Raw genomic sequence first — 55,578 nt, 5'->3', positions numbered from 1 at the left:
GCTGGGTTGTGGTTTAGGTGTGAACGCCAAAGAACTTCAGCGATGTCCGCCATGCCCATTGGGGCGCCTGGGTGACCAGAGTTTGCTTGTTGAACGCCGTCCATTGCCAGAGCACGGATAGCGTTAGCGAGAATTTTACGATCCATAATGATAATTACTCGATACGTTTAAATTGAAATAAACAGCCTTGCTGGCCAAAAACGGCGGGTTAAAAACCTGGTTTTTTGCTGCGTGGCTGTTTAAAAGGGAATTCGGTCGCTGCTTGGATAAACAAAGGCGAGCTTGCGGCTCGCCTTAATAACCTTACAGTTTTGCTTCGATCATCGCTTCAAGTTTGCCTTGGTCTATAGCGAAGTTACGGATACCTTCCGCCAGTTTCTCTACCGCCATTGGATCTTGGTTGTGTTCCCATAGGAACTCTGAGTGCGTCATCGCAGCAGGGCGCTCTTTTGATGCCGCTGTTACTTTCAGTTTTTCAACAACTTCGCCATCAGCGTCTGCTAGGTCTTGCAGCAATTGTGGGCTGATAGTTAGGCGGTCACAGCCGGCTAGCTCAAGGATCTCGCCGATGTTACGGAAGCTTGCGCCCATGACCACAGTTTCGTAACCGTGCTCTTTGTAGTAGTTATAGATACTAGTAACTGACAATACGCCTGGATCTTCTTGCGCTTCAAAGTCACGACCTTCTTTGGCTTTGTACCAGTCCATGATACGACCAACGAATGGTGAAATCAGGAATACACCTGCTTCAGCACACGCACGTGCTTGTGCGAATGAGAATAGCAGTGTCAGGTTACAGTTGATGCCTTCTTTCTCTAGGACTTCCGCTGCGCGAATGCCTTCCCAAGTAGAAGCCAGTTTGATCAGGATACGGTCGTTGCTGATGCCAGCGTCGTTGTACATTTTGATAAGTTTACGCGCTTTCTCAACACTGCCTTCAGTATCGTAAGAAAGACGTGCGTCAACTTCAGTCGAAATACGGCCAGGAATGGTTTTGAGGATTTCTTTACCGATGTTCACAGCAAGCATGTCGCAAGTGTCTTGAACTTGCTGAGCTTTATCACTGCTTTGTGATTTTGCGTATTCAATAGCTTGGTCGATAAGTGGCGCGTACTCGGCGATTTGAGCGGCTTTCAGAATTAGAGAAGGGTTGGTGGTGGCATCTTCTGGTTGGTACTTTTTAATCGCTTCAATCTCACCGGTATCCGCGACAACAGTAGTCATTTTACGAAGTTGCTCTAGCTTGTTGCTCATAATCGATCATCCTATTTTTTGGCTATGGACTGCATTGCAGTCAGGCAGATGCTAGCTGGTTAACTCATCACTCAGGGCTACCAATAAGCGAGCGGCGACAAGCTAACTCTTAAATTTTCAGCGCAAGCAAAACTCGGGTTGAGCATTTGTTCTAACGCTGAGTAAATGATGTGTCCATATTTATCCGAATGAATGTAAATGTCAATTGGTAAAGGGGAGTTTAGGTGAAGTCTATCAAGCTTTTTTTAAGCAATTATTTCACCCTAAGCAGAAAAACGTTTGCTTATATAGACTAAGCGTTTAGCAAAGCTAGGCTGACTAAAAAATAACCTCGAGAAAATGTCATTTGGCTGAGCAAAAGTTACATGCTAAAGTCGCTATTACATTTGTATCGTTACAAAGCAAATGTTCAGTTATTAAGACCGAATAAGAGAAGCATTATGTCGAGCTCGAGCAAAGATATCTCGGTAGAAAGCACCGATCTGCTGACCGAAGTGGCCGTTTCCTATTATCAAGATGGTGCGACCCAAGAAGAGATCTCCAAAAAATACGCGATTTCTCGTGCCAAAGTTGGGCGAATGCTCAAACAGGCGCGTGATGAGGGCATTGTCGAGATCACGGTAAAATACCACCCGGTATTCAGCGCTAAGATTGAGCAGCGTTTGATTGAACGTTTCGGCGTCAAACGGGCGTTGATCGCCCTTGATCAGCCAAACGAGGAACAGCAGCGCCAGCAAGTGGCCGGTTTGGTTTCTAACTATCTTAACTCGACACTCAAAAACGGCATGGTGGTGACGGTTGGTCAGGGACGTAATGTGTCGGCGGTGGCGCATCATGTTGGGGTGATTACCTCGCGTGATTGCAAATTCGTTTGCGGCATCGGTGGCATTCACCCGCGCGGTGGGATGTTTAACGCAGACCACATCTGTCGCCAGTTGGCGAAAAAATATGGCGGCACGTCGGAAACCCTGTATGCGCCAGCGTACGCCGAGAATCGCGAACAAAAACTGGCCTTTATGCAAAATGCCACCGTTAAGCAGACGCTAGATTTGGCGCGTAAAGCCGATGTTGCGCTGGTTGGGATCGGCGATATGAGTGAAAACAGCTATATGGTCGACTTAGGCTGGTTTACCGCTGAGGAAGTGGTGCAATCACGTCTTTTGCAAGGTGTTGTGGGGGATTTTGCTGGTTACGACTTTTTTGATATTCATGGTCAAGTGGCAACCACCGTCATGAGCGATCGTATTATTGGCCTGAGCATCGATGAGTTTCGCCCGATCAGTGAAGTGATCGCCATTGCGGCAGAAAACAGTAAGCCATTGGCGCTATTGGGTGCGCTGCGCACCCGCGCGGTGGATGTGATTGCGACCAGTGTTAGTAACGCGCTCACGGTGCTTAACCTTGATGAGCAAATGACAAGCGTTGAGCAAACGCCACTTTCTGAAATCTAGACATCGGCGGTAAGTCGATGAATCGCTGTGTTTATTTTACAAATCTAAGTGATCAATGAGTGGGCACGTTTTTATTGTTCTGTCACGTGCGGCGCTTCAAGTTATTGGGTTTGTGAGAAAATCCTGACTGTAAAATCAGGCTTTTTAGCCTTACATCTTGTCTCTATATCATTAACTTAGCCGGATTGATTTTCGGCTTAAAAATAACCTTTTAGTAAGCCGAACGCTATTTTCGATTCTCGGTATAACTAAGGTTTTAAAGTGGTTGTTAAACAAGGTGTTGGCGCTTTTTTCAATGTATATTCTCGGTGGTTTCTCGCAGCGCTGTTGTTGATTTTGTCATCAGCTGCACTGTGCAGCGGCGCCAAAGCGGCGGAAATCGATGTCAGTGTCACCACCTCTGCCAGCCATTATCAAAACGGCGAACCGCTCACCTACCAAATCACAGTCAAAAACAACACCGCGAAAATATTGCGCGATGTCAGTATCAGCAGCGATATCGCCAGTTTAACGGCCCATAGCCAAACTCAAACCGTCGCAGCGTTTAGCTCATCCAACATCAGCGCCAGCAGTGGGTTTGGCTCTGACGCTGGGGCATTTGTTGCCCAAAATGCCGACCTTAATGTGGTCGCCGCTGAGCTTTTTCCCTTTGGTACCATCACCTATAGCGTTGAAGCTGTTGCCTCTGACGACATCGTTGAGCAAATCAATCTAAGCCAAGTACAAGTCAGCGCCGACATTGATTCTGATGGCAGCGCTGAAAGTTTTACCTCCAATCATTCGATTGCCATTGAGCCTGCACCATACCAATACCAGTTATCGCTTAGCGCCAGCCTTGAGCATTACCAAAGCGGCGAACAGCTGGTTTACACCTTAAGCGTTGAAAATACCGGTAGCTACCAAATCAAAGGCTTGAGCCTAACCGCGCCGTTTGCATCACTCACCACCGAAAGTGTGCATAATCCCGCTGATCTTGCGTTTGATCTGGTCGCAATTAGCGGCAGCAAAAGTGGCAGCGAAAGCGCGCTTGGTGATTATGGCATTCAAGGTGACCTCACGGTAGAAAACGCCGTCATCGCAGTCGGCGGACGTTTGGTTTACACCGTGACCACCCAAGTTAACAGCGCCTTGATTGGCGACATCACGACGCAGGCGCACGCCAATACGCGTGATGGTGACGTGGTTAGTGAAATGTTAACTCTGTCCCAAGCCGAGCCTGAAATCAGCATTAGCCACACCTTAAGCCAAAGTGGTAATTATCGCGTTAACGATGAAATGGTCTTTGATGTCTCGGTTGTCAACAGCGGCAAGGGCATTGCTCATCAATATCAAGTCGCGCAAAACATCAGTGAACTGGTGTCGAATTTGGGGCTTGCCAATAACCTTGGCAGCGAATTTGATAGTCGCGATGTCAGCGGTAATCCGTTTATCAGATGGACAGCGCAAGTCATAGAAAAGGGCGACCATAGTTTATCGGCGCTTAGCGATTCAGGCAGCGTGCAAAACCAAGTGTTTAGCGATGAGATTACGCTGTTTGGCGGCGAATCCATTGATTATCGCATCACTGCTCAGGTTAGCCCGGTGGCGATAGGCAACATTCAAGGCTTTAACGCTAAGGTGTTGGATAGCGATAGCGCGCTGGTGAGCGATGCGCAAGTGAGCCAAAGTTTGGCGGCGGAAAAAGTGCTGAGTGTGGATGACTCTGAGATTCAAATCAGCAAAACCACTTCAATGTCAGAGTACGTGCCGTCGAATATGGTGGAGTACGACATCAAAGTCACCAACCAATCTGACAGCTACTTTGCCAACAATCTGCAAATTGTCGATGACTTAAGTTGTGTGATGACCGAGCAAGCGGGCGGCGCAGGTCAGGGCCAAGCATTTGAGCGTTGGAAAGTGGAAGTGGTGTCAGGCAGTGACGACCAAGGCAGCGACCCGGGTAGCTTTGATTACGACAGTTGGCTGACGACACCTGTGACGCTGTCACCTGACTTGGCGCCGGGTAAAACCATCCATTACCGTCTGACCGCGGTCGTCAGCGCCACCAGTGTCGGCACGATTTTAGATAGCCAATCCGGTTGCAACGATAACGTGACAGAAAGTGGCTCGGGCGTGCAAATGCCGGCGGATAACTTGCGTGTCAGTAAAGACGTCGATAGTCGTTATTATTCACCGAATGGCGAGCTGACTTACACCATTCGCATTGATAATGATGGTGACGGTTTTGCCGACCAAGTACGCGTGCTTGATGATCTGCCTAACATTCAATCCGATGGGGTACTGGGTGGCAGTGTTGCCGCATTTAACAGTTGGAACGTCACCGCTAAGGCGTATCGCCAGGACGGCAGCGAAGCCGAGTCGACCGAAACGGGAATTGATGGCAGCTTGGTCTCACCTAATGCGCTAGATGTGGTCGCGACCATCGAACCACAAAGCTATGTGATTTACACCATAGTGGCGAAGGTCAATCCGTATGCCAACGGCCATATTCAAAATAGCGTGACCGTTGATGGCACGGCGTATGCCGACCGCGGCGTTGATCCGCGCGATTTCACGGTCGAGTTTAATCAAACCGTGAAAACCGACACCGATGCCAGCTTTCATGAAGAGTACAGCCACTATGGCAAGCAAGAAAGCCAGATCACCTATCAAATCCATGTTACTAACCCAAGCGGTAATGGCTACGCCACCAATGTTGCAGTTAACAGTGATATTGATTCAGTGACCGCGTCACTTCTTCAGCCTAATAATCAATCCAAAGCGGTGTTTTCGTCTTGGACGGTGTCGGCGGAAGTCTTTTCTGACACGCCGGAGCTCTTGAATTACACCGATGTTGGCAATTTGAATGACAACCAAAACCTTGATGCCGTCGCGCAAATTCCGCCGGGCGTTGAGGTGGTGTACACCATTGAAGCAACCATCGACCGCAGCTTAGATAGTCAGATTGTCTATGGTCAATTTCACCATACAGCAAGCGTTGCAACGCCAGATTCCAGCTCACAAAGTGGCGAAAGTGAAACCACGACAGTGTATCCGCGCGAACCGGATGTGGTGGTGGTGAAACTGACTGACGATGAGTCGTTCACGCCAGGTGAATGGGTCGATTTTGATATCACAGTATTTAATCGCGGCTTGGGGTTTGCCAATGAAGTGCATGTCAGCGACGACATTATCGGCATGGATGCGTTTTCAGAGTGGACCATCAGCGCCACGACCGACTCGCACAGCGAACCATTTGGCAGCGGCAGTCGCGCGGGGGACAAAAGCGACTATCCCGACAACGGCAATATCGATGCTTACATCGATATCGACCCGAAAACCAGCGAAGGTTTTGGCCGCGTGGCATTTCATATTCATGCGCGAGTGAAAGACGACTACGCTAAGCCCGAAATTGCCAACACGGTTGAGGTGTACGACCCGGTCAATGGGCTGAACATGTCTGCCAGCGCCGAAATTGGTGATGAGGCGGATAACCTTAACGTTTCGATCGTTAAAACCGCCGATAGCCAATATTTCACCCCTGGCAATGAAACCATCTACTCAATTGTGGTGCTCAATAATAGCCAAAGCGCAGTGTCGGGATTGAAATTGGTCGACCCGCTGAAAAATATTACTGCGGTGCTGGCCAATAACCAAGACGGCCATATTGCTGAGCTTGAAGATCAAAGCCCGTTTGAATATTGGCAATTTGATTACGCCGATGGCAACGGTTGGCAAAGCGCAACCAGTGATAACCTGATTTATCCACTGGAAGGCGGCGAGACCTTTTCGCTCGCCGCTGGCGAGCAGCGCGAGTTTAAAATCAAAGTCAAAATCAAAGACAATGTCATCGGCTCACGCAGTGAGGTGGGCACGTTCAGCCAAGTCATCAGTAACGATGCCTACATCTATCAGCACTTTAATCTGGTCAATCAGAAATCCCACGTTTCGCACCACGAAATGCGCCGCGCTCATACCGGCGCCGATGTTGAGCGTAAGCTGTACGTGAATGGTAAAGAGAGCCGCTACTATAAGCCGGGTGATACCCTGACTTACACGGTCAAACATTGGTCGAACACCGGCTATGCCAATAATCGTAAAGTCAGCGAAGACCTCACAGGTCTTGACGTGCAACTGAGCGACCGCCAGACCGGGCATCCGTTTAGCGATCAATTTCGCGTTTCAGTGAGCAAGCAAGATAGCCACGGCGGCGCAGGTACCACTGACGGCACCCTTGATGGCACGGTTGAGAACAATCAAGACATCGATACCGTCATCGATATTGCCGGTAGCGATTCCGTCACTTATACGGTTGAAGGCGTGGTGCGCGAAGATGCGGTAGGGAATATCACCATTGGCGATCTTACAGTGATGCCAAGCGACTACCATTTAACCTTTAGCAAAACCGCCTCGAAAACCAATTATCAACCAGGCGAGCCGCTGGAATATCACTTAACCATCACCAATGACGGTGAGGGACCCGCTTACAATATTGCGATTGAAGATGTGCTATCTAAGGTGACGGTGTCACAATTGGATGGAGCAACAGGCGGCGCTTATCAAAGTGATTGGCAGGTGAGTGCGAGCGTAAAAGGCGGGAGCAACGCGGCGCAGGTGGACTTGGATGAAAGCCTTAAAGATGGCGCTGACATTAACACCCATTTCTCTCTGCCAGCAGGGGAAACCATTGAGTATGTGGTGAGCACAACGGTTAACGCCAATGCGGTCGGCGATATTTACAACTATTTGAAAGTCGACGGTGATTATGTCAGCAGTAAAACCAGTGCGGATACGCAAAAGTACGATTTTGCCAAGACGCTAACGCATTATCTTGATAGCGATAAAGCCACTGAACTGACCGGTGGCTATACACCGGGCGGCTACATTGTTTACCAAATTGATCTGGTCAATAACAACAATGTCCATATCGACAGTATGCCAATCCGCGATGATATCGCAGCCATCACCACTGACTATTTTGATGGCACGTCCGGCCCGGCGTTTAGTGAATGGACGGTGACCACAACCACTGACAGCAGCGCTTTGAGTAGCGCGGGCGAGGTTGCCGATAATCACAATATCGATACTCAATTTGATATTGCCGCCAATCAATTTGCCGATGGCAATGCGTTTGTGCGCTATACCGTGGTGGCGAAAGTGTCGGAAAAAGCCGTTGGTAGCATTCAAAACATCGCGCTGGTGAATGGTACCCATAAGCTCAGCTCTGAGCGTGCGTCGATGCTAAGTTCGAGCATCGCAAAACTGCATAAAGCCTATCATGATGACAGCTTTGCTGAGCAGAAAACCAGTTACACCATAGACAATGACCAACGCCAAGTGGTGTATCGTCTGCGTCTTGAAAACCAAGGCAAAGGCACCGAATACGGCGCGGCGCTGAAAGAGACCTTCTCCAGCATAAAATCGAAACTGGCGCAAAATGCCAGCGGCGAAATCGACGACCAAACCGGCGCTGTGTATGCGCCAAACCACTGGAATGTTGCCGTAAGCCAATCGGATGAATTGACCACCGATATTGGCGGTTACACCGGCGGCCAAGATGTGGATATCGATATTCCGAGTTTATCGATAGCCCCGGGCGGCTGGATTGAGCTTGTGATTCGCAGTGAAATTCGTGATGACGCCATGAGCGCGATTGCTGTGGTGCCGAGTTATCGTGGTGCCAACTTTGCCAAATCAACCTTAACGCCACCGACGGCCAAACTCAGCGTCGAGAAATCCATTGTGTCTATCGGCGGTAAGAGCTACACCAGCGGTGATGTTTACCGCCCGGGTGATGAAGTAGTGTATCGCTTTGCGGTGACCAACACGGAAGCGGTGTGGTTTGATAACGCAGTACTGAAAGATATTGTTTCCAACATCAAGGTTGAGGTGCTTGGCGGTGGTTTGCAGCCTGCTTTTACCAGCACGCAAATTAGCCACAGTATTTCAACTGGCATCGATGATGACGTCGATACCTATCTGCCAAGCTATGATGCGAGTGGCGACCTGAATATCAGCGCCGACATCGCACCGGGCGAGTCGGTGGTGTTCACCATTGTTGGCACGATTCGAGATGACGCATTGGGTGAAATCGACGCCAACCTTGCTGTTGGCGGCAGCCAAACCGTCACTACTGCGCCGATTCCATCGGTGCCCGCGGATATTGTGTTTGAAAAATCAGTGATCAATACCACCGCAGATGGTAATAGCTGCAGTTTCCCATCCACCACCGGTGATGGTTGTCAATACAACCCAAGCGGTCAGGTGAGCTATCAATTAAGCATTGAAAACCAAGGCGAAGGCATTGCCAATGATGTCGCCGTGGTGGACAAACTGAGTGATTTGTTAACCTCAGACGGCGTGCGCGCTTTTAGCAGCGTCGCCACCACCATCACCTCACAGCCAAGCGAAGGACGTTTTGCGATTTCGGGCAACTATGAGGGCAGCGTGCCACTCGATGCCAGCATGGATTTAATGCCGGGTGACAAGGTCGTGTTTGTACTGACGGGCATTGTCGATGACAGCGCAACTGGTGATATCACCAATATCGCCAGTGTCGGCGGATTGGATTCAAACCCTGTGGTGCTTGCTGAGGGCAGCGCCGATATTATCGCCAACAAATCCACCGATACGCCGACTTATACTCCGGGCGGTGAGGTGCGTTATACCCTGTATGTGGCTAACCGCTCTGATTCTAATGCGGCGGTCAACGTGGTCGATGAAATCAGCAAATTTATGGTCGAAACCGCCGATGGCAGTGAGAAAACCGCGCTCAGCAGTTGGACGGTAAGCCATGAGTTTGTGACCAACGCTGAACTTGCTTACAACGATGCCAGCGCGATAAGCGCAAGCGGAGATATTAACGCCGAAGTACATCTTGGTCATGCGGTGGATGACGTTGCCACTGTACTGAAAATCGATGTGGTCGGCACAGTGCGTGATGACGCGGTGGGCCAGTTTGGCAACGTCTTGTATGTCGATAACAAGCAATTCGACTTGCAGCAGCACTTTATCTATCCACAGCCAGGTACGGCTCTGATAAGCAAAACCGCAACCAGTGCGCCAGCAACGTACGCGCCGGGAGACATCATAGGCTTTGATATTCAAGTGCAAAACACCGGCAGCGGGTATCTCACCAATCTTGAAATCGAAGATTTGGTTAAAGACATCAAAGCGGACGTGGTCGATGGTTTAGTGCCAACTCGCGTGATTGAAAACTGGGATGCGAGCCGCAGCCATTTGACCATCACCGATGCTGGCGCGAGTTCAAGTCATACCATTTCCCAAACCGATTTTGACGATAGCCAAGGATTTCACGGTGTGTATCAACTCGCGCCGGGTGCACGCATCGACCTGCATTTAGAAGGAACGGTCGCCAGCAACGCCATTGGTGAAATCGTTAACCAAGTGAATGTCAACGCTGATGGCATTGATTCAGTCAGTGACAGTGCGACTTACACGCCGATTGACGCTGCTGTCACGCTGTCTAAATCAGTTGATAAAGACGTATATCAAAGCGGAGACACTCTGACGTATCGTCTTGAAATTGCCAATACCACTCGCGCTTGGGCAACCGATGTGAAGGTAACCGACCGAGTCGATCGTATCAGCGCACAATCGTTGTTTGGTGAACAGATTAGCGCATTTGAAAATGGCTCGATTGTGATTTCGGCGAGCTCGAAAACCGGTGCGACAACCTTACCATCGTCAAGCCATAGCTATCTTGACCACAGCATTCATCTTGCGCCAAGCGATACCGTGACGGTGACCATCTCTGGCAAATTAAAAACCGAAATCATCGGCGCGGTGGAAAATATTGCTAGCATTGAATTTGCTGGTGATGTGACCGAGCGCAGCGTCATCAGTACGCCACTGACGCCAACCTTGAGCATTACTAAGGCGCCGCTTAGCGAGTATTATGCGCCGGGCGCGACCAATGGCTTTACCATTACGCTGCAAAACCACAGCGCATCTTATGCCAATGATGTGGTGATTGAAGATCTGATTAGCGAATTGCTGGTCGATACCGTGGATGATCAGCAAGGTGCAAGCTTTAGCCACTGGAACCAAACCGTGGTGGCGGGCAGCAGTGCTACCTACATCGACAGCAGTTTAGGGTGGAATGAAAATGTACGCTACAGCATCGATTTAGCGCCCAACGACAGCGTGACCATTACCGTTGAAGGCGTTGTCAACCAGCAAGCCACAGGGGTTATCGCCAACACTGCGCAGTTGGACTTTAATGGCGAGCGCCAAAGCGCCAGCGCAGCATTAAAGCCGCAAAGCGTGAATTTAACGCTGGAAAAATTTGTTGGTGAGTCGGGCAGTGACACCGACATGGTCTATGAGCCCGGCGTTGAAGCGACGTATCGTGTACGCCTAACCAATACCAGCGATGCATTTGCCAGCGGCATCGCCATCAAAGATCTCATTTCTGAATTGACGGTTGAAACGATAAGCGGCCATCAGGAAGCGGCGTTTAGTCGCTGGAGTATCAGCGTTAACCACAGCGACGAGTTAACCACCATTTCGCCAGACCCAAGTGGGGTGAACAAAGACATTGACGGCGAAATCAACCTCGCGCCGCACGACACCATTGAATTTGTTATCACAGGGCAGACTCATCGTCTCGGTCATGGCGTGATTGAAAACACCGCAACCATGGTGCTCAACCAAAGCTCAAGCGTAGTGCGCCAAAGTGCTAGCGCAACACTGACGCCTGCGCCGGATAACGTCACCTTTGTCAAACAAGCGGATTCGCCGATTTACGTGCCGGGTGAGCAGACGGTGTATCGGATTAGGCTGTTTAACGACAGTCAGGGTTTTGCCACCAATGTGGTGGTGCGTGATGTCATGACCAAGATTAAAGTGCAAACCGCACCGGATTTCGATTCAGGCAATCGCAGTGTGGTGAATGCATTCACTCATTGGCAGGTTGAAGAAAAGCATGGCGATGATCGCACCACTATTGAGAGCAAAAGCAGCAGTGAAAATGCTGACCTCAATTCGGTCGTCAATATCGCGCCTGGCGACACGGTGGAATACACCATTACCGGTACCGTGGATTCCAGAGCCATGGGCGAAATCGTCAATACCGCGTTTAAAATCACCGCGCCGCAAAGTGGTGAAACGCGCGCGGCGGCGAAAGTGGAAAGCTCATCGGTGACCATTACTCCGCGCAGCGTGCTGTTGGTGGTCGACAAAACTGCCGATAAAACCGAGTACAACAATGATGATAGCGAGCTGACTTATACGCTGCGCGTTGCCAACCAAGGCGCGACCAAAGTAGTGGGTGCGAGTATGCAAGATGCCATTTCAGCGCTTGCGGGCAGCAATGGCAATCCGCTGTTTACCACTTGGACCACCACGATTAGCGAATGGCCAAGTGGCACTGTGGTGGGCAGTTTTAAAGATCAAGATTTGGATCTGCCAAACAGCGGGCTGTCACTCGACCTTGAGCCTTACATGGCCAATGGCTATCAAATTCACATTACAGGCACACTGAATAAAGGCTTTGATGATGATATCACCAACACCTTTAGCGTCAGCGACAGCGCGAGCGGAGAATCCGCCGCCGATAGCGTCACCGTCTACGTGAAAAAGTTTGCCGACAACGAAGGTGAGCTGACGGTCTCTAAACAAGCGCTCAAAACCGAGGCGCAGGTTGGCGATGTGATTGAGTACGAAGTGCTGGTGCAAAACAACAATGAGTCTGAGTTTAAAAATGTCAGCGTGATTGACCGCTACCCAGGCGGCTTTGCCTACGTTGGCGGTTCGGCGCAAATCACCAACAGTGGACCGGATGGCCTGTTTGACACCGCCGACGATGTTGTGATGACCGATGATCCGGTGCAAACCAATACCTTAAGTTTTGCCATCGGTGACATGCTCGCGTATGGCCGTTCGGGTTCCACCGTGACCGAGCAAGTGCGAATTCGCTATTTGCTGCGCGTCAGTGTCGGCGCAACCTTTGGTCAATACACCAACACGGCGTGGGCGATTGCTCCGCGTGAAGGAGGCAGCGAGTCGGACTTAGTGACCAAGTCCAATATTGCCAGTGCCAGTGTGGAAATTACGCCGGACAAGCTGTTTGATAGCGCGTCGATCATCGGCAAAGTGTTTGAAGATCATAACCATGATGGTTATCAAGCCGATGCCACCGCGCGCAGTGTCACGGTGACGGCGGATATTCAAGCGGGCGACTACATCAAAAACTCGACCCATGTGAAGTTTGATGGTATGACCAAGTTGCTGAAAGACACGTTCCTCAAAAGCAACAACGGTTCGAAAGGCGGCGAAAGTGTCTCGCCGCTGACAGGCGGCGCGGTGACAAAATCGCTTCGCGGTGTGTCGCTCAATCGCACGCTTAAAGCGCCGAATCGCGTGTCTTATTTGTTTAAAACCAAAACTCGTGATGGCTTTGAATTTAAAGTCACCACCCGCGATGGGACAGAGATTTACTTTGACCGCCAGCAGCATACTCAAACGCGCTATTTTGGTGACCGCAGTAAAGGGCTCGCGGCTGAAAAACTCAAGGTTTCTCGTCATCTCTACCAAAAGGGCGACGAGTACATTTGGGAAATCGAAATTGAAAACCAAGGTATCTACGAAGACGGTATTCCGGGCGTGAGGCTTCTGACGGTGGAAGGCGTCGTTATCGAGACCGACCAATATGGCCGCTATCACGTGCCGGATCAGTGGGTACTGAATAAAAAAGGTAAACAGTTTCTGGTCAAACTCGACACCGACTCACTGCCGACTGGCATGAAAGTGCTGAGCGAGAATCCGCTGGTGAAACGCATTTCGCCAAACAAACTAAGCAAATTTAACTTTAGCGTGGTGAGTGAGGAGTAATGACCATGAAACCAGCCAACTCAAAACTTGCCAAGCCCAAGTTTATTAACGGAAAGTTTACCAAGGGAAAGTTTACTAACGGAAAGCTTAGCAACGAAAAGCGAGCGAAATCGAAACTTAGCCGCTTGGCGATGGCGGTGATGTCAACATTGCCAGCCACCGCATTCGCCGTGGATGTGAGTGAGTTAGAGCGCCTTGAAAGCCATACGAATGTTCGTGAAGAAAAGGTCCATGAAGAAAAGATTCGTGAGGTAAATGGTCTGGTTCAAAGCTATTCAAAGCCTCGCGATAATTCGCGCATCTATCTAGACCAAGGCGCGATTTGGGCAAGTCGTGACATCACCCGTTTCGACCCGGTCCTGAGTGTACGCACGTCAAGTGAGGTGCCGCTGAATCAAGAGGCGCAGCTTGAGTCGACGCTCAACTTTACCGTCACCACCAACTACAGTTTTTACATCAGTCGTTATCAGCTGGCGATTTATCACGGCGGTGATCACAGCTTGAGTACGCCACTTGCGGTGATGGACGGTGAGGAACTTGCCAATGATTTCGATATCGTTTGGGATGGTCAAACTCAAGATGGCAGCAGCCTTAAAGCGGGCGAGCAACTGCAGTATCGTCTAACCGTGTGGGATAAAGATGGCAATATGGACATTACCACGCTTGGGGTGATGAATCTGGTCGCCAGCGAGTCTGAAGTGGAGATCGAACTTAACGATGGCGAACAAGAACAAAGTCGTCATTTTGGCGCGGCGAGCCTTTTGCGCCATAACATTCCCACTTATGCGGGGCTGATTAAGTTTATAGGCACTGGTCTTAAAGGCGTGGATAAAGTGGTGGTTGGTAACGATGAGTTTAATGTCGATGATGGCAGCCTGTACGCCGAGCAATTTTTACCCGCCGACGCCTATTTGTTTCCGACCAAAGTGGTGTTTGAAAATGGCGACGAGCGCCACTTCCAGCTCTATGCGCGAATCCCAGAGAACTACTATGTTCAGGCTGGCCTTGCTGACTTCTATTTAGGGCGCAATTTTGTCACCGGCAACAGCAGCGCACTTGATGTGGATGACCAGTATCAAGATAACCTCTATAACCAAGGGCGCATTGCCTATTTCGGCCAAGGTAAATTTGGCGACAAGCTGCGAGTAACCACGCATTTTGACTCCCGTGAAGGGCGAATCAAAGATTTGTTCAAACACCCGTTTGCCTCCGACAGTTCGGATGTGTTTGAGCTTTTAGAAGATGATGACGAATTGTATTACGGCCACTACGGCGATGAAGCCAATATTCGCAAAGTGGTCAACACCAAAGGCAAAGTCTATTTTGACCTTCAGTACGACAAATCTCAGCTGCTATGGGGTAATTACAATACTGGTTTAACCGGCACCGACAACAGCGATTACAACCGCTCACTATATGGTTTGAAAGGCGAATACAAAACCCGCGCGACCACGCAATATGGCGAAGACCGAGTGAATGTGGTCGGCTTTGCCGCATCGGCTGATTCATTGTTTGGCCACGATGAATTGCTCGGCACCGGCGGTTCGCTGTACTTTTTACGCAATGGCGAAGTGGTGCCTGGCAGTGACAAAGTGTCGGTCAAAATCGTCAATAAAAACAGTGGTATTACTGAGCGTGAAGTGACGCTGCAATCGGGTCGCGATTATGAAATTGACGCCTATCAAGGGCGCATTATCCTCACCAAACCACTGAGCAATATTCTCAGCGAAAACTTCTCCACCGTCATTGATGATGGCCCTGCGGATGGTTATGAAAACTATCTGGCGGTGGACTATGAATACGTACCGAAAGGCAGTGATATCCAAGACGCACTGACTTACGGTGGCCGCGCTAAGGCGTGGGTTAACGACTATATCGGCGTTGGCAGTAGCTATTCCACCGAGCAGCGCGATGAGCAGGATTATCAAAACTACAGCGCAGATTTGACCCTGCGTGCCAGCGAAGGCTCGTATTTGAAAGCCGAATTTGGTCACAGCAAAGGCACGCAAACCGACTCTAACTTTGTCTCTTACGATGGCGGTTTAACCTTTACGCCAATTGGCGCAGCGCTGGATGAGCGCGAAGGGGATGCATTGCAAATCAAAGCGGTGACGGATCTGCATGACATCGCGCCGAACGTGTTCTCGCTGGTGGGCAATGACTTAAAAGCTTGGTACAAATCCAAAGACGCTGGTTACAGCTATTCAAGTCAAAGCGATGATTTAGAACAAGAGTCTTATGGCGCAGAGCTGCGCCTGCAAGCTACAGACCGCGCTGCAGTTTTAAGTCGCTTCACTAAGATGGAAGAGCTAACCAGTGAAGGCACGCTGAAAACTGACACCACGCAAGTGGAACTTGAAGGGCAATACAAGTTGACCTCGCACATTAAACTCTCTGCTGCGGGCAAGCAGATTGAAGAGCTTAATAACGAGAATCAGCTTGGTGAAGGAACGATTGGTGGTGTGCGCGCCGATTACATTTGGGACAGTGATAATAGCGTTTACATCAAGGGGCAGAAAACCCTTGGACACAGCGATAGCTTTGATCAAAACGACAGCGTAACCCTTGGCGGTGAAACGCGCCTTTACGACGATTTAAGCTTAGGCGCTAAATACAGCACCGGTAGTCGCGGTGATGCTCGTGAAGCGACCGCCAGTTATGACGTAAGCCAAGATTACACCACTTATGTCACCTACGTTGATGATGATTATGACCAAACCAACAATGTGATTGTCGGCCAGCGCGCCGACTTAACCAGCAGCGTGGATTTTTATCAAGAGAACCAATTTGTCGATGAGAACAACGGCAAAGGGCGCATTGACGCGTTTGGTTTTGGTTATGACTACAACGATGACCTTGAATTTGGGATTGGCTATCAACAAGGTGAAATTGAAAAGCCGAGCGATACCGGCGGCGTGGAAGTGACCGAACGCCGCGCCAGCACGTTTACTGCCAGCATTGATCTTGATGACATCAGCTACAAACACAAACTCGAATACCGCGTTGATAAAGGCAATGCGCAGGTGGATGCCTCGCGTCGCCGTATCGACCAAATTGTCACCACCAACCGCTATACCCAGCGCTTGACCGAAGAGGTCACCCTGTTTGGCAAATACAACTACTCCAAGTCGGTCAGTAAGAAGACCGATGAAACGCTTGAAACCTTTGTCGAAGCCACTGCTGGCATTGCCTATCGCCCGATTTTTAACGACAAGCTCAACCTACTGAGCCGCGTAACCTACCTGAAAGATCAAGACGCACTTGACCGCGAAGTGAGTTACACCAACGAGCGCAGCCGCATCGTCGAAGCCGAAGGGATTTATTCGGTCAATGCCAAGGTCGACGTTGGCGCTAAGGTTGCCCACAAAAACAAAAAACAGGCTTACGAGCGAGCACAGGGCAGCTATTACACGGTGAAAAGCAACATTAATTTGGTTGGCGTTAGCGCGTCTTATCAAGTGATGAAAGATTGGGATGTCACAGGTGAATATCACTGGAAAACCGATACCAGTAATCACGAGCTGGAACAAGGGGCTTTAGTGTCTTTTAACAAGCACTTAGGTGACAACGTTAAAGTCGGTGTCGGCTATAACTTCTCCGGATTTGACAGTAATTTGGCCAACGATGATGACTATGATGCCAGTGGCGTGTTTATCAACTTGGTCGGCAAGTTTTAACACCGGCACTAACGTGAGCATTATCAACAGCAGTCACTCAATTAGTAACAATATCCAACTTAATAACAATATCTAATTTAATAACAATAACTTAAATGCAAATACTCATTTAGAGGCTAGGAGAGACAATGACAGGGCAAAATCAACGCAGATATACCAGGCTTGCTGCAATGCTGGTCGCCACGATGCTAAGCGGCTGCGCAACCGACACTTATGTGAGTCAGGAGAATCGAGACAAATTTGATAACGTCGACGTCGGCAAATTTTTAATCAGTGAATGCATGCAGCCCAATCGTCAGGTGCAAGTGGCGACCATTTCCCACTTTGATTTTGATAAGGCCAAACTGAAAGCGACGGACCAAGCAGCACTGAATCAACTGATCGCGAGCATCGAAAAACTCAGTGGCCAAGTGTCAATCATCGGGCATACCGATGTGCAAGGCTCAAGCGAGTATAACTTGGCGCTCTCACTTGAGCGCGCTAAAGCGGTTGAGCGTTATATGAAAACCCAGCTTAACGATGAGCAATATCAGTGGGAAATCAAATACTACGGTAAGTCTAAACCGGCCAATTTGGCGAGTTCGCCGCTGGCCCATCGCCAAAACCGCCGTGCGTACATCGTGTTTGAAGAGACGATGCCAAGTGGTATGGCAGGATGTGAAGCCTTAGTGCCTGAGCGACAAGTCAATGTTGCGATTACGCCGCACTTTGATTTTGACCGCAGTGATTTAAGCCACGATGCCAAATTGGCGCTTGATGAACTGATTGCCAATATCGAAGGGCAGCAGGGCAGGATATTAATTGCCGGTCATACCGATGTGCAAGGCAGTCAAAACTATAACCATCAACTGGCGATGAAACGCGCCATGGCGGTGCAAGATTATCTGCGCCAGCATTTGCCTGCACAAAACTTTCGCTGGGAGCTGAAATCGTTTGGTGAGCAAGCGCCGATTTCCAATCAGCAAACTCAGGACGCCAATGCTCTCAATCGCCGCGCGGTGGTGATTTTTAAACAGACTCATTGAGTGAGAAATTAGCCGAAGTTCGGCCCATTTTTGCGACAGATCGAACCTTCAGTTTTCACTGAAGGTTTTATTTATTGATTGCAAATATATAAATTCTGTATAAATATGCGCGGTGTCACTTTTGTTCTCCACGGATAAGGAGATACTTTACCGACCCATCGGTAGTGTGCAAGACGAGTAGTCGGCATTTGAATTTGCCAAACCATGTCGTTGCAGAGTGAGGGGAAAATCACGGCCACAAATCAGTGCGTTTTCGATTCGCACACCCAACTCTCATTTCATCTATTCCAAGATTGCTATTTCTGCTTATCCAATTCATAACATTATGGAAACAAATGACACAAAGATAACAACATAATAAGGAGCACATATGTACCAAGTATTAAGGACTGGGTTATTAGCACTCGCAGTGGCGTTTTCGGTTCCAACCATGGCGGAAAACTACACCATAGGGACTGGTAGCCAAAGTGGTACGTACTACCCACTTGGCGGTATGTTGGCAAAAATCTGGAGCGAGAAACTGCCCGATTTCAATATGCGCGCTGAAGTGACTGCTGCATCGGTTGAAAACACCATTAAAGTGTCGACCAACAAACAGCTTGCAGGCATCGCACAAGGCAACGTGGTGTTGCAAGGATATAACGGTACCAAACCGTTCCCACGTAAGATGGATGTTTCAGTGTTATTCGCTCTGTACCCAAACGTGGTGCAATTCATCGTTCCTGCTGACTCAGACATCAAATCAATCAGCGATCTGAAAGGCAAACGCGTGTCGTTGGGCGCGCCGGGTTCAGGTACGCGCGTCAGTGCGGTCAACATTTTAAACACCCTTGGTATCAGTGAAGGGGACATCAAAGCCCAGTCGCTAAACTACACCGCAACCACCAGCGCCATTGCCAACAACCAAATCGATGCTGGTGTGATTGTCGGCAGCTTAGGCGTGGGCGCGATTACCGAATTAGCCTTAACTCGTGATATTCGTGTCTTGAGCTTTAGCGCGGACGAATTGGCGAAAATAGCTAAGGATTACCCGTCGTATATCGAAATTGATGTTCCAGCCGATTCATACAACAAAGTGCCTGCGTTTAAAGCCCCTGCGGTTTGGAACGTTTTGGTGGTCAATAAAAACATGAGCGAAGACATGGCGTATCAAATGACCAAAGCGGCATTTGAAAACATGGACAAAATTCGCCAAGTGATCGGAGTGACTAAGTTCACTACCATCGAAAACATGACCAAACTTTCGGGCATTGCCCTTCATCCTGGCGCGGAGAAATATCGCCAAGAACAGTTGAATCAATAATCGCTGAAACAGAGCCTTTGGTGGCTGATTTGCCAAGGGCTCACGCAATATCGTTACATGGAGTAAGTGATGAGTAAAATTCATCCTAGTAACCAGAAAATCACCAATGTGATTCTCACGATAGCCGCGTTTGCGGCTATCGCTTTATCTGTCTTTCAGATTTGGCAAGGCATCGTTGCAAACTTAGCTGCGCCGGTTTTTCGCCCAATTCATGTCAGCTGGGTGCTGGCACTGGTTTTCTTAGTTTATCCGACCTTTAAACCTCGCAGCGCGTTTCCAGTCTATCTATCCGGACGAGTGTTGGACTTGGTATTGGTGGTGGCCACGTGTTGGGCATCGACCCAAATTGCGCTGTTTGATTATGATGACATCAGCTTCTTGCTCGATGGTCTTGGCTCAACCGATCAAATCGCTGGCGTCATGCTGATTGTGTTACTGCTCGAAGCTACACGCCGCACCGTTGGCATGGTGATGGTGCTGATTGCGGTGCTATTTTTAGCCTACGCGCTGTATGGCGATGCACTGCCTGACACCATTGCTAGCAAAGGGTTTACCCTTGAAGAGATTGTGCGTTTTCACATTTTCTCAACCAACGGTGTGTATGGCGCGCCGCTTGCTATTGCCGCCGGAGTGGTGTTTATCTTTGTTCTGTTTGGCGCTTTTTTGCAAGTCACTGGCGCGGGGCAGTTTTTTATCGACATGGCGTTTGCTGTGGCGGGAAAATATCGCGGCGGCCCTGCAAAAGCGAGTGTTATCGCTTCGGCGGCGCTCGGTTCGATTTCAGGCTCGGCAATTGCCAACACCGTCACCACTGGCGCGTTGACCATTCCGATGATGAAAAAGCTCGGCTATAAGTCAGAGCAAGCGGCGGGCATTGAAGCGGCTGCCTCAACCGGTGGGCAGATCATGCCACCCGTTATGGGCGCGGGCGCTTTTGTCATGGCGCAATTTACCGGCATTCCGTACAGCGATATTTTATTGGTGTCTATTGCCCCAGCCATTTTGTACTTTGCGTGTACACTTTTGTACGTGCATTTGATGGCGTGTAAGCTCAATTTGCAGGGTATGACCGCGACCGAGCAAGTGTTAACAGTATTGAAAAACGGTTGGCACTTTTTGGTGCCGCTTATCCTTATTACCGTACTGCTGATGCTCAGTTACTCGCCAGTGCTGGTGGGTGTGATTGGTTGCGCGGCGATTTTAGCAGCAGCTATGACGCGTAAGCACAGCCGCATTACACCAAAATTGTTTTTTGAAGGCCTAAAAGAGGGCGCTTTGCTTGCGCTACCGATCTCGGTTGCCTGTGCAACCGCGGGTATCGTGGTGGGCGTAGTAGGGCAAACCGGTATCGGTCTGCAATTTACCCAATTTTTGATTGCGATGTCGGGTGGTCATTTATGGTCGGCACTGGCATTGATCGCCGCTGCTGCGGTAGTGCTTGGTATGGGACTGCCTGTTACGGCTGCCTATATCGTGCTGTCGATTATGGCAGTGCCCGCGCTGATGGATTTTGGCTTGGGGCTATTAACGGCGCACATGATCGTGTTCTGGCTATCACAAACATCCAATGTCACGCCGCCAATCGCGCTCGCCGCGTTTGCTGGGGCAGGGATCGCCAACGCTTCACCCATGCGCTCAGCGGTGCAAGCGTTTAAATTGGCACAGGGCTTTTTCTTGATTCCGGCGATGATGGCATTTTCGGGGCTTATCTTTATTGATGGCGAGATGATTCACTTTGTGATTGGCGTGATCGCGACCATCGCACTGTTTGTCGCTTTTGCTGGCGGTATCGAAGGGCGTCTATTTGTGCCGCTGCAAGTTTGGCAACGGGTGCTACTGCTTGCCATGGCGCTTGGCGTACTGTTCTTCTCAGATGTGTATCGCTTAGCGGCGATGGCGGTGATTGTCGTGGTGTGTGTGATAAATGCGCGTCAACCGGAAAAACCGCTTTCGGCAAGCTAACACTCAACTTAAACCTTGCATCAACCCAGGTTTGGTAACGTAAGATTTGGCAATGTAAGGTTTGGCCGTGAATGATAAATAAAAACCGCGCTGTGATGGCGCGGTTTTTTGTATCTCGAATTGAGGTTATCGAGTTAAGCGTCGGCTTGCGTTTCGATTGGCAACGTTTTCGTGCTGCCCCATTCGGTCCAAGAGCCATCGTAAACCGATAGATTTTCATAGCCGCACAGCATCGCAGCCAGCAGTACGATGCAAGCGGTGACACCAGAGCCACAAGAGAAAATGTAGTGCTGGTGGCTATCCCCAAGCACGCTCGTCACTATCGGTTGTAGCTCTGCAACGGGTTTAAGTCTGCCGCCAGAAATCAGCTCAGCAAAGGGTAAACACACCGCTTTAGGTATGTGTCCGCTGCGTAGACCTTCACGCGGCTCAGGCGTTGAGCCTGAAAAACGCGCCATAGAGCGAGCATCGACAGTCAGGCTGTTGCTGTCATCAATAGCCGCGAGAACCTCATCGGCACTAATAAAATGCTGACTGCTTAACTGGCCGTTAAAATCGCCATCAAGCACATTTGAAGCGTAAGATTGGCTAACGTCATAGCCTTGCGCTTTCCACTGTGGCAGCCCGCCATCCAAAATAAACACTTGCTCGTGACCCATGGCTTTAAGCATCCACCATGCGCGCGGCGATGCAAAGGTGCCGCTGTTGTCGTACACCACAATCACCGAGTTTTGGTTTAACCCCAGCGCTTGTGCTTTGGCATTAAACTCCGCCTCGCTTGGCATCATATGCGGCAGCGGCGAGTGCTGATCGCAAAACACGCGATCGTAGTCAAAGCGGCGCGCGCCGGGAATCACATTCACGGTGTCTTTTTCGGGCTCGAGCGGAATTTGAAAATCGATACTGGCGTCGAGCAGCACTAAGTTTGAATTGGCTCGCTGCTCGGTTATCCATTGCGGTGTCACTAAAATCATACTGGTCATCCTTGAAGTTTGCTGATGTTACGCGCTGGCGCTGCACACAGGGCAGTGCGGCATTTTCATGAGTTTAAGTTCGCGCCAGTTCATGGTCATGGCATCGAGCAGCAAAATTTTGCCTTTAACTGGCGTGCCAAAGTGACTCAACACTTTAATGGTTTCCAGTGCTTGAACACTGCCGATAATCCCCACCAACGGTGCCATAACGCCTGCTTCAACGCAGCTTAGTGCGCTGTCGCCAAAGAGTGCGCTTAAGCACTGATAGCACGGCGCTTGGTCATCTTGATACGTAAAGACACTAACTTGGCCTTCCATGCGAATGGCTGCGCCAGAAATCATCGGTGTTTTACTGGCAAAGCACAAGCGATTAAGTTGATTACGTGTCTGCACGTTGTCTGACGCATCGAGTACCGCATGGTGTTTGGCGATAAGCGCGCTTAGCGCGTTATCATCAAGGCGCTGATTGATGGCGGTAATTTCAACGTGCGGATTAATCGCACTCAGTGCGCTGGCCGCCGAGTCAACTTTAGCCATACCGATACTGGTGTCACGATGCAGGATTTGGCGTTGCAGGTTTGACAACTCGACCACGTCATCGTCTATCAGAGTCAATTTACCTACGCCTGCGGCAGCGAGGTATTGACTGGCAGCGCAGCCAAGACCGCCGGCGCCAAGGATCAGTACTGAACTTTGCTTAAGGGCTTCTTGGCCATCAAAATCAAAATTTTTTAATACAATTTGGCGGTTATAACGCAGCATCTCTTGGTCAGAGAGAATGTCTTGATCGGGTGTTTGAGCCACAGCGATTCCTCAGTTAGTACCATTAATACAGTTAGTACCATTAATACAATTAGTACAATGCAGGGCTAAAAAGCTGAATTTGCACGGTTTCGCCCACTTCGACTCGGCCACGTTCGCGCTCAAGGACCACATAACAGTTGGCTAAACTCATCGAACGAAACGCACCTGAGCTTTGATTGCCTGTACTTTCTACCACAAACTGGCCGTTTTCAATACGATAGATCGCTCGTTGATAGTCGGTGCGACCAGGCATCTTACGAAACGCACTATGCGTGATGGCCGGAATCGACTCGGGTGCTTGCCATGCGCTATGACCGCCAAGTTTTGCTAATAAAGGTTGTACCAGCACATACATGGTTAACATCGCAGAAACCGGATTACCCGGTAGGCCGCAGAACCAAGCATTGTCCAGTGAACCAAACGCAAATGGTTTGCCTGGTTTCATCGCCAGTTTCCAAAAACCAATCTCGCCAAGTTCGGCCAAAATGTCTTTGGTGTAATCGGCTTCGCCAACACTGACGCCGCCTGAGGTCACCACCACATCGGCTTGCTGCTGGGCGCGTTCAAACGTCGCTTTAAGGGTTTCAGGGCAATCAGGAACAATGCCAAGGTCAATCGCTTCGCAGCCAAATTTTTCAATCAGAGGTTTGATGGCGTAGCGGTTGCTGTCGTAGATTTGGCCTTCGCTCAGTGCATTGCCAACCGGCACCAATTCATCACCGGTTGAGAAAAATGCGACTTTAGGTTTGCGCACCACTTTGACTTGGCTGATGCCAAGTGAGGCGATCATCGGAATATCGCGCGCGGTCAAGCGCGTGCCTTGGGCGAGCACTAAATCGTTTTGTTTAATGTCATCACCAATCGGGCGAATATTGTTCCCGGCTTTGAGTTCACGTTTGGCAAAGCGCACGCCCTCATCGCTCACTTGGGTATTTTCCTGCATTTCTACAGCGTCGCAGCCATCAGGAATTTTTGCGCCGGTCATAATGCGTACGCAGGTGCCAGCCGGCCAATTTCCTTCAAAGGGTTGACCTGCAAAGGATTTGCCCGCGACAGGCAGGGTATCGAAATGGGTTAAGTCTTCACGGCGCACGGCGTAACCGTCCATTGCTGAATTAGCAAACGGCGGTACGTGAATCGGCGAGAGTAGATCTTCTGCGAGGACAAAGCCTAAGGCGTCGGGTAGTGACAGGGTGAGCGTGGTTTGAATTGGCTCAACGGCGGATAACATTTGTTCAAGTGCTTGTTCAATTGGCATTAAGCCTGGAGCATCACAACAGCTCATGGATTATTCCTAGTATTCTTATTTGCGTGCCACTCTATCATAGTAGAGGGGGTTGGGAGAAAATCCCCCGTTAAAATATGGATGTAATTATTAACAAATCCGAGTATCCTTGTCAGCCATCCGGTAGGGGTAATTAATAGAGGAACTGGAATGTCAGGTCTAAGCGATTCAGCCAAGCTAGTAAAAGATGCGCTCGAAAGTCGTGGATTAGAAACACCCATGTCGCCAAACAACATTGGGCGAGATGAAAAAAAGCAGAAAATTGAACACCATATGCGTGAAATTCTGACGCTGCTTGAACTCGATTTAACTGACGACAGTCTAGAAGAAACCCCACATCGCATCGCCAAAATGTATGTTGATGAGATCTTCTCCGGTCTAAATTATCAAAACTTCCCTAAGATTACCGTCATCGAAAATAAGATGAAGGTGAGCGAAATGGTGTGCGTCAAAGACATTACCGTCACCAGCACCTGTGAACACCACTTAGTCACTATTGATGGTAAAGCGGCGGTGGCGTATATCCCACGCGGTAAAATTATTGGCCTTTCAAAGATCAACCGCATCGTGCGCTTTTTTGCCCAGCGGCCACAAGTGCAAGAGCGTATGACTCAGCAAATTTTGGTTGCACTGCAAACCTTGCTTGAATCAGACGATGTAGCTGTAACCATTGATGCGACGCACTACTGTGTGAAATCACGTGGTGTGATGGATGCCACCAGCGCGACCACCACGACAGCTCTGGGCGGGATTTTTAAATCCAACCCGTCAACGCGCGCCGAGTTTTTGCACGGTCTGCGCTGAAATTTACTGTTTTCTGAAGATGAAAGAGCCCTCGAATGAGGGCTTTTTTGTGGGTGAAAGGTTTTCTTGGTTAGTTTTAGTTGCTGAGTTTAGTGGGATTGTGGATTGTGGATCGATGTGATGCTCGATTTGTGTTCGGCAAAGATAAGCTTTGGTGGCTGAGCATCAGTTCCTTTTGTTGGCGCAAAAGGAACCAAAAGCGCCTTTTGAACTTCGAAGGTGACCCGGCACGGTTTTACGCGTTCCAGACGCGGAAAACCTAAAAATTCATCCGTGAATTTTTGCCTAGTTGTGGGGCTTCTTTACGTTGGTGTTGGTATGCGGATTAGGATTTTCGAGTTGAATGGAATGGACGTGATGCTCGATTCGTTTTTCGAAAATATGAGCTTTGGTGGTTGAGCATCAGTTCCTTTTGTTGGCGCAAAAGGAACCAAAAGCGCCTTTCGATCTTCGAAGGTGATCCGGCACGGTTTTACGCGTTCCGGGCGCGGAAAACCTAAAAATTCATCCGTGAATTTTTGCCTAGTTGCGGGACTTCTTTACGTTGGCGTTCGTATGCGGATTAGGATTTTCAAACTGGATGGGATTGGTGTGATGCTCGATGGCTGCGAGACAGAGTTGGGGAAGAATTATTTGGTAAGTGTTTTCTACATGAAATTACTGATAGTTTTATAAAATGGTGTGGTTATTGCTTATTTATGCAAAACAATCCCAATAAAATAAGGAAATACTATGCAAATAAGCACAACCGTGGTGGGGAAATGGACACGTAGTTTGGTATGGATTCTCGCAGCGATGTTGGCGTTGCCCGCGGCGGCGGCCAAGCTTGACGAGCACAGTGCGTTAATTGTGGTGGATATGCAAAACTGCTTTGTTGATGGTGGTACCTTACCCGTTAAAGGTGGGCGGTCAATTGTGCCAGTGATTAACAAGCTTGCGAGTCAGTTTGATAACGTGGTGCTAACCCAAGATTGGCATACGCCAAAGCATGCCTCGTTTGCATCCACTTATCCGGGTAAGAAACCTTACGATACCGTTGAGCTTAACTATGGTACACAAGTATTATGGCCGGATCACTGCATTCAAGGTAGCAAAGATGCCGAACTTGTCAGCGGTCTTGATATTCCGAAAGCGCAAATGATTATTCGCAAAGGTTTTCATCAGAACATCGACAGTTACTCGGCGTTTATGGAAGCGGATCATAAAACGCCAACTGGGCTAAAAAGCTATCTCAAAGAGCGTGGCATTACCAAGTTGTATGTGGTTGGGCTCGCCACCGACTTTTGCGTTGCGTGGACGGCAATGGACGGCGCGAAATCAGGTTTTGAAGTCGCAGTGATTGAAGACGCCTCTAAGGGGATTGACCTTAACGGCTCTTTAAACAGCGCTTGGAAGTCGATGCAAGACGCAGGGGTTAAACGCATCCAGTCCAGCGACATTCTTTAAACTTTTCAAACGGTTTTGCTCAATAAAAGGGCAACACACGTCTAATGAGTGCACCAAAATGATGTAAAAATACCGCCCAGTAATAGGGTGGTATTTCATGCTTCCGCAACAAAATATGGATTTGCGTTCGATAGCGTCTAGTTGTTTCTGGCCATTTAGGTTAAATTCCTAAAATTCTCTTTGTGCCATTGCACTGACTAATCAACACACGCGAACAAAGGATTGGGAGCATACGAAGAGCATGACGGTTCGAAATATTAATCAAAGTTTTTGGAGCAGTAAACAGTTACCTTATCTGACGGTTCGCTCAACATTCCATAGTCGTCAAAGCTATAAGCAGCATTCGCATTCCGAGTTATCACTAGGGCTAATAATGCAAGGGACAACATGTTTGTCCATGGATGGCGAAACGTTAATTTTAAATCAAGCTTCCGGCGTATTTATTCAACCCCATAAAGTGCATGCTTGTAATCCAGTTCGCAATCATCCGCGTAGCTATCTAATGCTCTATCTTGATAATCAATGGTGCTGCGACATTTTATCCGCTTTATATGGGTATTCGGTTGACAAGTTTGTTTGTGATATTCGGCTCGTTTCCGCATCTAAAACATTGGCGCTCAGCGTGTTACTCAACGAGTTAATAGAGAATGAACGCCCAGAACAGGCTTTGAAAGTTGAATCTTTGCTGTTCGAGTTAATCTGTGGACACTGTTCACCACAAAGAGTTGAGGCGTCAGATACTTTGTGTGCAACGCTTAAAAAACGTTTACTAGCCGATATCACCAATCCTCCTTCACTTAAAGATCTCGCACTGGAATTGGATAGAAGTCAGGAAGGGTTGATTCGGCATTTCAAGCAACATTTTGGCATTACTCCGAAGGCCTTTGTGAATAATCACCGCATTGAGAAAGCAAAGCTGCTATTGAAATCGGGAATCAATATTGTCGATGTTGCGATTGAAGTTGGCTTTTCAGATCAAAGCCAGTTACATCGAGCTTTTGTTAATTATGCAGCATGCACACCAAGACAATATCAACACCTAACGTCAATTTTCGACAATAACTTCTAATCTCTATTTCCTATAGTGCAAGCCCAATTTTCGGCTATAGGTTCTTTCATGTTCATATCGACTGTGTTGCCCGCTGCGTTTCCCGCGTTGGCGATTGCCCATTTCTTGGCGCTATTAAGCCCTGGACAAGATTTTTTTCTCATCTCTGCCCATGCTATTCGTCATAATCTGAAAGGAAGCCAGTTTATTTGCTTGGGTGTTGCAATCGGGAATGCCATCTATATAGCTGCGGCAGTATTTGGATGGACAGGGATTCGAGATAATCCAAGTTTGTTCTGCGTGATAGAGCTCGCTGGTGGTGCTTATTTGCTTTGGCTAGGTGCTCAATTGTTAAAAAGCGGACCTAACAGTGAACTCTTAGAGAGTTATCGAGGGCATCGCTTATCAGCTCTGAAGCAGTTGTGGCTGGGACTAAATTCTGCGCTCTTAAACCCTAAAAACGCTCTGTTTTACATGAGTTTAATGAGTGTGATTCTAGGTAATCATGTCACTATGATTCAACAAGTATTTTGCGGTGTTTGGATGTTCTCGGTAGTGTTGTTATGGGACATACTTGTCGCCGCGATTATTGGTCATGAGCAGGTACAACGTCGGCTATTGAATAAGATTCATCTTATTGAACGCGTCGCAGGGGCTATTTTGATTGGGATTGGAATGATGCTTTTTGCTCATTATCTACCGATTTAATTAAGTCACTTAAAGAGACTCCAAGGCTTTTTTGGTTCCTTTTGAGCCAGCAAAAGGAACTGGTGCGCTATCGTAACAGCTAAGAAAACACAACAAGCCTTAGCGCATCATACAACTCGCCTTAAGTTATCTTGAAAAAGCAACGTAATGCTTGATAAAACTAAAACAAATTACTAGGCAAAAATTCAGGACGAATTTTTAGGTTTTCCGCGTTGGGAACGCGTAAAACCGTGCCGAACAACGCCAGAGAATTCAAGGCTTTTTTGGTTCCTTTTGAGCCAGAAAAAGGAACTGGTGCGCTATCGTAACAGCTAAGAAAACACAACAAGCCTTAGCGCATCATACAACTCGCCTTAAGTTATCTTGAAAAAGCAACGTAATGCTTGATAAAACTAAAACAAATTACTAGGCAAAAATTCAGGACGAATTTTTAGGTTTTCCGCGTTGGGAACGCGTAAAACCGTGCCGAACAACGCCAGAGAGTTCAAGGCTTTTTTGGTTCCTTTTGAGCCAGCAAAAGGAACTGGTGCGCTATCGTAACAGCTAAGAAAACAGAACAAGCTTTAGCGCATCATACAACTCGCCTTAAGTTATTTTGAAAAAGTAACGTAAAGCTTAATAAAACCAAATTATCCCATCACCCAAATCCACTTTCTTAACCTACATAAAAACGAGCTATTCCGTGAGGCAATAAACTGCTATATTTGACTCATTATATGAGGCAAATAATTTTTCTAATTGCCTCATAAGCCAATAGTGTGGAGTAGAATATGTGGATCTGGCAGCAACCTGAGTGGCCTAACTTTGATTGGAGCAGTGATGATATTAACGCATTGCTGCGTGAAGTGCGCTTCAATCAAGGGGTTTTACTTGGAAAAATGACCGCGATAGAGGGTGATCAGCAGCGCACCATTCTCGATACGTTACTGGCCAATATCGTCCATTCCAGTGCTATCGAGGGAGAGAAACTCAACGCCTACTCGGTGCGTTCCTCACTCGCAAATCGACTTGGTATCAGTGAAACTCAGCCATATCCGACCTCGGAGCAAAGTGATGGCTTAGCCGATATCGCCCTTGATGCTATCACCAACTTGGACACGCCGCTGACGCTGGAAAGAATTCTCAACTGGCACCAGCGACTATTTCCAACAGGGCTTGGGTTATTAAACCCGGTTGTTGGAGGAAGCTTGCGAGGCGAGGCGCCGATGCAAGTGGTGTCTGGCAGGCTTGACCGTCCGGTGGTGCACTTTGAAGCGCCGCCAAGACAAGGGCTCGAGCAGGAACTTGAACGCTTTATCACTTGGTTTAATCACAGTCGTGATGACAAAAGTCTAGACCCATTATTGCGAGCTGCGATGACTCACTTATGGTTTGTCACCTTGCACCCGCTTGATGATGGTAATGGCCGTATCACTAGGCTTTTGACCGATCTAGCACTGGCACAGTCGGAGCAGCAATCGGTTCGTTTTTACGCGATGTCGGTGAGCATCCTTGCCAAGCGCAGCAGCTATTATGATGTGTTGGAGCAAAGCCAAAAAGGCACGTTGGACATCACGCCGTGGCTGAGCTGGTTCTTGCAAACCCTTAATGACAGCATCGAGCATGTGCTCGCAGACATCAGTAGCACTGTGCGCAAAACCAATTTTTGGCGTCATATCGACCAAACTCAACTTGCGGCCCCTCAAGTTAAAGTGCTCAATCGACTGCTCGATGGCGATTTTGAACAAGGCATTAACGCCAGCCAGTACCAAAAGGTAACCAAAGTCAGTCGAGCAACGGCGACGCGCCATTTGACCCAACTGGTCGAACTTGGTTGCTTGGCGAAAACCGCCGCTGGTGGGCGCAGTACTCGTTACCAAATCAGTGCAATAAGTGAGCAAAAATAGAGTGGCTGTATATATGTACAGTATCTTACTGAAAGGTTACAATTTGCGATATTTGATTGGAATGAGGACACTTTTATGATGCAGCCCCTTGAACAAGGAATTCGATCTCTGGTTGAGCAATTTATCGAGTCCGGGCGGCCGTGCCCATCGTTACTCGATATTGAGCAAAGACGGCAGGGCTACGTTGCCAGTTGTGTCTTAGCCGGCGAAGGGCCCGAGATGGCAGAAGTACTGGTGGATGATCTTGATGGCATTTTGGTCAAAGTGTTCAAACCAACGTTGCAAGCGCCGCTGCCCATCACCGTCTATTTTCACGGTGGCTGTTTTATCAGTGGTGGGTTTGATACTCACGATCAACAGCTAAAGCAAATTGCAAAGCTCTCTGGCAGCATCGTTATCTGCATCCAATATCGGTTAGCGCCGGAACATGTTTATCCTGCGGCTCATGATGATGTGTATAAAGCAGTGACGTTAATCAAGCAGTTAGGCGGAAAATATGGTGCTGACACTAATCGTATTACGTTTGTTGGCGACAGTGCTGGTGCGCAATTGGCGTTGATCACCAGTTTGCGTCTGAACGCTCAGCAAGATTGGCTACCTTCGAAACAAATTCTTATTTATCCAATGCTTGACCCAACGGGCAGTTCAGAAAGTTATCGGCAAAACGGCGACGATTATATCATTACGGCCAGAATGCTACTTTCAGGATTTGATATGTATACCAGCGAACTGTCGCGCCAAGAGGTTGCAAACAACCCAGAACTGAGTCCGCTTACTTGCGCAAATTTCACCGGGTTGCCGCCGACCAACATCATCACAGCGCAATTCGACCCTTTGCGAGATGAAGGGGAGGCGTTATACGAATTGCTGATTGCCTCTGGAGTTGAAACCACATGCCAACGTTATTTCGGCGTTGTTCATGGTTTTCATCAGTTGTCTGCCGTCAGTGAGAGCGCTAAACAGTGCTTGCGGTATATTGCCGAACAAATAAAGCAGGGTTGATATGCCTTGCTAATAGTGACATGTCACCAGTAGCTATCGCACTTTTGATGTTATCAAACATATAAAATTTGCCGATTTCATACAAATTGACTTTAAATTTGAAACTGTGTTTTAAAACTGGATAATCTGAAGTTGTTTTGAATAGCCCAAAGGATGACACCATGTTTAACGATTTGCGCGACAAGCGCGTGATTATTACAGGATCAACGGGAGGCATCGGCCTTGCGACCGCAAAATATTTGGCGCAGGCTGGGGCGCATGTGACTTTGACGTCTTATCGCGAGCATCAAGATATCGAGAAGACTATTGCAGAAATCGAGCAGCTTGGTGGCACGGCCAGTTTTCACCAAGTCGATTTTGCCAATGATGATGCTTGTGAGCGTTTTGTGACTGATTTTGTTACCAAGTTTGGTAGCATTGATGTGCTTATTAACAACGTCGGCGGTTTGGTTGGACGTAAAACCACCGAAGAGATTGACGCACAATTTTTCGACGATGTAGCGTATCTCAACATGCGCTCGGCGCAAACTATGGTGCGTTTGACGCTGCCATATTTAAAGCAATCGGCGCAGCAAAATAATTGGTCTGCTTCGGTCATCAGTGTCGGTTCGATTGCCGCCGATTCAGGTGGCGGCCCGGGTGCATCACTGTATGCCGCTTCAAAAGGCTGGCTTCACAGCATTAATCGCGCTTGGGCAAAAACCTACGCCAAAGACAACATTCGTTTCAATATCGTCTCGCCAGGCACGGTTGATACCGCATTTCATGCCGATAAGGATGACGCCGCCAAAGCGCGTATCAGCCAAGGTATTCCAATGGGACGTCTAGGCAGTGCAGAAGAGATGGCGCCAACCTTTGGTTACCTTGCATCGCATGCGATGTCTGGTTATGTTACTGGCCAAATTCTGCATATTAATGGCGGCCAATATATGGCTTAGTCTAATTTATAGCTTGGTTCAAGCTATGGCGCAGTACCGCTGGACTCACATGGTTACCAGCTAAAAATTCTTAACTATTGAACCCATCGATGCCCGGCGAAGTGCTGGGCATTTTTATGCTTAGAATTCAGCGCGTAGCTGATCTTTATTGGTAAGATTTAATAAATAGAATCGGTGTTTTAAATAAATTAGTTTATTGGTTTGTTTTTATAAATTAATTTGTCGCATTTTGTCGAACCTCAAGCTTTTTACTTTGTCGAGCCTGTACCATAGCCAAGATTTAGCCAATTATGGTCAAGGTCTGCGCGCGAATTTTTTAGCGATAACGCCGCACTGCGCGCCGCCGATTTTTATGCGTAAAGGATGATTCAATGAAAACATTAACATTTGGCGAGATGATGCTGCGTCTAAAGCCGCTCGCGTTTGAACGTATTTTGCAAACCAACGGTTTTGAGGCCGCTTATGGCGGAGCCGAGGCCAATGTCGCGGTATCGCTGGCTCAGCTAGGCCACCACAGCGGTTATTTAACCAAGTTGCCAAATAATCCACTTGGCGAAGCCGCGATTGGTACGCTACGCAAATTTGGTGTTGATACATCACGTGTACTTCGCGGTGGCCCGCGCCTTGGTATGTATTTCTTTGAAAAAGGCAATGGCGCACGTTCAACCAGTGTTGTATATGACCGCGCTGGCAGTTCGATTGCAACGGCAGATACCGAAGAGTTTGATTGGCCTACGCTGCTTGATGGTGTTGAAGTGTTTTATTTTTCTGGTATCACACCTGCGATTTCTAAATCGTTAGAGCTTGCGCTAAAAGCTGGGCTTGAATATTGCCAAGCAAACCAAATTCAAGTGGTGTGCGATCTCAACTACCGCGGCAAAATGTGGCAGCCAGAGACGGCGCAAAAAGTCATGGCGGAACTGATGCCGTTTGTCGATGTGTGCATTGCCAACGATGAAGATTTCGAAGCCATGCTCGGCATTAAGGCATTCGACGGAGATTTATCTCACGGCATCGACCAAATTGAAGACTTCCGCGTTGGCATGCAAGAAATCACCAAGCGTTATCCAAACTGTAAAACTGTAGCCAGCGTACTGCGTAATATTCATTCGGTCGAACAAAGCGATTGGATGGCCATTCTTTATCAAGATGGCAAGTTCTACGAAACGCCGACTCACCATATTAATGTGATGGAAGGGGTCGCAGCAGGTGATGCGTTTGGTGCAGGCTTACTGCATGGATTGCTGAGCGGGCTCGATGGTCAAGAAACGATTGAATTTGCGATTGCGGCAAGTGTGCTCAAGCTATCAGTCAGCGGCGATTTGAATTTAGTCACCGAAGCCGAAATTCGCGCCGCCATGTCAAAGGGCAGTAATGCTCGTTTAAGCCGCTAATCACACGTCATTTTCCCCTCAAAAATCGAATAAGCGCTAAGGCTTAACAACCGAAGCGCTTTTTTCTTCCCTTAGTGATAACACATACTTCAACTCGGTTGTGTCGCCAAATTTTTCGTCCACAACGCCAATAACAGTTACAAATACAGTGAATTTGACCGCGAACAAGCTGACTATTATGCGGTGTTCGGCCAGCATCAAAGCCGTCACCAAATCGGTAAGCCGATCACAGCACTTGTGCGCAACATAAAATTGTCCAAGCCCTGAGCGATTCAGTTGAAGAGTTACAACAATTTGGCTTTGCTGCCAATCAAAAATGGGGCAGTGTGCTTCGTGAAACTACGAGGGGAAATACGATTGCCCTACACAAGGTTCTTATATTAAAGGAGTGCTAAATGGTGAAATTCCAGCCAGCTCCACTGACTAAAAAGTTTTTCCGCATATATTATTTGGCAGTGCATATATACAGCTTAGCGAATGGCTAGATGGGAAAATAATCATCGAATGGCTATTAACCCTGGCTTGCGTGATGGCATCGATTCTATCCCAAGAACTCAACAACTGAATTTTTATGAAAAAACGTTTGTGCCCAATTACGTTCCATCAAGACTCACTGGGTGCTACGAATATTGTTGCAAGCAAACGCTTGATTTTAAATTAAGTGAGCGAATTTTATATATGTATAAAGGTTTTGTTTTACCGAGACTTTATTTGCGTGATTTCAATATAAATTACTGATATTAATCTATTTTTTATCTTGTGTGACATGCTGGTTGTTGAGTTTGATTATCAGAGGGTTATCTTGGAATTGATAACGGTAATCTATTTTTTTATTTGGAAGTAATATTAAATTCGTTCAATATTTTGTCTATTCATAAAATAATGAAACTTATTGAGTATGACATTTTAATTTGGTGATTTTTTCTTAAAAATAAGACGATTTAGGTACAAATAGTATTTATTACCATTTGATAGCATTGATTTTTTCGAAAAAAATACATACGACTTCAAACTTTTAAAAAAATAGACTGATTTTATAAATTACATCTTGAATTTATTGTCATCTAAACGTTATAAAACCTAAAAATAACAATAATATTAGTAGTGATAAAAGGAAGTCTTAATGACGATAAAGAAAAAGTTCTTTATAGCGCTTTTGGTCTTGGCGCTGGGAGTTATTTTTCAATCCCTGTTTTTGGCATATCAGAGTACAAAAATTCATAACACATCGGTGTATATCGCTGATGCGGTTGAGCCGATAGTCAAAAAGAGCTATCAGCTCAAAATTGCGGTGATTCAGATTCAACAGTGGCTGACTGACATCAGTGCAACGCGTGGACAAGATGGTCTCAATGATGGGATTGATGTGGCGACCGAAAACTACCAAAGCGCAAAATCGCTGCTGCTGGAGCTTGCGAAATTAGACGTGGATAATGCACAGTTTTACCAGCAAATGGCGCCAACGCTTGACCAATATTTCCAGACAGGTCAAAAAATGGCACACGCTTATATCGAGGGTGGACCAGCAAGCGGCAACAAAATTATGGCTGAATTTGATAAAGCCGCAGAGGCGATTTCTGATTCGGTAGAGCATGCGATGTCGTTGTCTGCGGACCGTTCTAAAACACTACTCAATAATCAAACTGAATACACTAGCAGTATTGAGATAGCTGTATATTCGCTGGCGGTTGCGTTTATTGCTTCGCTAGCAGTGCTGTATGTGGTGATTCAAACAAGCCTGCTAAAACCACTTAAAGCATTGACCGATATGGCCCAAGATCTCGCCACTGGCGAAGGGGATTTGACGAAAAGGCTCGATGATTCACGCTCTGATGAATTGGGGATTACCAGCCGTCATATTAATAATTTTATTGAAAAAACTCAGGCAACGGTTAAAACCGTTGCTGACATGACTCAAGCGCTAACTCAACAAGCAAAAATATTTCAAGATTCCGCTGCTGACGTTGAAAAGCAAATGGTTCATCAACGTCAGGTGACGGATAAAGCCCGTCAAGATGTCAGTGAAATGACGGTATCGGCGAGAGAAGTCGCGCAATACACGACCAATGCAGCAACAGACACTGAATCGGTCAATGCGCTAACCGAGCAGGGGCGTGAGCATAGCGAGTCAACGACTCAGCATTTAACCGAGTTGGTCAGCCGAATGCAAAGCGCGCAAACTGTGATTCAACATCTTGGCGAAGACAGCGAAAACATCGGCCAAGTTCTTGATGTCATTATCGCCATTTCTGAGCAGACTAATTTGTTGGCGTTGAATGCCGCGATTGAGGCGGCTAGGGCTGGTGAGCAAGGGCGGGGCTTTGCGGTGGTTGCCGATGAGGTACGCTCACTTGCCGGACGCTCGCAAAACTCTAGCCAAGATATTCAAGATATCGTTACACGCTTACAAAGCAATGTTCAGCAAGCGGTTGATGCGATTCAAATTGGTAACGACTACGCGAGTCAGTCGCTTAGTTCGGTGGATACGCTTAAGCAGTCGTTAGCTGTGATTGCAGATAATGTGCAAAACATTAATCAGATGAACATTCAGATTGCCTCGTCGGCTGAAGAGCAGAGTTATGTTGCGGCAGGTGTTGAACAAAACATCGTGAGCATTGCTGAGGCAACGCAAGCCAATTCGCGCAGTATCGAATCGGTCAGACAAGCGGGTCAGCAACTTGGTATTGATGTCGCGAAGCTTGAGCAAATAGTGGGTCAATTCAAATATTGATGATTGAGCACCTATGGTGAGAAGTGGGGCGCTGTTTAGCGCCTCATTTTTCATTCCAATCATATAGGTAGCTCGACGTTTTTTATCGCCTGGTATACAGTAATTATTAATGCTTAAGTGAAGTTTGCTACTCATCCAAAAGTGCTTGTTTATCAGTCATGAACTATGGTTTATGAGTGGCTCAAATAAGGTTAACTTGGTGTGCTAAAACAACGATATTTTACAGCCAATTCGGTGATTTCTGCGGTGACATGGCTGATTTCTACCATGATGATTTTGATTGCCGTGTTGGTCATGTTTTTCCTCAAAACGCTCGATGACAAAGAAATAGAGGACCTCCATGAGCGCGTCGTGATCGCGCTCAATAAAGAAAAAGACGAATTGGTGAAACTCAATATGGAATATTCCTTTTGGGATCTTTCCTATCAAAATACCGTTGAGCGTCGAGATCAAAAGTGGGTCGATGACATGTATCGCGACTATTTGGTCCCTACTTATAACTTGAGCTTTATTGCGCTTATTTATCGCGATAAGACGGTGGAACTGCTTGGTAAACATGAGGAAAGTAAGCCATTTAATCAACAACTCAACTCGTTAATGTCTTCTTCTATTATGGAAAAGTTCGACATGATCCAGAATCAGGATCTGTCTGCCTTGCATCAGTCATTTTTTACCAAGTTTCAGGGCACCGTCTATTTAGTCAGTGCTGAACCGTTTTTGTATGATGAGAGCGAAACCGTTGTTGATGGTTCGCTGTTGGTATTGGCCAGAGAACTCACCCCAGAGTTTCTTAATGAACTTAGCGGCCAATTTAAATTGCCCAATCTCTCGTTTGATTCAAATACTAAACATGATGACAGTTTGCTTTTGACCGGGCCGAAACAACATATCTCGGTCGGTGAGTTATTTTGGCAAAGCGATAAACTTTCCTCACAAATTGGTCCTTATCTCTATACCATTTTGGCGGCGTTCTTTATTTTTACGATCGTGTTGACTCGTTGGATACTGAAAAAAGATTTAAGCGATCTCAGTGATTACCAAGATAAATTATTTCACGCGGCAACGACCGATGTGCTGACAGGGCTTGCCAACCGTCGCTACTTTATGGAATTTGGCAATAAAGAAATGAAAATCAATTTATTGCAGAAAAAGTCTATGGCGGTGTTGATATTGGATATCGACCACTTTAAATCGATCAATGACCGTTATGGTCATGCCATTGGTGACCAAGCACTGAAGCATTTTGCCGACATCTGCCGACGCAATATTCGTGACAGTGACATCTTTGGCCGAGTCGGCGGCGAAGAGTTCGCGATATTACTCAACGAGTACGCAGAGGAGCAGGCGCTAAAGTTGGCGGAAAGGATGCGTGTGTTGGTAAGCCATTCGCCCCTTATTATCGGTGACCGGCGTATCGAATTGACGGTGAGTATTGGCTTAGCCATGTTGGCTAATAAGCATTGTACGTTTGACGAGTTACTCGATAACGCCGATAAGGCGCTATACGAAGCCAAAAACTCAGGTAGAAACATCGTAATATTATCGCGTTGATAGCACGAATGGTGACTCAATAACGGTTGCCTATTACTGGTTTAATCGCGCTATTTACACAAATCGCATTACTCTCGTTCTTCACGGTTTTCTTGTTCTGCACGCTTTTTGTCGAGGGGATGACAGCGTTTGGCTATGGTCTCATAGGGCCAGAAATAATGACCAACACGAATCACGATAGTCGCTATGGCTAAAATAAGTGCCGATAGTGACAGCCATACCACAAACACTCCATCAAGTTCTTTCATTCCGAGCGTGATGTATCGGGCAATCGCCATGATGGCGATGTAAATTGGGTAACGCACCGGAATTTTGCCGTTAGTGACAAACTGCTGCACCATAGACAGTACTTCGAGATAAATAAACATCAGTAAAATGTCCGTGAGTAACACGCTTTGCTCGGTAAACACATGCAGGAATTCATTACCAATCGCAAATAGGGTGGCGAGCGTAATCGCGACGAGAAGTATCGCTTCAACGATGTGGTAAATCTTTAAAAATATCTTTGAAAAACTTTCAGGTAGTTTGGTGCCCATAATTTTTTCGTCCTTGAAAATAATGGTTCCAGCATAGCGAGCTTGTTCATCAGCGGTCAATTTCTTGATGCCTCTAATCACATCTTAGTTCAAAGAAAGCTGCAATAACTTGCATTATAGTATCGTTTGCAATCGACCAAATTCAGGGCTTCATGCCGGCGTTAAAAAGCTAAACGCACGCCAAATTGTGTTATCACTGAGACACTTAGGGAATAAATCACCTAGAGTAAACGCTTGGCAGTAACGCTTTGTATGGTGCGTTTTTTAACGCCTAGGGGAGTCTAGCTTAGATATTTTATTAAAAAACATGATGTTAAGTTCAAACGCTACCCAAAGGAGAGTATATGGCTGAGTTTCTTCAAAGGTTTAGCACGAATTTCCTAACAATAAATTTACTTATCCAAGCTGCCTAAACGTGATGGAATGCTGTACTTAATACCAAACATAGTTACGTTTCGTTTGGTATTTACTTGATTGAAACCGTCGAAAATAGGGGTAATACCATGAGAATTTCGTTGTTAGTTGTTGCTATGGCATTTGTACTAGGTGGCTGTTCAAACACTTGGGAAGGCGTTAAAGATGATTCATCGAAAGTTTGGAACGACAGCAAAGAAGCGGTTCATGACGCGACAGAATAATCCGGCGCGATAGAATGTAAATAACGTGACCTTAGTTTTGTCTACGGTCACGTTTGCTTCTACTCAGCTTTTTATTTTGATATTCGAAGAATAAATCGACTCCTATCTCGCTTTTTAATCCCATCGATTTTCATCAAAGCTCAAATAGTACTGACTTTTTAGCTACTCGCCTGATTATTAATTAATCTAAATAACGTTATTATCAATATTAATAGATCAATTCGATACCTAGAATTGAATGGAAATTTAAATTTCTATTGTTGGTAAATTCTTAATTTGATTATCTAAAATTCACATATGAATATAAATAATCATATATAAAATCACCAGTGATAGATCATTGGACTTGGTTTGTAAGTAAATTGTTTTTATTTTGAATATTTATTGTATTAACCGCCAATGCTTTTCAATTCTTCCTAGCTAATAAAATGGAAAACTAATTTTCAATTATTAAGACTTAATGATGATTTGATAATTTTAAATGTTACTTTAATGTTGATTTTAAATTGCTTTTGTTCGAGTGTTTTAATGACTGTTTTGCATAACTTTTTAAATTTAATTTCATCGTTGTACTGCTGTATTGAACGTGTTTTAATAATATAATTCAAATAAAAACAAGTGGTTAAGTTGGTTGTTCTTATACGAATTATTTATTTTTAATATTATGAGTATTTGTGAAAATTGCGGGAAATAATTAATATATCCTTGTTGGTTACTCAACTATTATTCAGTCTAAGTTTTGGGTGGATGATCAAATTATTAAGGTTGTCTATGTTTGTTTTGAATATATTTATATTTTTTATGTGCCACAAGCGTGGTAATGTTTAGTTCCCTTTTGTTTTAATTGTCTAACGGGTATAAACATGAATTTCTTTGAACAAACCGATCCTTCAAGAAGACGTTATGGCTTAGCCGCATTTATTGGCTTAATTGCTGGTATTGTTTCTGCTTTTGTTAAGTGGGGCGCGGAAGTACCGCTACCACCACGTAGTCCTATTGATATGTTTAATGCTGCTTGCTCACCTGAAGCATTAATTCGCGCAGCCGATCAAATTGACTGCTCACGCAATTTTTTAAATCCCCCTTATGTATTTTTGCGTGATTGGTTAGGTGTTATTGATCCAAACCAAGCCGTTTACACATTTGCTGGTCATGCATTTAACTGGGTTGGTGTAACGCACATTATTTTCTCAGTTGTATTCGCGGTTGGTTACTGTGTCGTTGCTGAACAATTCCCGAAAATCAAACTTTGGCAAGGTTTGCTTGCTGGTGCACTCGCGCAGTTGTTTGTTCATATGATTTCTTTCCCACTTATGGGCTTAACACCACCACTATTTAGCCTACCGTGGTACGAGCACGTATCTGAAATCTTTGGTCACTTGGTATGGTTCTGGTCTATCGAAGTTATTCGCCGTGACCTACGTAATCGCATTACTGGCCAGCCGGATCCGGAAGTTGCGCTTGATGCCGCACGCTAATTAACGGCTCAGTCGTAAAAAGTAAAAAGTAAAAAGTAAAAAGTAAAAAGTAAAAAGTAAAAAGTAAAAAGGTCGCTTCGGCGGCCTTTTTTGTGTGCGGTGACAAAGTAAGTTGGGAAAGTTTAAGCCGAGTGTTAGCTGGCTAATATCCAATCGGAATCAATCTCATTGGTGGTAAATGAGTAGCTCTCATCATCATAAACCACAGTGACGTTATAGTAATCGTCATCCGTTTCAGTGACAGTAATACTGCTGTAATCATCTGCAAACTCGATGTCCAGATCAGTGATGGTGAGTGCGGAATTATTTTCCAGCAGCGCCTGGCTTAACGTTAGGGTAATTTCTGCATCGTCAGAGCCGTTTTCAATATACTCAAAGTTGGCAAAGTGAAGAATATCAGAATCCGAATCCAGCACTAGAGTATCGTCGCCTTCGCCGCCATCCACGTAGCGGGTCTGGGAAGCCGATGCTGCGGCATCGAGATCAAACGTGAAGGTATCGTCTCCGGCGCCAAGGTCGACATCAAATTCAGTATACTTAGTGGTGCCCGCTTCATAAGCTGAGCCCTCGGTGGTGAAAGTGACTGAATCTACACTCTCGCCAGTGGTGATGGTAAATAAGTTACTCCAGCTCGCGCCATTACTGTAAGGTACAATGGTGATATAAGTAGAGATATCAGTATTAAGAGCGGAAAGATCGATATCGCCGCGTTTGGCATCGTAAATGGCGAAAGTAATGGTATACGCCTCGGCGTAATTGTAGCCGATGCTAGCAATATCAATATGGACATCGACAAAATTGCTGATGAACAGCCTAGGGTAATAGTTGTCAAATGGCCAGTTGTCATATGAGTCGATATAAAACTCTTTCAGGCCCTGGGCGTTCCATTGTGCGGTATTAGTGACGCTTACAGAGATTCTTCCGTAGTGATAATTGGTTTCGCTGATAGTTATATCATCGCTGACTAAAGTATCAGTATCACTTTCGCTACCTGAGTAAAAATAGGTCAGGTCGAGGACAGTGCCGTTGTCTTCGGTTAAATTGGCCGCGCTGCCACTGCCATCGGTGTTTGTTTCTCCAACTATCATGGTCATAATGTTATTCATCCATATGATTTAAAAGCAAAATTATAAATTATGTAATTTTCTGTGTTGGATGATTTTTAATCAGGTTGAGTTGTAACCAATGGACGAGATAGTTCCTCGCTCGAATTAGTAATGATAAAGTTATTAATGCATTAAGACCGATAGATATCGGTTGGATGAATAGTATGATCAGTAGCCCAATAGCCCGGCTGTCTTTAACTTAACTTGAAGCCGTCATGGTGTAAGTTTCTTAGAGTAATCAATCGGGTAGTTAGCTTAAATTGGCCACTAAAGCAAAAGTTGAATGGTCTGCATTGGTATTTCTAAATGTACGTGAGGACCATGTGACATTGAACTGCCAACGCTCTGGTTTCTTCTGGATATCCTAAGCGCCGCGCCCTAAGTTAGAGTGATGGGTAGCAGATCAGGGAGGTTATATGGAAACGAGCAGTCGCTTAAATATCGCCATGATAGGGGCGGGTGGTATCAGTTGTTATTACGGCGCTAGGCTGGTGAGTACCCGGCATCTAGTGGTGTTCGTGGCTCGCACTCGCGCAGTTGTTTGTTCATATGATTTCTTTCCCACTTATGGGCTTAACACCACCACTATTTAGCCTACCGTGGTACGAGCACGTATCTGAAATCTTTGGTCACTTGGTATGGCTCTGGTCTATCGAAGTTATTCGCCGAGACCTACGCAATCGCATTAGCGGCGAGTCTGACCCCGAAGTGTCGCTAGACGCGGTATCTTGTTAATCTTACCTAACAACGAGTTGGTTAGTTTAAAGGTCGCGTAAGCGACCTTTTTTATGGGCAGAAAAAGCCACTCTACAGACTATTTAGCGCAATAATTAAGAGGCGTCTTTATTATGAAATAAGTAATATATGTCCCAATATTGCTACATAGATGAATTAGTCATTTAATATTAAATTTATCATCAATACTTATTTTTACAAATCTCTGACATGAATGGATTCATCAAGGGTGCTTTATGAATAAGAATTTTTTTAAGTTTAGACAAAACAGAATCGATGAAAACTCAAGTTATGAAGAGTTGATTTCTATCGTCAATTCCTCGGCCAATGACATAAAATTTGCAATACTATTTATGCTAATTGCTGAGATATTTGTATTGATAACAGTATCGAGCATAACTGATCTGCAGTTACTTATAAGATCGGACATGTATGCGGTTCCATTTCTGGGGTTTAGCGTTGATGTAGTCGGGTTTTTCATATTTTCTCCCATATTTTTAATTATATTTAATTATCATGTCTCTTCTTCTCTTGTCCATCATAGCAAGAGTTTAATGTATATCTATGAACTAGCTAAAATTAAAGGGCGTAAGGGAACACTTAGCCACGAAGTAAAAGAAAATTTTGTCAATTTCGTTTTTAGTAGCAGCAGAGATGATAAGATATTAGTCTACGCTAATATGTCATTCCTATTATCATTTTTTCCTATTTTTATTCAGTTTTTTTTAATGATTAGGTTTTTAGATTATCAGAGTGTGATGATTTCTAGCTATCATTTTCTCTGCATCATTCTTAGTTGTTATATTTCTATTTGCTATTGGCAAAGGTTATCCTGTAAAGAGTTTTTAAATGAAAGGTTTGATTCTCATTGGGTTCTGATTAGGTATTTGTATTTTAAGCTTATAAAGGAGTGTGGTTATAAAGTTAACGGTAAAAAAAATACTAAGTCTATCGTTATTAATTTTATGATATCAATGATTATATTTATAATAGTTTCATCAGTTTTTGGACATTTGTATGATTATATAGAACATGAGAAACAATTAATATCAGGGGCGACAGACACGCCCAGTATGAATTTTGATTTCAACTTTATTACAACATTCATTGAGAGCTTTAGTGATTGGTTAATTCTTCTATTTGTTTTAATATCATTTTCTATTTTAATAGAAAATATGATTCAAAGGTGTTTTTGGATATTTTTTTATTTTTTATCTATTCTAATTTTATCGATGTTAGAGTTTAAGCATTTTTTTACTCCTTACAATGTTTTATTTTTACTATTGTTTTTTATATTATCTATGTGCAATTTTAAAAATAAGTTTAAGTTACTAAGGATTCAAGAGAATTACAATAAAACAAGATCTAGTCGCTGGTGGTATTTTTTCGAGTTCTACTATACATTGTCAGTGTCATTATTGTCATTGTTTTCTCTTATTTCATTGATTTTATTGCTATTTTTAGCGAAAAATCTAGAGCAATTGAAAGTTTTTGGTGAACATAATCAAAGCAATTTTTTTAAGAATATTTTTGTGCTAACAAAAAATATGTTCCCTCATCTAGAGGTTGAAGAAGAACAGATCTTTGATCTATCAAAATCCGCTCAGTTATTTGAGTTGAGTAACACGAATGCATCGGATTATGATTTTAATATGAACACATTTAGAAAGTGTGTCAGCTATAGCGATGATATTTGCCATTTCATTAAGCCTATGTTTATAAATAATAGGAATCTACTGTTTTCAAATTTCAAAAATAGTATCATGTATCAGGTAAGAGTGAGAAATAGTGATTTAAGTTACAGTGACTTCTCTCAATCCCATCTAGAAGGGGCCAAATTTGATGATAGTATAATGCATGCCATCAATTTGTCTCAGTCGATGCTCGAAGGTTCTACCTTCGATAATGTTCAGTTGTCTTATTCAAAAATAAAGTATTCAGATATACAGAAGTCATCATTTTTAAATGTGTCACTCGATAAATTAAATATTTGTAATGTTTCATTTTCTAATGCGTCATTTCGTAATAGTAGTATTAGTTGTAATAAGATAAGTGATGAAATAAATAAAGAAGAGTATTGTAACTGTAATTTGTCATCTTACGACTTAAATGCAATGTTTTTATCTAATACAACATTTAACGATATACACATAGAAAATCATACTAGGAGTGATGATAAATCATTTATTTATTTTAATAATATCAATCCGATAAATTTCATAGATCATGACGGTGGTAAGTCAAATGACGAAGAATTTACTACTATTGTATATAATGTTTATTGTAAAGATGAGCAAATTAGAAGTGATTCTAATGGATTTAAATTTATTAATTTATATGGTCGGTATTGCGGTGAGAATGACGATACTAATGATAGTAATCATGAACGAAAAAAAATTGTCGGTGAAAATATAAAGGATATAAGTGAAACTATTGAATCTATTAACAATCAAGACAGACTTGTATTGTCCTATGAACTTTCATTTTTATTTTTATTTCAGTCTTATACAAAAGATATAGAAATTACTAATGACGAAAATTTCAAAAATATCTATTGTATTTATGCAAGAAAGGTAAGAAAGCAAACTCCACCTAAGTATGAGAAATTTTATGCGGCTATAAATGAAAGCCGCATATTGAGTGAATATCAGAAAAATTTAATTGTAAATTATGTTGATTTTAGCAGTTGTGAACTTAAATATGAATTTTCGCCTTTGCCTTCACCTTGGCCTTCACTTTCACCTTGGCCTTGGCTTTGAGTGCATTTAATTAATAACGATAACTAAATTTTACAACATCCTCCACCTTGGCAAGGAGTGTAACCTTGTGGGCAGGCGTTGGCGGTGGATATCGAAAACGCAAGTAAAAGAAGTAGCGCCGAGAACATGGAGGCAACGCGTTTTAGTGTTTTCATAACATTTCCCTTGTCGATGAATTAATAGAGCGGTTCACTGTGATTTTTGATGATAATTTTAATAATTAAAGCTGTTTGAGCCGTTTTTTTTGTATTTCTCTAAAATGAAACAGAAATATGTAAATACATCTATGTATGTGCAATATCCATAAAAGAGGCTAACTTACATTAACTCTTTACATAACACACTGAAAACGGCACCTTAAGGCGTTCAAAATGGCTGATCCAGCGCAGTTGGCTGTCTTGCAGTTTATCGCCTGGACCTTTGACTTCGACCCATTCAAAGTTGCCATCTTTGAATAAGATTAAATCGGGCATACCGCTGCGAAAGAGCTTCAAATCGCTAAGCAGCACTTTAAACAGTTCAACCAAAATCGGCCTTGGAATATGGTTTAACGCTTGGCTAACCAGCATTTCTGGCAACGCTTGCCAATGCACGAAGGGGTTACTGATGGAGTACTTGTCTTTATATCGTTCAAGCCAAAAATCAACCGGTAAAGTCAATGCTTGCGAAAGGGTTTGGTCGATCAAATTCTGACGTTTAAGGGTGAAATCAGGGTGATAAAGATCCAGTGGGCGCGATTGATAGGCATTGATGAACGCACCGTCAACAGGGGCAAAAATCACCTCCCAAAACAGCAAGCCGAATAAGCCATTGAGTAGGACATTTTCGCAGTAAAACGTCTCAAAGCCTTGCTGCGTAAAATGATTGAGGCAGGCGATTTCAACTCTTAGCTCACTAAGGTCAAGCGATAGCTGCTGCTGATTGGGCTTGGTTTTGCTGCTGCGAGGGACTTTTTCACCCAAGCGGCGTTTTAAGCGCGCGGCGAGTTTGCTTGCCACTTCATGTTCGCTGATATCGACTGGATGAGATTGCATGTCATCGACAATTAGCTGCATCGCTGCAAACTGCTCAAGTTTGTCGTGAATGCGAGCGCGGCGTTCGCGACTTGGCGGAAGCGTTGTTTGGTTAAACCCATGCAAAGCGGCTTGATATTCGCCCAGGCGTTCAAGATCTCGGCTGATGTGATTGAGAAGTTGCTCGCGCTTACGATCGACATAGCTGTGATCAATCGAGGTAGGGATTTGCGCTGCGATATCGACAAGCACCTCACGTAATTTTGGCGCGTTTTGATAACGTTGGTTTAGCTCACTGAGTTGAAGCCTTTGGTCTACTTGCGCGCGAGTTTGAAAAAAGCGCCGGGCTTTGGGAAGTGGATAAGTTTCAAACTGATGCAGACCCAAATCGGATAATACAAACTGGCTTAAGTCTTGATGCGTATTGGCAAAAAACAGCAGCAATAACACATCAATGGTTTTTGGCTGATAAAGCTCGATGACAGAAAATTCGAGTTTGCAGAGCGGGGCGTTATTTTGACTATCGAGATTTGCCACCAGCTGCGGTTTTGGCAGACGCTTATCGAGAGTTGGATACAGTGCGATCAGCTCAGGCTTGGTGAGCAAATGTTCGCCCAGTTCAGCGGCGCTGATCGGCGGGTTAATGGCAACCATGTTGGCAGTTTCAAGCGCAACAAGCGCCACATCAACAGGGCCAATCTCAGCATAGTTCAGCTTATCAGAGCGAAACCAGTGCCCCTTACGTGACAACATACGAACCAGCAGGCACTGACTGGCATGGGGCAAACCTGCAAAGTTTTGCAGCCAATCTCGCTCTTGCTCGCTGAGTAAGTCCGGATAGTGGTTCTGGGCATGGTGAATCAAGGTAAAAAAATTATCCAGATAATAATCGGGCGCCAATTCTGTCTCTGCCATGCCTATGCTCTTGTACGATTTCGTGCTGATTATTCAGTCGGATCAGCTTATCAGTTTGACGCTCGGAGAAAAACCGCGAGCGATTTGGCCTGCTTCGCCTAAAGTGACCAAACTGCATAGCTATGTTAAAACCGCTGATCAATTTGCCCTGTGTGATGATAGCTAACTTCGAAAAATTGGCGCTAAATGGATTTGTATTAAGCAAATAAAGCGCTAAAAAGATAAGTTTACTGATGAAGTGTGCATTATTTATAATTTATTTGAATGGCTGTGATGGCGAAGAGTCAAAGTTCTTAAGAATATTTATGTTTTTCATCTACATATGTTTTATAACTGGCCGATAGAGGATATATTACCAAAATCAAAACAATAAGGAGTTAAAGGATGAGACTCTCGATATCTAGGAAGTTACAGTTAAGCTTTCTGTCACTTGCGGTACTTTTTATCGTATCAGCCTCTTTTATCTATAGAAGCGTCAACGTGGTGGAAACTCATACGCGTTCTTTGCTGGAAACGGATTTGCCGACTGTCGATACCAGTCGCTCATTTCAGCAATCAATTCAGCAATCTCTTTCTGCACTTCGAGCCTATATGTTGCTGGGTGAAAACGCGCAGCTTGAGCAGCTTAATCAAGTGCTTGATGAGACGGATAATACATTGCCTACACTGCAAACTTTGCTGCCAGAAGCGGTGTTTAGCCAAATTTCAAGCGAGTGGCAAACCGTGCGTGATTTGATCAAAGCGACGGCGACACTTAGCCAAGATGACAGCCATCTTCCAGCCCATGCGCTGTTTCTAAACGAAGCCGCACCGATTGCTGAAGTGGCACTCGATCAATTGCAGGGGCTGATTAACTCAGAATCAAGCAACAAAGAGGGCGGCGAACGTAAGCGTCTATTTAGGCTCTACGCCGACAGTTACACATCGCTTGCCAATGCGCTTTCGTCGATGCGCGACTACCTGCAATACGCCAATCCGGCCTATCTTGAGAAGTACCACGACTTTTTGCAATCCCACGCAAAATACGTCAAGGAAATCGAACAAAAGCAAGACTTTATGACCGAAGACGACCAAGGATTATGGTCGCTATTTAAAGAGATGCAGGCGCTGTATTTCCCTCTTGAAAAACAAGTGATTGCGCTTCGTCAATCAAAAGGCTGGAACTTAGCCAATCAAAAGCTCGCCACAGAATTACTGCCTGCGGTAACACGACTTGAACAAAGCTTCGATAGTCAAGTGTTAAGCCAACAGCATAAAGCCAGTCAAAGCGGTGAGGGAATTTTTGCCTCGCTTGTGCAAGTGAGTAGCTTATTGGTCGGTTCGGTCGTGGTGATCTTTGCCGCTGCGGTTATTGCCTCGCGTTTAATTGGGCGAAGTATTGGTGCGCGCGTGGGCGTATTGTCTAAACGGGCGAAACAGATTGCGGCTGGCGACATTTCCGAAGCGGATCTTCCGGTTAAAGGCCATGATGAATTGGCAAGTTTGACCGAGTCGATAAACCAAATGAATCGCTCGCTTGCCAGTATTGTGCAAGGGGTGACGTTAAAAGCCAACGCGGTTGGCCAGAGCATGGGCAGTTTGGTTGACGCTAACCAAAGTACGACATCGCAATTGGGCGCGCAAAAGCACAGCATAGAGCAAGCCGGTAAACAACTGGCGGATGTGGCGCTTTCTGCCGATGAAACCGCTCAGCGCGCCGAAGTCTCAGTAGCGGCATTAAATGATTCAAAACGACAACTGGCGCAGGGCGAAAGCGCGCTGACCACCAACCAGACAGTGATTGAAAACCTGCATCGCACCATCGCGACTGCCAGTGAAAAAGTCAGCGATCTAAGCCGTGAAAGTGAAGCGATTGGCCAAGTGACGGAGGTGATTCAAAGTGTCGCAGAGCAAACCAATTTGCTGGCACTCAATGCTGCGATTGAAGCCGCGCGTGCTGGTGAATACGGTCGCGGCTTTGCTGTGGTTGCCGATGAAGTACGGATGTTGGCATCCCGAACCAGCCAGTCGACGTCACAAATTCATCAGATCATACAAGCGATTCAAACCGCGACTTCGTCGGTCGTGACAGAAATAGAAGACAGCTTGCAATTGGCAGAGCAAGGCGCACAGCTGACCGAACAAGCGGTGAGCGCATTGTCCTCAACATCTGCGCAAATCGAGTTGCTCAACCAGCAGATGTTTGAGCTCACAGAAGCGGCGCAGCAGCAATCAAGCGCCACTTCGCGTATCAATCAGCAGATGCTCAATGTTACCCAAACCATTGACGATGTGTCGTTACTGGCAAGCAGTTCCAACCACACGACCGAGACGGTACGTGTTCAGGTCAGTGAACTGACTCAGGAAATGGCGCACTTTAAGGTCGCATAGTTATGCTAGGCGTTGGCGCTAATATTCCTTAACTTAAAGATGAGAGAGCTTCGGCTCTCTTTTTTTTTTGTCCTAGACAACGCGAGCCGCGAGTTTTAAGTTAAAACCATCTGCAAAATTCAAGGAGGAGAGGTAAATATGAGCAGTCGCTTAAATATCGCCATGATAGGGGCGGGTGGTATCGGTTGTTATTACGGGGCGAGGTTAGTGAGTGCCGGGCATCGCGTGGTGTTTGTAGCTCGCGGCGAGCATCTGCAGGCATTAAATCGTGATGGGCTTAAAGTGATCCATCCGAGCTTCGATTTTCACCAAGCGGTTGAGGCCATGAGTATGGAGACGCTTAGTGAGCAATTTCCCTGTGAGCAATTTGACCTGATTATATTGGCGACCAAAAGTGGCGCGACGTTGGATTTTCTAGCGCAAATGTCACCTTGGCTTGAAAGTGCCGATACCCCAGTATTATCGATTCAAAACGGGGTGATGAATGAAGTCAAAATTGCTGATCAATTAGGGCGCTCGCGAACGTTAGGTGGTTTAGCTGTGCGTATCGGCGGCCATATTATTGTGCCAGGTGTGGTTGAAGTGGCGGGAGAGTCGCAAATTGAACTCGGCGCTTGGCCAAATTCATCCAGCAATGATTTTTCTCAGCAGCAGCTTAATACTTGGGTCGAGGCGTTTAATCAGGCGGGCATTCCGACTACCAATTTTGATGATATTCAGTATGCGCTGTGGCGAAAATTGATTATCAACAACGCGCTAAATCCTCTCACCGCGCTGACGCTCAAAAATACTCAGCAGGTTTTACATGATCCGGTGCTCAAACAGACCGCTTATCAAATGATGATTGAAACCGCGCGAGCAGCCAAACAGGCCGATGTCGCGATAGAGTCTCACGATGTCGATGATATGTTTGAGCTTATCAATGGTTTTGATGCGATTAAAACGTCAATGCTGGTCGACAGAGAAAAGGGCAGGCCGCTAGAAATTGATGACATCTGCGGACCGGTTATCGATTATTGCCAGCAAAGCGGCGAACCGGCCACCACCACACAGTTGATTGCGTGTCTGCTCAAATGCGCAGTGGAATGAAAGAAGGGCTTTTGTCGCCGCGTATTCTTCGCATTATTGACGCACTTTGACTTATGCCAATCAAGGTTTACGAGCAATTATTAAGCGATTGATATTATTTTGATTGTTATCTGTACGAACGAGCGATAAAAGCTTAAAAAACGCTTTTCTTTTAGAATGGCTGTGGCATATTAATAGCCGTCAACACGACGCCAAGCGTACTTCGTATAATGGCTATTACCTCAGCCTTCCAAGCTGATGATGCGGGTTCGATTCCCGCAGTACGCTCCAATCTCAAAAGCTTCCTTTTGCATTGCCGTTTTCATCACACATTGTTCAACTTGGTTCTATCGCAACGTCGCTAGCTAATCATTGCTAATTATCCTCTTGGTTATTGTTTAAGCTTTAGTTCAATTTGAATCGTGCGGCCAAACAACATCTAAAACGCTGTGTGAAATGCGCCACTCACCCGTAATACGTACGAATTGTAAACACTCGTTATGTGTCATCGAATTTACCTTCTGAGCGTAAGCTGCCTTTGAGTTGAACCAAACTGTGCTATAGAAGCGAGTTGCTGAGCCAAGACATTGATGAGCAAATAGGGAACGGTGTTTGATGGTGTTCTGGGTAATCAAACACGGTTCTCTATCGAGATTGAGGTGAGTTAGGCGTACTTAGTTGGTGCCTAGATCTCTAGTCGTGAATTTTGACGCTCAAACAGCCACGCACGAATTGCGGGTTAAAGTGTTTAACTGACTCTCCGACGTAACCCAAGTCAAGGCCATTAATCGCATCCATGTCCTGCGCGGATAATTCAAATCCCCAAATATCAAAGTTCTCTTCGATACGCTGTGGTTTGGTAGATTTCGGAATGACAGTAACACCGCGTTGTAAGTTCCAACGTAGGATCACTTGCGCCACGCTCTTACCGTGGGCTGTAGCGATATTTTGCAGGGTTGGGTCTTCAAACGGCTTATGGCGACCGCCACCGAGTGGTGCCCAAGCTTCAGGTTGAACCTTGTAGTATTTCATGGTTTCAATGGCTTCGGGCTGGGCAAAATACGGGTGCATTTCCACTTGGTTGACCATAGGTACTACCTTGACGGTCTCACAGAAGTTCGTCAGAACATGGGCGTAAAAGTTCGAGACGCCAATCGCCTTTAACACACCTTTTTGGTAGGCATCTTCCAATGCTCGCCAGGCGCTGAAATAATCGCTCATCGCTTGGTGAAGTAGATATAAGTCGAAGTATTCTAGGCCAGATCTTTCAAGCGAGGCTTGAATGCCTTCTGCGGCTGCATCGTAGTTAGCCATATCTTGTATCCACAGTTTGGAAGTAATGAACAATTCCTCACGGCGACACAAACCTTGTTCAATGGCTTCACGTACAGCATCGCCGACAGCATCTTCATTGCCATACACAGCTGCAGTATCTATAAGGCGGTAGCCAGCGCGAATGGCACTGAGCACAGACTGTTTGCACTCGTCTTTGTCCGTTACCTGAAAAACGCCAAAACCTGCCATTGGCATCTTTAGACCGTTGTTTAACGTTGTGTATTGCATAATCTCTCCACTGTACTGATTTGATGCGATGACGCTGAACTTTAATGAAGATTCGTCCGTTAAAATCAAAGCTGCTCATGCGACACGCCTTGGACATAAGGCGTAGCCATTATCGCATGCCATCACTTAGCTTGAGTTGTACGATCATAGCGATTACTTGCCTAAAATTGTTTTTCTATTGGAGTTGGGACTCATTTTTTCAATTAAGCTTAAGTTGTGAGCTTAGCTAGAGCATGAGTCATTTTTTCCCATGATTATGATGCACCTGACCTGATAGACAGAATTGGCGCAGCCTAGCAATCGGGCAAACATTCGAGACATATAGGCAAGAGAAATAAGCTGAAAAAATATAGAGTAGTTTTTACGGCAAATACCTATGCCGTTGAGTTTATTGGTAATACAAAGAAAAGGATTGTGACATGAAAACAGTTGGTTACGCGGCACATTCAGAGAATGAAGCTCTTAAACCTTATCATTTTGAACGTCGTGAATTACGTCCAAATGATGTTGCGATTGAAATCACTTATTGTGGCGTGTGTCACTCAGATTTACATACTGTCAATGGTGATTGGGGACCGCAACCTTACCCACTGGTTCCCGGACATGAAATTGTCGGCATTGTCACGTCAGTCGGTAGCGAGACCAGCAAATACAAAGTTGGCGACCGTGTGGCAGTTGGTTGTATGGTGGATAGTTGCCAAGAGTGTCAGCACTGTCATGACGGGGAAGAGCAATATTGCCAAAATGGCATGACGCCGACGTACGGTGCACCAGATCGTCTTACTGGAGACATTACTCAGGGTGGCTATTCGAAACATATTGTTGTCAGAGAAGAATTCGTCTTGCGAGTTCCAGAATCGTTAGATATGTCGCGCACTGCGCCTATCTTATGTGCCGGGATCACAACTTATTCTCCGCTTCGCACTTGGAACGTAACCAAAGGTTCGCGTGTTGGTGTGATTGGTTTAGGCGGCCTTGGTCATATGGCCGTAAAACTTGCGGTTGCGATGGGCGCCGAAGTTACTGTGATCAGCCGTTCAACCAATAAAGAGCAACAGGCAAAAGAGATTGGCGCGAAGGGCATTCTTGCCTCAACCGATGCCGAGGCAATGAAAGCGGCTGCATCGTCGTTGGATCTAATTATTGATACCGTGCCGACCAAACACGACGTCAATATTTACACACCGTTATTAGCGCTCGATGGTTCACTGGTTATTGTTGGTCAAATTGGGCCGCTCGAAGAGCCGATGACCCTTCCGCTGATATTTGGACGTCGTCGCATCGCGGGGTCGCTAATTGGCGGCATTGCGGAAACTCAAGAGCTGCTTGATTTCTGCGCTGAACACGATGTTTATCCTGAATGTGAAATGATTCGTATGGATGAAATCAATCACGCGTTTGAGCAGCTAGAATCGGGCGATCTTGCCCATCGATTTGTGATTGATATGTCAACTCTGGCTTAAGTATTGACCATGAAAGCGAGCCTATAAGCTCGCTTTTTTTATCTATTCATAAGGTAATCACGTCATAAGGTAAGAACAGCCATATGTCAGACTGTAAATCGAATAATTGGCGCAAAGAAAATACTCATTTAACGATTTGAAGAAAATAACCACGAAGCAAGCCAAGCGGTTAGCGGAATGGTGAGAACGATACCGATACTCCCTGCTAGTGCGTGAACCATCGCCATCGCCACCAGCGGCGTATTGATAAATTGAATCACAGGCATTTCAAAACCCCACACCATCATCATGGTGGTCAACGAGCCTCCAGCGATGGCTAATATTAAGGTATTGGTCATGGTGCCCATGATGTCGCGCCCTACGTTCATACTCGCGTGGCGCAGCTGTTTTGGTGTTAGAGTTGCATCGGTTTGGCGCAACTCGTGATAGCAAGAAGCGATCGAAATCGCGACGTCCATCACCGCACCTAAGGCAGAAATCATGATCGCGGTGAACATCAGCCAACGAACTTGAATCGGGTGCGCAGTGGTCAGATAAATGACATCTTCACCCTTATCAAGGTAGATGCCAGACAGATGTGCCAGTTCCCCAAACAGTTGAGAACATAACCCGGCAGCCACGACGCCAAGCAGGGTACCGAACATAGCGCACAGGCTTTTGGTGTTATAGCCGCACACCAAAATATAATTGACCACGATTTTAATCGCGATTAAAACGATGGTGACGAGAATCGGGTTCCAACCAGCAAATATCGCCGGAATTAAAACGCCAATGATCAACGCTGCGGTGAAATACAGCGATACGATCGAATTCAGCCCCTGCTGCTTACCAAACCCAATTAACAGCAACAGGAATAGAGCTAACATCGCATAAATGGCGGGTGAGCGTTTGTGGTTATAAGCCCAATAATAGGGTTCGCCATTTTTGAGTCTCACCAGCATGATAAAGTGATCGCCAGCCTTGACATACACATTGTGCTGGCGACTGAGCGGATTGGTCACGCGAACCTGCTTTCCTTGCTCTTCACCTTGTAAAATCTCCGCACTAAAAATCTGCCTACCGGTCATTATCGATGGAACCTGAGGGTCGGGTTTGAGCTGCTGGCTTTCAATTTCTACCACACGTGCCTCGACAAAATGCTGAGTTAATGGCGAATGAGGGCGCACAGTTTGGCTAAGACTCGGTGACAGATAAAATATCGCACTGGAAATCAGAGCAATGATCAATGGGAAGGCGTATTTTTTAAGCTTATCCATAGTCGTTATAAGTGGGGTAAGTAAAAAAAGTGATGATAGACAAGTAGAACTGAATCCTAGAGCGAAATGGCAAAAAGCGGCGCACCAGTGCGCCGCAATCTGTTTAAACCATTCGATTTGCTTAAACAATTCAATGTAAAGTTAAGCTGCACATCAATTACAGCCCGCAGCCGTACCGGTTGGATTGGCGTAGTAACTGTCGGTGTTACTTGGGTTCAGTGACACAGAAATGGCTTCTTCACGCGAGCCTGGCTCAATCTGTACACAGATCTGCTTACTCTGTAATTGCTGCCATAGTGCTTGACCTTGTCCGCCATCGCTGCGCGCCGCTTCAATTGCCGCGTCTTGCACAAATGACCAGTTGGTATTGCCGCTAAAGCTTCCGACATCAACGCCGCTATTTTGGCTCGCATACTCCGTCAGCATGTCGCGCACTGCATAAACCTCTTCGTTGGTTGATTCGTAGAACACGTCATCGCTGCTTACCCAGCCATAAGTCAGTAACTGGGTTCCATAGCGATAATTGTTCACCGCGATCTTGTAGGTGGCATTGGCATCAAAGGCTTGTCCGCCAATTGAAGTAATTTCAATGCGCGAGCCAG

General features: G+C 46.0%; 37 protein-coding genes and 1 tRNA gene (1 of these 38 cut by a window edge). 26 read left to right on the top strand and 12 right to left on the bottom strand.

The genetic code is table 11. The features are described from left to right. Both BLS03_RS14580 and tal read right to left on the bottom strand, forming a co-directional pair. On the bottom strand, positions 1–146 hold a 146-nt coding region (locus BLS03_RS14580; RefSeq protein WP_143015638.1), incomplete at its 3' end, for a hypothetical protein. A gap of 157 nt (positions 147–303) precedes the next feature. Next, positions 304–1,254 (bottom strand): transaldolase, encoded by a 951-nt coding sequence (gene tal, locus BLS03_RS14575; protein WP_093275362.1) that lies wholly within the window; start codon positions 1,252–1,254, stop codon positions 304–306. A gap of 440 nt (positions 1,255–1,694) precedes the next feature. Between tal and BLS03_RS14570 the strand changes: the two genes are divergently transcribed. From BLS03_RS14570 to BLS03_RS14545, 6 genes are all read left to right on the top strand, one after another. Next, positions 1,695–2,705 carry a sugar-binding transcriptional regulator gene (locus BLS03_RS14570; RefSeq protein WP_093275359.1) on the top strand — a complete coding sequence of 337 codons (1,011 nt, stop codon included), beginning with the start codon at positions 1,695–1,697 and terminating at the stop codon, positions 2,703–2,705. Between the two features lie 261 nt (positions 2,706–2,966). Then, on the top strand, positions 2,967–13,538 hold the full coding sequence (locus BLS03_RS14565) for a DUF11 domain-containing protein (RefSeq protein WP_245696702.1): 10,572 nt from the start codon (positions 2,967–2,969) through the stop codon (positions 13,536–13,538). A 131-nt stretch (positions 13,539–13,669) separates the two neighbouring features. After that, entirely contained in the window at positions 13,670–17,215 is a 3,546-nt protein-coding gene (locus BLS03_RS14560) for a hypothetical protein (protein WP_093275383.1), read from the top strand. A 128-nt stretch (positions 17,216–17,343) separates the two neighbouring features. Further along, on the top strand, positions 17,344–18,240 hold the full coding sequence (locus tag BLS03_RS14555) for an OmpA family protein (protein WP_245696701.1): 897 nt from the start codon (positions 17,344–17,346) through the stop codon (positions 18,238–18,240). Between the two features lie 370 nt (positions 18,241–18,610). Then, entirely contained in the window at positions 18,611–19,543 is a 933-nt protein-coding gene (locus BLS03_RS14550) for a TAXI family TRAP transporter solute-binding subunit (protein ID WP_093275357.1), read from the top strand. Positions 19,544–19,612: 69 nt separating this feature from the next. Then, positions 19,613–21,505, top strand: a complete 1,893-nt coding sequence (locus tag BLS03_RS14545; RefSeq protein WP_093275354.1) for a TRAP transporter permease — start codon at positions 19,613–19,615, stop codon at positions 21,503–21,505. A 134-nt stretch (positions 21,506–21,639) separates the two neighbouring features. Here BLS03_RS14545 and BLS03_RS14540 read toward each other — a convergent pair whose 3' ends face one another. From BLS03_RS14540 to moeA, 3 genes are read right to left on the bottom strand one after another with little or no spacing between them, the layout of a single operon-like run. Then, a complete protein-coding gene (locus tag BLS03_RS14540) occupies positions 21,640–22,488 on the bottom strand; it encodes a sulfurtransferase (RefSeq protein ID WP_093275353.1) in 849 nt (282 codons plus the stop codon). Between the two features lie 18 nt (positions 22,489–22,506). Beyond that, the gene (moeB, locus tag BLS03_RS14535) at positions 22,507–23,283 is read right to left on the bottom strand and encodes a molybdopterin-synthase adenylyltransferase MoeB (RefSeq protein WP_281241237.1); all 777 of its coding nucleotides are present in this window, start codon (positions 23,281–23,283) and stop codon (positions 22,507–22,509) included. A gap of 49 nt (positions 23,284–23,332) precedes the next feature. Then, a complete protein-coding gene (gene moeA, locus BLS03_RS14530) occupies positions 23,333–24,568 on the bottom strand; it encodes a molybdopterin molybdotransferase MoeA (protein WP_093275350.1) in 1,236 nt (411 codons plus the stop codon). A gap of 150 nt (positions 24,569–24,718) precedes the next feature. On the opposite strand from moeA, the gene folE reads away from it, so the two are divergent. The 10 genes from folE to BLS03_RS14480 all read left to right on the top strand — a co-directional run bounded on the left by folE (position 24,719) and on the right by BLS03_RS14480 (position 38,076). Further along, a complete protein-coding gene (gene folE / locus BLS03_RS14525; protein WP_093275348.1) occupies positions 24,719–25,372 on the top strand; it encodes a GTP cyclohydrolase I FolE in 654 nt (217 codons plus the stop codon). 732 nt (positions 25,373–26,104) lie between these two features. Next, positions 26,105–26,818 (top strand): bifunctional nicotinamidase/pyrazinamidase, encoded by a 714-nt coding sequence (gene pncA / locus BLS03_RS14520; protein ID WP_093275345.1) that lies wholly within the window; start codon positions 26,105–26,107, stop codon positions 26,816–26,818. Between the two features lie 241 nt (positions 26,819–27,059). Then, positions 27,060–27,887: an AraC family transcriptional regulator gene (locus BLS03_RS14515; RefSeq protein WP_093275343.1), complete on the top strand. Its 828-nt coding sequence runs from the start codon at positions 27,060–27,062 to the stop codon at positions 27,885–27,887. Positions 27,888–27,935: 48 nt separating this feature from the next. Continuing rightward, positions 27,936–28,574 carry a LysE family translocator gene (locus BLS03_RS14510; protein WP_093275341.1) on the top strand — a complete coding sequence of 213 codons (639 nt, stop codon included), beginning with the start codon at positions 27,936–27,938 and terminating at the stop codon, positions 28,572–28,574. A gap of 770 nt (positions 28,575–29,344) precedes the next feature. Further along, positions 29,345–30,460, top strand: coding sequence for a Fic family protein (locus BLS03_RS14505; protein WP_093275338.1), 1,116 nt, complete (start codon positions 29,345–29,347; stop codon positions 30,458–30,460). 75 nt (positions 30,461–30,535) lie between these two features. Beyond that, complete coding sequence (locus tag BLS03_RS14500) at positions 30,536–31,462, top strand: alpha/beta hydrolase (RefSeq protein ID WP_093275336.1); 927 nt, start codon at positions 30,536–30,538, stop codon at positions 31,460–31,462. Positions 31,463–31,623: 161 nt separating this feature from the next. Then, positions 31,624–32,400, top strand: a complete 777-nt coding sequence (locus BLS03_RS14495) for an SDR family NAD(P)-dependent oxidoreductase (protein ID WP_093275333.1) — start codon at positions 31,624–31,626, stop codon at positions 32,398–32,400. 371 nt (positions 32,401–32,771) lie between these two features. Further along, positions 32,772–33,794 (top strand): sugar kinase, encoded by a 1,023-nt coding sequence (locus BLS03_RS14490; protein WP_093275330.1) that lies wholly within the window; start codon positions 32,772–32,774, stop codon positions 33,792–33,794. Between the two features lie 1,123 nt (positions 33,795–34,917). Continuing rightward, positions 34,918–36,525 carry a methyl-accepting chemotaxis protein gene (locus BLS03_RS14485; RefSeq protein ID WP_093275327.1) on the top strand — a complete coding sequence of 536 codons (1,608 nt, stop codon included), beginning with the start codon at positions 34,918–34,920 and terminating at the stop codon, positions 36,523–36,525. 201 nt (positions 36,526–36,726) lie between these two features. After that, entirely contained in the window at positions 36,727–38,076 is a 1,350-nt protein-coding gene (locus tag BLS03_RS14480) for a sensor domain-containing diguanylate cyclase (protein ID WP_093275325.1), read from the top strand. A gap of 68 nt (positions 38,077–38,144) precedes the next feature. Here BLS03_RS14480 and BLS03_RS14475 read toward each other — a convergent pair whose 3' ends face one another. Further along, positions 38,145–38,612 (bottom strand): phosphate-starvation-inducible protein PsiE, encoded by a 468-nt coding sequence (locus BLS03_RS14475; protein ID WP_093275374.1) that lies wholly within the window; start codon positions 38,610–38,612, stop codon positions 38,145–38,147. A 503-nt stretch (positions 38,613–39,115) separates the two neighbouring features. Here BLS03_RS14475 and BLS03_RS14470 point away from each other — a divergent pair. Continuing rightward, on the top strand, positions 39,116–39,250 hold the full coding sequence (locus BLS03_RS14470) for an entericidin EcnAB (protein ID WP_093275322.1): 135 nt from the start codon (positions 39,116–39,118) through the stop codon (positions 39,248–39,250). Between the two features lie 863 nt (positions 39,251–40,113). Next, the gene (locus tag BLS03_RS14465) at positions 40,114–40,728 is read left to right on the top strand and encodes a YagU family protein (protein ID WP_093275319.1); all 615 of its coding nucleotides are present in this window, start codon (positions 40,114–40,116) and stop codon (positions 40,726–40,728) included. A 134-nt stretch (positions 40,729–40,862) separates the two neighbouring features. On the opposite strand, the gene BLS03_RS14460 is transcribed toward BLS03_RS14465, so the two are convergent. Beyond that, positions 40,863–41,822, bottom strand: coding sequence for a hypothetical protein (locus BLS03_RS14460; RefSeq protein WP_093275317.1), 960 nt, complete (start codon positions 41,820–41,822; stop codon positions 40,863–40,865). A gap of 428 nt (positions 41,823–42,250) precedes the next feature. On the opposite strand from BLS03_RS14460, the gene BLS03_RS26205 reads away from it, so the two are divergent. The 3 genes from BLS03_RS26205 (at position 42,251) to BLS03_RS14450 (ending at position 45,328) form a co-directional block, all read left to right on the top strand. Continuing rightward, positions 42,251–42,427 (top strand): 2-dehydropantoate 2-reductase N-terminal domain-containing protein, encoded by a 177-nt coding sequence (locus BLS03_RS26205; RefSeq protein WP_143015637.1) that lies wholly within the window; start codon positions 42,251–42,253, stop codon positions 42,425–42,427. Continuing rightward, positions 42,372–42,569 (top strand): DUF1440 domain-containing protein, encoded by a 198-nt coding sequence (locus BLS03_RS14455; RefSeq protein WP_281241236.1) that lies wholly within the window; start codon positions 42,372–42,374, stop codon positions 42,567–42,569. The genes BLS03_RS26205 and BLS03_RS14455 overlap by 56 nt, the downstream gene beginning before the upstream one ends. A gap of 236 nt (positions 42,570–42,805) precedes the next feature. Then, the gene (locus tag BLS03_RS14450; protein WP_093275314.1) at positions 42,806–45,328 is read left to right on the top strand and encodes a pentapeptide repeat-containing protein; all 2,523 of its coding nucleotides are present in this window, start codon (positions 42,806–42,808) and stop codon (positions 45,326–45,328) included. A gap of 23 nt (positions 45,329–45,351) precedes the next feature. Here the strand turns inward: BLS03_RS14450 and BLS03_RS26030 are convergent, their stop codons facing one another. Together BLS03_RS26030 and BLS03_RS14445 are read right to left on the bottom strand one after the other, a co-directional pair. Next, a complete protein-coding gene (locus BLS03_RS26030) occupies positions 45,352–45,483 on the bottom strand; it encodes a hypothetical protein (protein ID WP_281241235.1) in 132 nt (43 codons plus the stop codon). Positions 45,484–45,651: 168 nt separating this feature from the next. After that, the gene (locus tag BLS03_RS14445) at positions 45,652–47,256 is read right to left on the bottom strand and encodes a VRR-NUC domain-containing protein (RefSeq protein WP_093275311.1); all 1,605 of its coding nucleotides are present in this window, start codon (positions 47,254–47,256) and stop codon (positions 45,652–45,654) included. Here BLS03_RS14445 and BLS03_RS25670 point away from each other — a divergent pair. The 4 genes from BLS03_RS25670 (at position 47,255) to BLS03_RS14430 (ending at position 50,985) form a co-directional block, all read left to right on the top strand. After that, the gene (locus BLS03_RS25670; RefSeq protein WP_176765604.1) at positions 47,255–47,422 is read left to right on the top strand and encodes a hypothetical protein; all 168 of its coding nucleotides are present in this window, start codon (positions 47,255–47,257) and stop codon (positions 47,420–47,422) included. The genes BLS03_RS14445 and BLS03_RS25670 overlap by 2 nt on opposite strands. Before the next feature lie 218 nt (positions 47,423–47,640). Then, positions 47,641–49,626 carry a HAMP domain-containing methyl-accepting chemotaxis protein gene (locus BLS03_RS14440; protein WP_093275309.1) on the top strand — a complete coding sequence of 662 codons (1,986 nt, stop codon included), beginning with the start codon at positions 47,641–47,643 and terminating at the stop codon, positions 49,624–49,626. Positions 49,627–49,764: 138 nt separating this feature from the next. Beyond that, positions 49,765–50,715 carry a ketopantoate reductase family protein gene (locus BLS03_RS14435; RefSeq protein ID WP_093275306.1) on the top strand — a complete coding sequence of 317 codons (951 nt, stop codon included), beginning with the start codon at positions 49,765–49,767 and terminating at the stop codon, positions 50,713–50,715. Between the two features lie 195 nt (positions 50,716–50,910). Continuing rightward, positions 50,911–50,985, top strand: a tRNA-Gly gene (locus tag BLS03_RS14430). 402 nt (positions 50,986–51,387) lie between these two features. Here the strand turns inward: BLS03_RS14430 and BLS03_RS14425 are convergent. After that, positions 51,388–52,257 carry an aldo/keto reductase gene (locus BLS03_RS14425; protein WP_093275304.1) on the bottom strand — a complete coding sequence of 290 codons (870 nt, stop codon included), beginning with the start codon at positions 52,255–52,257 and terminating at the stop codon, positions 51,388–51,390. 419 nt (positions 52,258–52,676) lie between these two features. Between BLS03_RS14425 and BLS03_RS14420 the strand changes: the two genes are divergently transcribed. Beyond that, complete coding sequence (locus tag BLS03_RS14420; protein ID WP_093275300.1) at positions 52,677–53,720, top strand: NAD(P)-dependent alcohol dehydrogenase; 1,044 nt, start codon at positions 52,677–52,679, stop codon at positions 53,718–53,720. A 128-nt stretch (positions 53,721–53,848) separates the two neighbouring features. Here BLS03_RS14420 and BLS03_RS14415 read toward each other — a convergent pair whose 3' ends face one another. Both BLS03_RS14415 and BLS03_RS14410 read right to left on the bottom strand, forming a co-directional pair. Next, a complete protein-coding gene (locus BLS03_RS14415) occupies positions 53,849–54,976 on the bottom strand; it encodes a YibE/F family protein (RefSeq protein ID WP_093275296.1) in 1,128 nt (375 codons plus the stop codon). 153 nt (positions 54,977–55,129) lie between these two features. Then, positions 55,130–55,578, bottom strand: partial view of a bifunctional metallophosphatase/5'-nucleotidase gene (locus BLS03_RS14410; RefSeq protein WP_218122009.1) — the final stretch only. It continues 1,708 nt past the right edge of the window; 449 of the gene's 2,157 nt are visible here — the last part of the coding sequence; its start codon lies beyond the right edge, outside the window; the stop codon is at positions 55,130–55,132.

The sequence above is a fragment of the Vibrio xiamenensis genome, assembly GCF_900100015.1.
GTDB lineage: Bacteria > Pseudomonadota > Gammaproteobacteria > Enterobacterales > Vibrionaceae > Vibrio > Vibrio xiamenensis.
Note: the sequence above shows the minus strand (reverse complement) of the source record. Positions and strands in the feature narration are given on the sequence as shown.

Excerpts from the sequence above, each read along its gene's own strand:
- tal (WP_093275362.1), bottom strand. The coding sequence starts at position 1,254 with ATGAGCAACAAGCTAGAGCAACTTCGTAAAATGACTACTGTTGTCGCG.
- BLS03_RS14570 (WP_093275359.1), top strand. The coding sequence starts at position 1,695 with ATGTCGAGCTCGAGCAAAGATATCTCGGTAGAAAGCACCGATCTGCTG.
- BLS03_RS14560 (WP_093275383.1), top strand. The coding sequence starts at position 13,670 with ATGGCGGTGATGTCAACATTGCCAGCCACCGCATTCGCCGTGGATGTG.
- BLS03_RS14555 (WP_245696701.1), top strand. The coding sequence starts at position 17,344 with ATGACAGGGCAAAATCAACGCAGATATACCAGGCTTGCTGCAATGCTG.
- BLS03_RS14550 (WP_093275357.1), top strand. The coding sequence starts at position 18,611 with ATGTACCAAGTATTAAGGACTGGGTTATTAGCACTCGCAGTGGCGTTT.
- BLS03_RS14545 (WP_093275354.1), top strand. The coding sequence starts at position 19,613 with ATGAGTAAAATTCATCCTAGTAACCAGAAAATCACCAATGTGATTCTC.
- BLS03_RS14540 (WP_093275353.1), bottom strand. The coding sequence starts at position 22,488 with ATGACCAGTATGATTTTAGTGACACCGCAATGGATAACCGAGCAGCGA.
- moeA (WP_093275350.1), bottom strand. The coding sequence starts at position 24,568 with ATGAGCTGTTGTGATGCTCCAGGCTTAATGCCAATTGAACAAGCACTT.
- folE (WP_093275348.1), top strand. The coding sequence starts at position 24,719 with ATGTCAGGTCTAAGCGATTCAGCCAAGCTAGTAAAAGATGCGCTCGAA.
- pncA (WP_093275345.1), top strand. The coding sequence starts at position 26,105 with ATGCAAATAAGCACAACCGTGGTGGGGAAATGGACACGTAGTTTGGTA.
- BLS03_RS14515 (WP_093275343.1), top strand. The coding sequence starts at position 27,060 with ATGACGGTTCGAAATATTAATCAAAGTTTTTGGAGCAGTAAACAGTTA.
- BLS03_RS14510 (WP_093275341.1), top strand. The coding sequence starts at position 27,936 with ATGTTCATATCGACTGTGTTGCCCGCTGCGTTTCCCGCGTTGGCGATT.
- BLS03_RS14505 (WP_093275338.1), top strand. The coding sequence starts at position 29,345 with ATGTGGATCTGGCAGCAACCTGAGTGGCCTAACTTTGATTGGAGCAGT.
- BLS03_RS14500 (WP_093275336.1), top strand. The coding sequence starts at position 30,536 with ATGATGCAGCCCCTTGAACAAGGAATTCGATCTCTGGTTGAGCAATTT.
- BLS03_RS14495 (WP_093275333.1), top strand. The coding sequence starts at position 31,624 with ATGTTTAACGATTTGCGCGACAAGCGCGTGATTATTACAGGATCAACG.
- BLS03_RS14490 (WP_093275330.1), top strand. The coding sequence starts at position 32,772 with ATGAAAACATTAACATTTGGCGAGATGATGCTGCGTCTAAAGCCGCTC.
- BLS03_RS14485 (WP_093275327.1), top strand. The coding sequence starts at position 34,918 with ATGACGATAAAGAAAAAGTTCTTTATAGCGCTTTTGGTCTTGGCGCTG.
- BLS03_RS14475 (WP_093275374.1), bottom strand. The coding sequence starts at position 38,612 with ATGGGCACCAAACTACCTGAAAGTTTTTCAAAGATATTTTTAAAGATT.
- BLS03_RS14470 (WP_093275322.1), top strand. The coding sequence starts at position 39,116 with ATGAGAATTTCGTTGTTAGTTGTTGCTATGGCATTTGTACTAGGTGGC.
- BLS03_RS14465 (WP_093275319.1), top strand. The coding sequence starts at position 40,114 with ATGAATTTCTTTGAACAAACCGATCCTTCAAGAAGACGTTATGGCTTA.
- BLS03_RS14460 (WP_093275317.1), bottom strand. The coding sequence starts at position 41,822 with ATGACCATGATAGTTGGAGAAACAAACACCGATGGCAGTGGCAGCGCG.
- BLS03_RS26205 (WP_143015637.1), top strand. The coding sequence starts at position 42,251 with ATGGAAACGAGCAGTCGCTTAAATATCGCCATGATAGGGGCGGGTGGT.
- BLS03_RS14450 (WP_093275314.1), top strand. The coding sequence starts at position 42,806 with ATGAATAAGAATTTTTTTAAGTTTAGACAAAACAGAATCGATGAAAAC.
- BLS03_RS26030 (WP_281241235.1), bottom strand. The coding sequence starts at position 45,483 with ATGAAAACACTAAAACGCGTTGCCTCCATGTTCTCGGCGCTACTTCTT.
- BLS03_RS25670 (WP_176765604.1), top strand. The coding sequence starts at position 47,255 with ATGCCTATGCTCTTGTACGATTTCGTGCTGATTATTCAGTCGGATCAG.
- BLS03_RS14445 (WP_093275311.1), bottom strand. The coding sequence starts at position 47,256 with ATGGCAGAGACAGAATTGGCGCCCGATTATTATCTGGATAATTTTTTT.
- BLS03_RS14440 (WP_093275309.1), top strand. The coding sequence starts at position 47,641 with ATGAGACTCTCGATATCTAGGAAGTTACAGTTAAGCTTTCTGTCACTT.
- BLS03_RS14435 (WP_093275306.1), top strand. The coding sequence starts at position 49,765 with ATGAGCAGTCGCTTAAATATCGCCATGATAGGGGCGGGTGGTATCGGT.
- BLS03_RS14425 (WP_093275304.1), bottom strand. The coding sequence starts at position 52,257 with ATGCAATACACAACGTTAAACAACGGTCTAAAGATGCCAATGGCAGGT.
- BLS03_RS14420 (WP_093275300.1), top strand. The coding sequence starts at position 52,677 with ATGAAAACAGTTGGTTACGCGGCACATTCAGAGAATGAAGCTCTTAAA.
- BLS03_RS14415 (WP_093275296.1), bottom strand. The coding sequence starts at position 54,976 with ATGGATAAGCTTAAAAAATACGCCTTCCCATTGATCATTGCTCTGATT.